The following is a 57,671-nucleotide window of genomic DNA, read 5'->3' as shown; positions in this document are numbered from 1 at the left end:
AGTATGCCGGTCAACTGGATGAATACGTCCCGGAAGGAAAAATAGGTGAGCGGCTGTGGCAGCAGTGTGTCCGCGAGGAACCACTGCCCTGCCAGACCCAGCAGGCCGCTCCAACGTCACGACCGAATGTTGCAGGCAATGGATAAGTGTGGCGGTATTTGGATAGTCGCGCAGGATCGTGATCGAGAGAATTCGTATGTACAGGCGGTTTTCTGGCATGTTAACTTTGCGAATTGCTCTATGAACAAGTGTTCCATTATTCCCATGGAGAACCCTAGGCCGGCCGGTCGGCACATAGCGCTTGACTAATTAGAACAGCGACATGCAGCGGATAGAGAGTGGTATCGAGCAAATGGAACAGGTCATGAAAGAAAAGGCCTGGGAAATCGTGCAGCAGTTTTATGCGGAGCTATCTCGGCTGCCGAAGTCCAAGCGCATCCTGGACATACTTTCGGAGGAGGAGTTGCGGCACTTGCAGGCGCACCAGGCACAAAATCTGCAACGGTTGGCCAGCCTGCGCCCGGAGGATTACGCCGAACATGAAGCTATCGCCCTTAACGTTGGACGCATTCACGCCATTGTCGGATTAGACCGGGACGAGCTGGCAAATGGTCGCAGCATACTGATAGAGGTGATCTATCGGCTAGTCAAGGACGACGTGTCGTTGGACGCCATGGCCGTCTACAGCCAGCGCCTGTCGCAAGACCTGGCCTATCAGCTCAAGGCCTATCAGAACCTCGCGGACTCGCAACAGAGTATTTTGCTGGAAATCACCAAAGCCGCCTGGAGTGCGCAAAACTATACTGATCTTATTCAGCAAGCCGTCACCATACTGGCGAACCACTACGACATCGGGGTCTGTGCCATTGGACGCCCGGATGGAAAGGGCGTTTTTCATTTCGAGCACGTTGAGAGCAAACTGAACAAGGGCGCGCTCAACGTCATTAGCTCATTGGAGCCGCCTGCCGTCGTTCATGCCGACGATCCGTCGGGCCAAGGGCCGACAGGCCGGGCCTGGCGTAGCGGCAAGATCGAGCGCGTCCTCAATTTCCAAACACAAAAAAGTCCGCACGATATCCATGCCCTGAAACTTGGCTTGCGTTCGTGTGCGGCCATTCCGTTACGCTCCCCTGATCAACCCATTTCGTTTGCGGTATTGCTGTTATTCAGTGTTTACCCCGGCGGGTTCATCGGTAAACTCCAGGAAACCTTTATCCACCTGATACAGAGCCTCCTGGGTAGTGCCATCGCGCGGCTCAAGATCGAAGACAACTACACGCCGGTCGTTTCCCTCTTAGACCGGCAACACATATCGGCATTACTTCATTCCGATGCACTGCAATTCTACTACCAGCCAATACTCGACCTGCGCTCGGGTAGCGTGACCAAGGTGGAGGCCTTGGCCCGCTTGATGAATAATGACCAGATACTGACGCCAGATATTTTTTTTGCTGCCTTATCGCCCGACGACTTTCTGGAAATGTACGTGCGCGGCTTGAATCGTGCGCTGCTGGATCGTCAGCATTGGCTGGAGCAAGGTATCGATCTGGATGTGTCTTTGAATCTGCCGCCGGCGGCAATGAACGATTTCCGATATCTGGAGGCGACCCGGAATGCGCTCACGATTCATGAATGTTGCCCGGAACGTCTGACACTGGAAATGCTGGAAAACGAATCCTTGGCCCTGTACGACACCCAACAGACGCTGTTATCGCAATTCAAATCGCTGGGCGTTCTGTTGGCGCAGGACGATCTGGGGTCAGGGCACAGCGGACTGACGCGCTTGCGCACGCTGCCAATCGACGGCATCAAGATCGACCGCGGCATCGTCAAGACCCCCGACGACGCCATGGACATCGGCAACGCTCGGGATGCGTTGCGCTTTGCCTATCAGTTGACGCGGTTGGGACACTCCCTGGGCAAATGGGTGGTAGTCGAAGGCATCGAGAATCCTGAGATGCTGGAGGCGATGATGATACTCGGTGTGGATGCGGTGCAGGGCTACACGGTTGCCAAGCCCGTGCCGGCCGACCAGCTGCCCGAATGGGTCTGCGCCCGTTCCGCAACGGCATCCATCCACGCGCTTGATGGCGTATTACCCCGCCTGGCCAGATCCATCATTCGGGAAGAACGCTTGTCCATTGTTCAGTTGTACCGCCAGAACGCCAGGAAGACTTTAGATCGGCCAGTACTCATGGCACTTAGTACCTGACGAACACTCACCCAATTGAAGATCTGCCTGAACGACGTTCGCATGCGGACATTCATTCCGTGTCGGAGGCGGTGCTGCCGCCTCCAAGGACGAAAGCGACCAACTCGACGACAAGCTCGAGGCAACTGCGAGAAATAGCATGCGTAAAAATCTGCCCGTAACCGATACGCAGTATCACATGGAGGATGGCAAGCCGATCGTGTCGAAGACCGATCTCAAGGGAAGAATTACCTACGTCAATCCCTATTTCATCGAAGTCAGCGGATTCAGCAAAGAGGAATTGATCGGGGCGCCGCACAACCTGGTGCGCCACCCGGATATGCCGCCTGAAGCGTTCGAAGACTTGTGGAAGTCCATCAAGGCCAGCCAGCCGTGGACCGGAATGGTGAAGAACCGGCGCAAGAATGGCGACTTCTACTGGGTTGTGGCCAACGTGACCCCCGTGATGGAAAATGGCCGTCCGAGCGGTTACATGTCGGTTCGTACCAAGCCCAGCCGCGCGCAGATCGAGGAGGCAGACCGCATTTACCGGAGGATCGTTGCTGGCAATCCTGATCGTATCGTTATCCGTGAGGGACAAATAGTGCGTTCCGGCCTGGCCGGTCTTTTTTCGGCGTTGAATGATCTGCCAGTGAGCGCGCACATCACGTTCGGGCTGCTGACGATATGTACCTTGTATCTCGCTATGGGCGTCCTCGGCTTCGCAACGTCGAGCGGCCGCGTGGCGTGCGCATTCGCCGGTGTTGCTGCCTTCGGCGTAGCGAGTGCGTCGTTGATGGGGTACTTCCTCCGCAAGTCCGTGGTCACCCCCTTGCGCGGGGCGATCCGCGCCGCGCGCACGATCGCCGGCGGCGATCTGACCAGCACGTTTGAAACCCACCACGGTGGCGACATGGGTCAATTGCTGCGTGCTTTGCAACAGATGAATGTCAATCTTTTGGCGATCGTCGGCGACGTACGCACGAATGTCGATGCCGTCAACGTCGCTACCAAGGAAATTGCCGCAGGCAACATGGACCTTTCGGCTCGCACCGAATCGCAGGCCTCCGGTCTCGAAGAAACCGCGTCAGGCATGGAAGAATTTTCGTCGAGCGCGAAGCTGAACGCGGACCATGCGCAGCGGGCCAACGAACTTGTCGAATCCGCTTCCGCGGTTGCCCTCAGGGGCGGTCAAGCTGTCTCCAGGGTCGGAGCGACGATGGGCGGTATCAGTGCCTCGGCGAAGAAGATCGCTGACATCATCGGCCTGATCGACAGTATCGCGTTCCAGACCAATATCCTGGCGCTGAATGCCGCTGTCGAGGCGGTGCGCGCGGGCGAGCAGGGGCGCGGCTTTGCCGTGGTCGCCTCGGAAGTGCGGAGCCTGGCGCAGGGCTCCGCCGCCGCGGCCAAGGAAATCAAAGGACTGATCGACGACTCGGTTGCGAGGGTCGAACTGGGGAACCGCCTGGTCGGTGACGCCGAGCAAACCATGACGGAAATCGTGGAGTCGGTGCAGCGGGTGGCCGGCATCATGCACGCGATCGCTTTTGCCAGCCGTGAGCAAAGCAGGGGCATTGACCAGGTCAACCGGGTCATCGGCAGCATGGGAGAAGTCACTCAGCAGAACGCCGCGCTGGTGGAACAGACGGTCGCGGTGGCTTCCACCCTGGAAGAGCAGGCGACGCAGTTATCGCAGGCGGTGAGCGTGTTCAGACTGGATAACATGCGGGTACAGCACCGTTTGAACAATCTTCCTGGCGCGAGATGACCCGTCTTCGATCGGTTCGAGTCGTCCCGAGATCGGACCGCCTAGCCCCTTATCGCATAACAATTCCCGGAAAGAAGCATGAATATTACTAATCTGAAAATCGGCACGCGCCTCATTGCCAACAATGTTGTGATGGGCCTCCTGCTGGTCGTCTGTGTGCTCCTGGGTATCACCATGCTGGGCCGTGTCAATGATGGGGCCGCAATTATTGTCACGGACTCGGTGCCGAAGGCAGCGCAAGCCACACAGGCGATGGGCGATATCAATAACATCGCGATCGCGTTGAGCAATATGCTGCTCAACGAGGACAGCGAAGAGAGGAAAAAGCAGCAAGCGAACATCATGGAATCGCGAAAAGGCTTGCGCGAAAAACTTGGTTATTTGAAGCGAACGGTCGATCTTCCGAAAGGAAATGAATTATTGCGCAAAGCGCTGTCTGCTGATGCGCAATACGCGATCTGCACCAATCAACTGCTCACGCTGCTTGCCGCCGGTACCCCGGAGGTGCAGAAGACTTATCTGAACGAGAGGTTTGATCCGGCACTGGTCGCCTACAAGGCGGCGATCAACGACATAATCGGATTCGAGGTGGAGCGCATGAACGCGTATAGCGCACGCGCCGCGACGACCTATGCGAACAGCCGCCTCGTGATGCTCGGCCTGGGCGCTACAGCATTGCTGTTCGCCGCTGTGATGGGCGTCTGGATCACGCTCTCGATCACCCGTCCGCTGAATCAGGCGCTGATGCTGGCCAATACGGTTGCAGCGGGCGACCTGACCAGCCGGATCGAAGTCCGGACCACTGAAGAAACCGGACAGCTCTTGCAGGCGTTAAAGAATATGAACGACAGCCTGATGAAGATCGTCGCTCAAGTGCGCAACGGCACCGGGGCGATTGCCAGCGCCTCCAGCCAGATAGCCACCGGCAATCTTGATTTGTCCTCACGCACGGAGCAGCAAGCCAGCTCGCTGGAAGAAACCGCATCCTCGATGGAAGAACTGACCTCGACCGTCCGACAGAACGCCGACAACGCGCGCGAGGCAAATGGACTGGCACTGCTCGCCTCCGACTTGGCAGTCAAGGGTGGCGCCGTGGTCTTGGAGGTCGTCGAGACGATGAGTTCGATCAACGAGTCGTCCAAAATGATCGTGGACATCATCGGCGTGATCGATGGGATTGCGTTCCAGACCAATATCCTGGCTTTGAACGCCGCGGTGGAAGCAGCGCGTGCCGGAGAGAACGGGCGCGGTTTCGCCGTGGTGGCAGCTGAAGTACGCACGCTTGCGCAACGCAGCGCGGTAGCGGCAAAGGAAATCAAAGCGCTCATCGACAATTCGGTGGGAAAGGTGGACGCCGGGAGCAAGCTGGCGGAACGGGCCGGCGCCGCGATGGAAGAGATCGTCGACAGCGTCAAGCACGTAGGCGAGATCATGGGCAGGATCACTGTCGCTGCACAGGCTCAGACGGCTGGGATTGAACAGGTCAACCAGGCTATCGGTCAGATGGACCAGGTCACGCAGCAGAATGCGGCGCTGGTGGAGGAAGCGGCGGCGGCAGCCCAGTCCATGCAAGATCAGGTGGCGAACCTGGCGAATGTTGTCAGTGTGTTCAAGCTTGATGCGTCGGCGCCACGCCGCGCCATTGCGGCCTCGTCACGCGGCGCTTAGCCCTACATATAGCAAGATTATTTTACGCGGCGCATGGTAGTATTTTCGTTGCATTGACGCGGATCAAACTTAATAACGAAGCAGGAAAAATCGCTGCTCACATCATGCGCGCTGCAAAGTGGGGCGATGGTCCGAGCGATAACTCCGCATTCCACATTTTGTTTTTATGTTAATGTGCGGCGGATCCTGGGCGGTATTTCAATCTGCTCGGAACACTACACCCATAGTTATTGTTCATTATATGTTCAAGAGAGAGACTATGGCGCACAGCATTTTTCCTTCCGTGACTCCGGCCGATTCTGTGTTGTCGGCCTATGGTCTATGTCAGACATCCGATATTGAGGAGGCGCGCTCGATTGGCGAACATATCTTTTGCAAAAACGCCATTTATTCGAGAGATCCCCAGTTCAATACCCGTGTCAACTATCGGCGCGCGGGCAATTTGGGTGTAGGTCGCATGACTTATGGTGGCGAAACCATCATCGACCCGGATGTGATGGAGTCGTTTGCCCTGATCCAGATTCCGATCAGGGGCCGGGAGCTCATTGAGTGCGACGGCACGCCGATCTTGTTCGAATCGGGACAGGGCGCGGTGCTGAACGCGCATGCGCGCACCCGCATCCATCACATGGCGAACACTGAGAAAATCATCGTCCGGGTCGATAACGACGTGATCAAACGCCAGTGCCAGCAGCATCTTGGTCGCACCTTGCAGAACGACGTCGAGTTCAAGACGGGCATGGCGCTGAATACGCCCGACGGCCGCAATTTTGTCCAGATGCTGGCGTGGATGTGCGACGTCCTGTCGAACTCGAACAAGTTGTCGCCGCTGTTGAGCAGACAATTGGAATCGACATTCGTGGGTACGCTGTTGAGCTGCCAGCCGAACAACTACAGCGCGGAATTGCATGAAGACAAAGGACAGTCCATTGCGCCTTCCTTCGTCAAGCGAATCGAACATTACATCGAAGAGCATGCCCATGAGCCAATTTCGGTGGGCGACTTGGCCGAATATGCCGGCGTCAGCACGCGCTCCCTGTTCTCCGCTTTTCGCAGGTTCCGCAATATCTCGCCGATGCACTACCTGAAGGAAGTCCGCCTGCGTCGCGTGCATGACGAACTCCAGCAGGCCCAACCTTCCAGCGGGACCGTGACCGCTGTCGCATTCCGCTGGGGCTTCAGTCATCTGGGCCACTTCACGACCGACTACAAGCGTCGCTTCGGCGAAACCCCATCCGAAACGTTGATGCGTTCCTGACGCGTCCAATCGAGCCGGTACATTACTTCCAGCAAGTTCGTGGGCGCCGCGCGCGCGTGACGAACGAGGCGGCGACTGCCGCCTCCATCGCCGGCTGCACGCGCCGCTTCGGCGCCATCCCACTGAACCATCCGAGGCGTTCCCGATCGCCGGCAATGCGATCGGCATCTCCTTTTCTGCGTTGACGGGATAGAGGTTGCGCCGGCGGGAGCGCCGACCGGCCCCGCGTGCCCTAGCATCGATTCCGGAGCCGGGACTGCGCCGCCGTGCGCGCAGGACTCGAACCTACTACCAGATCAAGGAGACCGAATGAATGCTTCGAAGCAGATAAAAGCCATGCGCGTACATGACGCCAGTGGCCATTTCCAGCTCGACACGGTGCCGCTTCCGGAGCTGTTGCGCCCGACGGATGTGCTCGTCGAGGTCAAGGCGTCCGGCGTCGTGCCCAACCTGCGCAACGTGATCAGCCACTATGGCGAACGTTCTTACCTGACGCTGCCGGACCTGCCCGCGATTTTTGGTCTCGATACCGCCGGTGTCGTCGCCAAGGTCGGTACTGCCGTGACCGGCATCGTGCCGGGCGACCGCGTGTACATCAATCCGGGCCGCTCATGCGGATCGTGCCACGCCTGCCGTAGCGGCGAGCCGACCAACTGTGTCGCGTACACCTTCCAGGGCTATTTCGGCTTCGGACCGAATTCGAAGCAGATCTACAAGCAATATCCGTACGGTGGCTTCGGTCAGTACGCAACGGCGCCGGCCGATGGTCTCGTCAAGCTGCCGGAGGCGGTCAGCTTCGAGCAGGCCGCACGCTTCGGCTATCTGGGTACGGCGTATTCGGGCTTGCGCAAGGCGGGTGTCTGCGCCGGCAAGACCGTCCTGATCAGTGGCGCCAGCGGCACGCTCGGCCTGTGCGCGGTGCAGATCGCGCGGGCGATGGGTGCGGTCAAGATCTTCTGCGTCGCGCGCAACCCCGAATTGCTCGAGCGCGTCCGCGCACTCGATCCGCAGCGGATCCGCACCTTCTCGTATGGCTCCGGTGACGTCGGCGCGTGGGTACGCAGCGAGACGGATGGCGTCGGCGTCGATGCGGTGCTCGACGCGATCGGGCCGGGTGCGTCGCACCAGGTCACGCTCGATTGCCTGCGGTCGCTGGCCCGTGGCGGCCGCCTGGTCGAAGTGGGTGCGATGTCCGATCCGCTGCCGTTGAACCTGCACGAAATCATGTGCTCGCAGATCAGCCTGATGACGTCGCTGTGGTTCACCGTGAGCGAGGGCCAGGACCTCGCCTACATGGCTGCAGCGGGCACGCTGGACTTGAGCGTATTCGACCATCACCGGTATGCGCTGGAGCAGGCGAACGAGGCGCTCGCCGACGCCGAGCAGCGCAAGGGCGGTTTCGTCAACGTGGTGATCGTGCAATAGGCGCACGGCCCACAACAACAAAAATCAGGAGTTTGACATGGTAAGACGTATCGTCACCGGTGAGCGTAACGGCAAGTCCGTAGTCGTGTTCGACGGTCAGGTGGAGAACACGCACGATTACGCGTCGGTGCCCGGTTTTCGCACCACGCTGGCATGGGCTTCCGAGGCCGGAATCACGTTGCCCTTCGACGGGCGCGACCCGGTCGCCGGCATCCAATCGATGTTGCCCGCGCCGCAAGGCACGCGCGTGATCGTCGTGCAGTGCCCGCCCGACAGCGTGATGGCCGCGCCGGGCTTCGACGGTGCCGCGGCCGGCGCGGAATATGCGAAATACCTGCCGGGCCTCGCCGAGACCTTTGATACCGACGGTTCCGGTTTTCACCGCACGGCCACGGTCGACTACGACGTGATCCTGTCCGGAGAGCTGTGGCTCGAGCTCGACGATGGCGAAGTCCGCCACCTGAAGGCCGGGGACGTCGTGATCCAGAACGGCACACGCCACGCATGGCGCAACCGGACCGAAACGCCGGCAGTGATGCTGTCCGTGCTGATCGGCGCCGCAATCTGACCGCCCGACGCAGGAGCCTTCACATGTCACATCATCACGCACATGCGGATCCGGGCGAATTCGACGAGAACGCCGCCGAGCGGCTCAAGTGGAACGACGCGATGTTGCTCGGCCATGGCCCGACGGACCACGCGCATCAGGAATTCGTGCATGTCGTCAAGGCGCTTGCCGCATGTAACGCGGTAACCGCCCTCGGCTGCCTGCAGGCGGTCGAGGCCCATCTGCTGTCGCATTTCGAGTCCGAGCGGCAGTGGATGGTGCAGACGGACTATCCGAACATGGATTGTCATCTCGATGAACACCAGAAGGTCCTCGACACGGTGCTGGAGGTGAACCGGCTTGCGAAAGCGGGGCAGGTCGGCCTGCGCGACGTGCGGCGCCTTGCCGCCGCGCTCGCCGACTGGTTTCCGAAGCACGCAACGTACCTGGATTCCGCGCTTTCCGCATGGATCACCAAACGCAGGCATGGTGGCGCACCGGTGATTCTGCGGCGCGACATACGAACCGGCGTACAGCAAGAGTCGATCTTTGCCTGATGGACGGCGGACCGTATGCTGATGAAGGATAAGGTAGGACTGGTGACAGGCGGCGGCTCCGGCATGGGACGCGCGGCCGCGCTCGCCCTCGCCGCTGAAGGCGCGACGGTGGTGCTTGCCGGCCGCACCGAGGACAAGCTTGCCCTCGTGCGCGACGAGATCGTCGAGGCGGGCGGCAAGGCCGAGATCAAGACGATGGACGCTGCGCGCCGTGAAGACAACGAAGCGCTCGTGCAGTTCGTCGAGTCGCGTTTCGGCCGTCTCGATTTCGCGTTCAACAATGCCGGCGGCCACGCCGATTTCAAACCGATCCACCGCACTTCCGTCGAGGAGTCGGAATGGGTCATCGACCTCAACTTCAAGGGCGTCTATTACGGCGTGAAGTATCAGGTCGAGGCGATGTTGCGGGCGGGTGGCGGTGCGATCGTGAACAACGCGTCGATCTTCGGCCTGCGCGGTAAGAACGGCATTGCCCACTATGTCGCGGCCAAGCATGCGGTGATCGGTCTCACGAAGTCGGTCGCGCAAGAGTATGCGGTCCGGAACATCCGCGTCAACGCGGTGTGCCCCGGCGCGACACAAACGCCGAACTACATGCGCTCGACGGGCGGTGACGTCCACCTGCTCGACGACATGATCCCCATGCGCCGCATTGGCCAGCCGCAGGAAGTGGCCGGGGCCGTGCTTTACCTGCTGTCGGACAAATCCGCCTACGTGACGGGGGCGACGCTGTCGGTCGACGGCGGCATGACGGCCTGATAGCGCACGGCGCATCATATTCAAGGGCCGGGTCCTGTGCAAAACAGGGCCCGGCCCTTGTCCGTTTCCGGCCCGGGGTCGATCCGCACAGGGCCGTGTTTTTCTGCATTGACGGGATAGTGAGTTCACCTACGGGAGCGCCAGCATGGGTGCCGCTACGTACCATGGAATCACCGCTTCGCACAGGACGAAGCATTTTCCCCATATAGTAGGAGACTCTCATGGCAGATAAACCCGTTGTCCGCCGCCGCGTCGTCAAGACCGGCATCAGCGAAGAGCGCGCCAACAGCAGCAAAGTCCAGAGCCAGTACCAGCCGTACAAGGACGCGGCCTGGGGCTTCATCAATCATTGGTACCCGGCCTTGTTCAGTCATGAACTGCCGGAAGACCATGTCGAAGGCATCCAGATCTGCGGCATTCCCATCGTGTTGCGTCGGGTGGACGGCAAGATCTATGCGCTGAAGGATCAGTGCGTGCACCGCGGCGTTCGCCTGTCGGAAAAGCCGATGTGCTTCAACAAGGAGACGATCTCCTGCTGGTACCACGGTTTCACGTTCGACCTCGAATCCGGCGTGTTGTCCACCATCGTGGCCAACCCGGAAGACAAACTGATCGGCACGACCGGCATCACCACCTATCCGGTGCGGGAAGCGGCCGGCATGATCTTCGTGTTCGTGCGCGAAGACGATTTCCCCGACAGCGACGTGCCGCCGCTGTCCGACGACCTGCCGTTCCGCTTCCCGGACAACAGCGAACGCTTCCCGCACCCGCTGTGGCCGGCCGCGCCGAGCGTACTGGACGAAAATGCCGTGGCGCTGGGCATGCACCGCACGGGCTTCGGCAACTGGCGGATCGCTTGCGAGAACGGTTTCGACAATGCCCACATCCTCGTCCACAAGGACAACACGATCGTCCATGCGCTGGACTGGGTCCTTCCCCTGGGCATCCTGCCGACCAGCGACGATTGCATTGCTACGGTCGAGGACGACAAAGGTCCCAAGGGGCTGATGCAGTGGCTATTCACCGACAAGTGGGCGCCCGTGCTCGAGAACGAAAAGCTGGGGCTCAAGGTGGAAGGCATCAAGGGCCGCTACTACCGCACCTCGGTGGTGCTGCCGGGCGTGCTGATGGTCGAGAACTGGCCGGAAGAGCACGTGGTGCAGTACGAGTGGTACGTGCCGATCACCGACGACACGCACGAATACTGGGAAGTGCTAGTGCGCGTGTGCCCGACCGACGCGGATCGCAAGAAATTCCAGTATCGCTTCGACCGCGTCTACAAGCCGCTGGCGCTGCACGGCTTCAACGACTGCGACCTGTATGCCCGCGAAGCGATGCAGAACTTTTATTCCGACGGCACCGGCTGGAACGACGAGCAGCTGGTGGCGACCGACGTGTCTCCCATCACCTGGCGCAAGGTCGCGTCGCGCTGGAACCGCGGCATCGCCAAGCCCGGACGTGGCGTGGCCGGCGCACTGAAGACAACCAGCTTGCGCTTCAAGGATACGGCCGACGGGCTGCGCCCCGGCTACAAGGTGCCGAAGATCCCGGACGAAGAGTAAGCCAGGCACGGGACCGCGCCGGCGCGCGCGGTCCCGTTTCTCTGGTCCCGCCTGTCTTCTTCCGAGGCATGGAGTGAGCATGGAAAACGAATTGCACTATCTGGAACTGTCCGAGCTGTCGCAGCTGATCCGCACCGGCAAGGTGTCGCCCGTCGATGTCACGCGGGCGCAACTGGCGCGCATCGAGACGCTCGACGGCAAACTCAATAGCTACGCGCATGTCGCGGCGGAGCAGGCGTTGGCACAGGCGCGCCGGGCCGAGGCCGAACTGGCGCGCGGCGAGTATCGCAGCGCCTTGCACGGCGTGCCGATCGCGGTCAAAGACCTGTTCTGGACGCAGGACATGCCGACCACGGCGGGCACCACGATCTACCGCGGCTTCGTGCCGCCGGAAGACGCGACCGTGGTGCGGCGCCTGAAGGACGCGGGCGCGGTGATACTCGGCAAGCTGCGCATGACCGAGGGCGCGTTCGCCATCCATCATCCCGACTTGCCGGCGCCGGTCAATCCCTGGGGCGCGGCGCACTGGGCCGGCGCCTCGTCCAGCGGCAGCGGCGTCGCCACGGCCGCCGGCCTGTGCTACGCCGCGCTGGGTACCGACACGGGCGGTTCGATCCGCTTCCCTTGTGCGGCCAACGGCCTGACCGGCCTCAAGCCGACCTGGGGCCGCGTGAGCCGGCACGGTGTGTTCGAGCTTGCGGCCAGCCTCGACCATGTCGGTCCCATGGCGCGCAGCGCCAGGGACGTGCTCTACATGCTGTGCGCCATCGCTGGCCACGATCCCAAGGACCCCACCTCGCTGCCTGGCGCATGCCAGGAAATCCCGAGGATCGAGGAAACGTTCCAGGGCTTGCGGGTCGGCGTGGACGAGTCATGGCTCAGCGATGGCGTCGATCCGGCTATCCAGCAAGGCCTGCAGCAGATCATGGCGTTCGTGCGCGAAGGCGGCGGCGTCCTGCAAAGTGTGCGGATGCCCGATACCCGCGCCGTCAGCACGAACTGGGAACAACACTGCGGCGTGCAGACCGCGATCGCGCACGAAGCCACTTATCCGAGCCGGGCCGCCGAATACGGCCCGGCCTTGAGCCGGCTGATCGATGGCGGGCGTGAACTGAGCGGCCTCGCATACCAGCGCATCCTGCTGGACGCGCAGCGCTTCACCGGCGCAGTCGACGCCGTGCTCAACCAGGTCGACCTGTTGCTGGCGCCGGTGCAGCCGTATGCCGCGCCGACCTACGAGCAGCTGGCCGACCTCGCGCTGGATCCCGAGGCGAATCGCCGGCTGATCCAGTTCACGTCGCCGTTCAACGTGAGCGGGCATCCGTGCCTGAGCCTGCCTTACGGCTGCACGCAGCAGGGCTTGCCGCTGGGCGTGCAATTCATCGGAAAAAAAGACGCGGAAGCCGTCCTGTGCCGCGCCGGCATGGCCGTGCAGCGCGTCAGCGACTGGCACAAGCAGCATCCGCCCGGAATCTGACTTTCACCGTAATGAGAAACACCATGCGTAATGTCACACTTAACTATGCCGACGGCGTCAGCCGCAGTTTCGAAGTCGCCCCCGGCGAGCTCATCCTCGATGCCGCCATTGCCGCCGAGGTTCCCGTGCTGTACCAATGCCAGTCGGGAAGCTGCTCCTCCTGCACGGCCACGCTGTCGTCGGGCGACGCGCATACCCGCGCAGGCGCCAGCTCGACCCTCCTGGCCAGCGAGGTGGCCGCAGGCACCCGCCTGTTGTGCGTATGCGAAGCCAACTCGGACTGCAGCTTCGACGTCAGCTACACCAGCGAGGCAGGCGCCAGCGTCGCGCACGAAGTCCATGCGTTCATCGATTCGATCGAGAAGATCGCCAGCAATGCCGTGCGCCTGACCGTGGAACTGGCCGAAGGCGAGTGGATGGCATTCCATCCGGGCCAGTTCATGCAGATCGAAGTGCCGGGACTGGGCGTGCTGCGCAGCTATTCGCCATCGAGCGTGGGCACCGATCTACCGAAGATGACGTTCCTGATCCGCATCCTGCCCGGCGGCGCCATGTCCAACTTCCTGTCGACGGTGGCCGAGCCGGACCAGGTGCTCAAGCTGGCCGGTCCGTATGGCTCGTTCTTCCTGCGCGAAGAGAAAAAGCGCGCGCCGCACATCTTCGTGGCGGGCGGCACCGGGCTCGCGCCGATCCTGTCGATGATCGACACCCTGCGCCAGACCGGCGGGCGCAAGCCGCCCATGCTGCTCAGCTTCGGCTGCGCGACGCCGGACGCGCTGTTCTGCTTGGATGACATCGAGTTGCGCAAGCAATGGCTGCCGACGCTCGAAGCGCGCATCTGCGTGGACCGCGATCCGCTCGAAGGCATGCATCACGGTAATCCGGTCAGCGCCTTGCGCGCGGGCGACGTGACGCCCGACACCATCGCTTACCTCTGCGGCCCGCAAGTCATGATCGACGCCGCGACCAAACGCTTGATCGAGCTGGGCGCGGACCCGGCCAACATCTACAGCGAACAATTCACACCGAGCAATTGAGAGCACAAGGAGCCGACCATGCTGCCCGCCACCACTCCCGTCCCGTTTTCCGCCGAACAGAAGCAATGGTATGAGCAGGCCTGCGCGAAGATCGACCCCAAGCGCCTGCAACGACTGCTGTTCGACCTGACCGACATCCACAGCCCGACCGGCGCGACCCGAGCGGCCAGCGAATTCATGGTCGCGCACCTGGACAAGGTCGGCTTCGAGGCCGGCTACCAGCCCCTGACCGAGACCAGCGGGAACGTCAAGGCGCAATACAAGGGATTGGGCGGCGGGGCGGCGGTGATGCTGTACGCGCCGATCGACACTCACCTCGAATGCACGCCGGAAGAACGCGCATTGCTGACGGGGCCGGCCACCGAGGCCGACATGCAGCCGCGTGCGCAACAGGTCGACGACTGGGTGTTCGGCCTGGGCGCATCGAACCCCAAGGGCATGATCGCCACGCTGACCGAAGTCGCGACCGCCCTGATCGAGGCGAAGGTGCCGCTGCGCGGCGACCTGCTGATGGGCATGGCCGATGGCGGCATGCCGGTGGACATCTCGGCGCGCCAGCATGCCGGCATGTCCGGCGGCGTGCTGCATTTGCTGAACCGCGGCATGTATCCCGACTTCGCCATCATCATGAAGCCGTGGAACTGGGTCTACCACGAAGAGCCCGGCATGGCCTGGTTCAAGCTGCGCGTGTACGGCACGCTCGGTTACGCGGGCGTGCCGCACGACATTCCCGGTTTCCGCAGTTCGGTCGGCGCCACCGCCACCGTCATTCCCGAACTGGAACGATGGATCCTCGACTATGCCGAGAACAACACGTCCGGCGTGATCAAGCCGCACGGCTGGATTGCCGGCGTGCGCGGCGGCGATCCCGAGCGTCCCGCGTTTCCGTCCTTCCTCACCGAATTGTTCTTCGACGTGCGCGTCAATCCGCGCATGTCGCCGGCCGACGTGAAAGCGCAGTTCGCGGCCTTCGTCGCGGACCTCAAGGCGCGTCGCCCCGAACTGGACATGGACTGGGAGATGTACGGCTCCACGCCCGGCGGCACCACCGATCCCCAAAACTGGATCATCCAGTCGTGCAAACGCGGCTGGGAGCACATCGAAGGCCGGCCGCACGGCACACCCGACTGGCTGGCCGGCCAGACAGATGGCGCGGCCCTACGCCGCTGGGGCGTGCCGACCGCGCGCATCGGCTGGCCGTGGCCGGCGCAAGGCGCGCCGCTGCCGGTCGCCGAAGGCCTGGGCGGCATGGGCGCGACCTACATTCCCGAGCTTCTCCCCTGCGCCAGGAAAGTCATGTATGCGCTCATCGATACCCTGACGCGCTCGCGCAGCGAAGTGGGCTTGTAGGCCTCGCATCAACGATAACAGGAGACACGCCATGAAAAAGAAACGTATCAAGCTCATCGTCCCCGTGCCGATGAATGAACAAACGAAGGCCATGTTCGCGTCCCAGCTGCCGCCGGGCATGGTGCGCGACGACATCGAAGTCGAGTTCGTGAGCGCCGGCCGTGTGCTCAGCCTGGGCGACAGCTATTACGACACGACGCTGATGGATGCCGCCGTGGTGGCCGCCGGCCTGAAGGCCGAGGAAGAGGGCTTCGACGCGGTCTGCATCAATACCGTCAGCGATTCCGGTCTCTATGGCTTGCGCTCGCGCCTGTCGATTCCCGTGATGGCGCCAGGCCAGAGCGCATTCCACCTCGCTTGCACGCTGGGGCACAAGTTCAGCGTCCTCACCATGTGGCCGCAGTGGTTCGCGCTCTACCGCAAGACGCTCAAGGAATACAACCTCGAGTCCCGCCTGGCATCGATACGCGCCATTAACGTGCGTCCGGATACGGAGTCCTTATTGCAGGGCAAGGAGGAAGTCGTGTTCGGCAAGCTGCTGGAACAGGCCCGGCTGGCCATCGAGGAAGACGGCGCGGACGTGCTGGTGCTCGGCTCCACCACAATGCATCAGTCGCATGCCTTCCTGGCGGCGAACTTGCCGGTGCCGATCCTCAACCCCGGGGTGATCGCGTACAAGATGTGCGAAATGCTGCTCGACCTCGGCATCGCCCACAGCAAGACCGCTTTCCCGAGTCCGGAAGCGATCAAGGATGACGCCTTTCGTGTTTTATCCGGCATTTGACGAGGTAAGCCCATGAAAACGTCTCAAACGGCGGCGGCCGCGCCGTCGACCGATCTCACCATTCATGAAGCGATGGCCGCCTTCCGCGACGGCACGCTGACCAGCGTGGCCTTGGTCGAGGCCTGCCTGCGGCGCATTGAGGAACTCAGGCACCTGAATGTCTTCGTGACCGTTGACGCACCCGGCGCGCTCGAGGCGGCCGCGCGGGCCGACCTGGAGCGCGCGGCCGGAAAGCCGCGCAAGCCGCTGGCCGGTATTCCTATCGTGGTCAAGGACAATATCCACGCCGCCGGCCTGCCGTGCACGGCCGGGTCTCCGGCACTGGCCGATTTCGTGCCGCAACACGATGCCCCGACCTTGAAAAAGCTGCGCGACGCGGGCGCCATCGTGCTGGGCAAGACCAACATGAACGAGTTCGCCTTCGGCGCGACGGGTTACAACCCCTCGTTCAACACGGGCAGCGGCGCGGGCGTGCGCAACGCCTATGACAGCGAAAGGATTGCCGGTGGTTCGTCCTCGGGAAGCGCGGCGGCGCTCGGCGCGCGCATGGCACTGGCGGCGCTCGGCACGGACACGGGCGGCTCGATGCGCATTCCCTGCGCCTTGAACGGATGCGCATCGATGCGGCCCAGCAGCGGCCGCTATTCGAGCTTGGGCACGATTCCCATTTCGACCAGCCGCGACACCGTCGGGCCGATGGCGCAATGCATGGCGGACGTGGCCCTGCTCGATGCGCTGGTGACCGATGACCATGCGTTGCCGCCTGTCGAGCTCGCCTGTTTGCGCCTCGGCGTGCCCGCCGAGTTCTGGACCCGGCTGGACGAGGACACACGGGGATGCGCAGAGGCCGCGGTGGCCAGGTTGCGCGAGCACGGCGTGAAGCTGATCGACATCCCGGATGCGGGCTTGTTCGAGCTGAATCAACCCATCGGCTTCCCTGTCGTCATCCACGAAGCGCGCGTCGGCATGCAGGCCTATCTGAGCGAGCAGGGGCCGGGGATATCCATCGAGGCCTTGGTCGAGAACATCAACAGCCCTGACGTGAAAGCCATTTACGAACAGTGGGTTCTTCCTGGGAAAATGAAGACGCCCCAGGGCTTGGTCGACGTCGAGCCCTTGTACGAGGCAGCCGAGAAGGGCGGCAGGCAGGCACTGAAAGCGCGCTATCGAACCTTGTTCGACACCCTGGGGATCGACGCCCTGGTCTTTCCCACGACCACCATTGTCGCGCCTCCGGCAGGTCCGGAAGTCAACGAACCGGAAAACTTCGAAGGCTTGATCCGCAATACCGAACCTGCCGCCAGCGCGGGCCTGGCCTGCATCCAGCTGCCGGTTGGATTGGGGCGGCGCAGCGGCTTGCCGGTCGGGCTGGAACTGGATGCGCCAGCGGGAAGCGACCGTCGCCTGCTGGCGATCGGCATCACCATCGAATCCGTGCTTGGCCGCATACCGCCGGCCTGACCACGCCGTCACGTCATGTGCGAGGACGCGCCGACACGTCGGCGCTCCGCCGCGCACACGCCTGTCCGATTCGTGCAGTCATCGTCATGAATGTTGCGGGCAAGGGATAAGCCCGCAGTGCCGGGATAGCCGCACATGACCTGGATCAAGAAAATCATTTCGCAGCAGCCATTTTTTGCCTCTCAACTTTGTGGACCGCTTTATGAATAATCGCGCCAGTCTTCGCATGGAAAGCCCGACCCGATCGAACGAGAAACTGCGCCTGAGTAATCTTCTCGTGTCGGCGCTGCCGTGGACGATCATTGCCGGCCTGTTGTACGCCGGCCTGTTCATCAAACCCAAGGCCGTGGGCGGCAGCGTCACGCCGCCGGCGCTAGAACGCCGCGACCGCGTCTATGGCATCGCGCACGGCGAGGGCGGGGCGCTGTTGGCCGCGGCGTCCAACGGCAAGATCCTCGTCATCGACACGGGCCGCAAGGTCACGCGCCAGGCGACGCCGGTCGACCTGTCGCTGCAGGACATCGCCGCGTTCGACGCCACGCACGCCGTGGCAGTAGGCAACGACAACGTCATCCTCTACACCGAAGACGGCGGCAAGCACTGGGCCAAGGCCGCGGACGTGCCGCGCTCGCAAGTCGCCAACAAGCTCAACCGCGTGCGCACCGGCGCCAACGGCGTGGCGGTTGCCATCGGCGAGATGGGAGCGCTACTGCGCTCGCAAGACTACGGCAAGACGTGGCAGCGCCTGCGCGAGGAAGAAGACGTCGCGTGGAACGACGTCGCCATCCTGGACGGCGGCGTGTACGTCGTGGTGGGTGAGTTCGGCAAGATCGTGCGCAGCGGCGACGGCGGCAAGACCTGGGAAAAGGAACAGGCGCCGGTGGAGGGCTCGCTGATGGCCACCGCGTTCCGCGACGCCTCCTACGGCGTCGCCGTCGGGCTCGATGGCGTCGTGCTGACCAGCAGCGATGGCGGCCGCCACTGGGCCAGCGTCGACGTGCCCGCGCATGACCACTTGCTGGATGTGCTGTGGAACGCCGACAAGAACGAATGGTTCGCGGTCGGTGTGCTGGGCCGCTGGGTCAGCGGCACGCAAGGCGCCGACGGCCTGCAATGGCGGACCGGCGTTCTCGGTGAGCACATCATGTCCTGGCATACCCGCGTCCTGGCGGCAGGCTCCGCTTACTGGCTGGCCGGTGCCGACGTCGGTGCCTGGAATGGCCGGCAGTGGATGCCGCTCGATCCGCATTGAACCTCCCGCCCCATTTTTCGAGACTCCCCATGATTGAACGCATCGCGCATTTTTGCATCAGCCGGCGCAAACCGGTCGTCGGCCTGTTGCTGGCCTGTACCCTTATCCTGAGCTGGTTCGCCCTGCATATCCAGGTGCGGACGGTGTTCGAGGACATGCTTCCCTCGAAGCACGAGTATGTGAAGACCCACGAGAAATTCAAGGACACCTTCGGCGGCTCGAACATGGTCACAATCATGCTCGAAGTCGACCAGGGCGACATTTTCCGCAAGTCCGTTCTCGAGAAAGTGCGCGACCTGACCCAGGGCATGCGCGAAGTATCCGCAGTTAACCAGTTCCAGATCACGTCGCTGGCATCCAAGAAGCTCAAGGAAGTGCATGCCTCGACCAGCGGCATCGAAAGCTCGCCCCTGATGTGGCCGGATGTGCCGGAGACGCCGGAAAAGATGGCGACGCTGAAATCGGCCGTGCTGCGCAATCCGCTGGTGTACGGCCCGTACGTGTCGAAGGATTTGCAGGCTACCTTAATCACGGTGGATTTCATCGACCAGAAAGTCGATTACGCGACGGTCTTCAAGGAGATCAATGCGCAGATCAAGAAGGTCGACGACGGTTCCTTGAAGATCCGCGTGGTCGGCGAACCGATCCTGTTCGGTTGGGTGAACCACTACTTGCCCGAGACCTTGCACCTGGTGTTCTACGCGCTGGGTGTCACGCTGGCCATGCTGTTCGTCCTGTTGCGCACGTGGCGCGGGGTCGTGCTGCCCTTGCTGGCCGGCCTGGTCTCCGCTATCTGGGCGCTGGGCATTTGCGAGACCCTCGGCATCAATTTCGAGCCGCTGGTGATCGTGGTGGCGATGCTCATCACGTCGCGCGCCGTGTCGCACTCGGTACAAATCGTCAATCGGTTCGATGACGAACTGGAGGCGCAGCCGCTGCTGGGCGACGAACAACTGTCCCGCACGGCCGCCCGCGTCGCGCTGGCGGACCTGTTCCGTCCCGGCATGCTGGGTGTGATCGCCGATGCCGCGTGCATGGCGGTGGTGGCCATGAGCCCGATTCCGATGCTGCAAAAGCTCACGGTGCTGTCCGTGGTGTGGGTATCCACGCTGACCGTCAGCGCCGTGATCCTCACGCCTGTGCTGCTGTCTTATATCCGCAAGCCGCGCGGCTACGCGCACCCGCTCAATCTGCAGCCGGTGTTGCGCAAGGTGCTGGACTTCGCGGTCGGCATCACCTTGTCCCGTGCCCGCTACGCGGTGCTCGGCGTGAGCCTCCTGGTGATCGTCGGCGCCGGCGTCTATGCGCTGAACCTGAGGATCGGCGACGCCAACCCCGGATCGCCGATCCTGTGGCCGTCCGCGAAGTACAACCAGGATTCCAAGGCCATCAATGGGCGCTTCGAAGGCGTCGATCGCCTGTTCGTGGTCATCGGCGACGACGACAAGCCCGGCGTGGTCAAGAGCAACGAGGTGCTGCAATCGATGGATCGCTTCCAGCGTTTCATGGAAGTGCAGCCGGAGATCGGCGGCTCGCTGTCGATCGCGGACGTGATCCCCCAGCTCAATGCGACTCTCCATGAAGGTAATCCGCACTACCGCGAATTGTCGGACAACGCGGCCATCAACGGCAGCCTGATGGCGATGCTGGAATCGGTTTCCGAGCCGGGCGACATGGACCGTTTCGTCGACAAGCAGTCCGCCAACGGTTCGGTCACGCTGATGTTCCGCGACCGCCAGGGTGAAACCATCCGCACGGCCGTGGCACGGATCAAGGAATTCATCGCGGCCAACCCGCTCAGGGAAGGCCACTGGCAACTGGCAGGCGGCGTCGTCGGCGTGATGGCCGCGATTAACGAAATCATCCTCTCCAGCCAGATCGAAGCCATCGCGCTGGCGCTGCTGGTGCTGGCGGTGCTGTGCACCATCGTCTATCGCTCGACGATCGCCGGGATGCTGTTCATGGTGCCGGTGATCATTTCCAACATGCTGACCTTCGCCTTCATGGTGTGGAAAGGGATCGGCATGAACATCAATACTGTGCCGGTGGCCGCGCTCGGCATCGGCCTCGGCGTCGATTACGCGTTCTACATCGCCGACCGTGTCAAAGAAGAGATCGCCATCGGCAGTTCGCCCGAGCGCGCCGTCAGCCAGGCGCTGCATTCGGCCGGCATGGGCGTCATCGTCACGGCCAGCGTGCTGATCCTGAGCACGCTGTTGTGGTGGGTCTCGTCGCTGCGATTCCAGGCGGAGATGGGCCTCCTGATGGCCATCTGGTTGTCCGTGTCGGCCATGTCGGCGCTGTTTGTGATGCCTTCGCTGATCTATGTGTTCCGTCCCAAATTCATCTTTGGTGCGCAAGGAGGTGAGGCGAAGGTACCGCTGCTACAGCCGCTCGACTGCTGAAGACAACAAAAACGTGATTCCAATTCTTTTCCATGCTTCTTCTGAGGGAGACATAATGAAGCAACGCAAAACCACCTTTACGCGACGCAGCCGCCTTTGCCGCGCGCTGATCCCCACCGCCGTGATGGTGGTCGCCAGCCCGCTCGTGCTGGCCGACGACAACGGCGGTGAGGACCGCTTCCACTTCGATGGCTACCTGCGCGAGGAAGTGTCCGTCAATGCCAAGAACTGGCAGGACACGCCCAATTACAACGACCAGGGCAAGGTCTCCATGGCGCGTACGACCGTGCGCGTGAACATGGACTTCAAGGTGAGCGACGCCGTCACGGTCGTCGCCAAGGGCCGTGCCGCCCGCGAGATCGACACCCCGTTCCTGAAACATCTGCAAGGCATGGGAGCCAACAGCTACCGGGGCAAGAACCTGACGGACCTGTACAACGACGTCGATCTGCGCGAATGGTATGCCGACGTCAAGGCAAGCGACCGTGTCAAGTTCCGCATCGGCAAGCAGCAGATCGTCTGGGGCGAGACCGACTTCTTCGTGGCCAACGACCTCGCGCAAGGCTATGACAACGTCTGGCGCAGCTTCCTGGAGCCGGCCAACGAAGAACTGCGCAAGGGCAACATTATTCTCAAGACCAATATCGACGTGCCCGAAGCGAACGGCGGCATCGAAGCCTTCATTCGTCCGGGCTGGGACCGCAAGCGGGACATCGGCACCGAGATCGACGTGTATGGCGGCCGCTGGTCCAGCCAGCCGTATGCCGGCGTCGACTTCCGGAAAATCGACCCCTATGCCTGGCACAACACGAAGGCCGACATCGACCGCAAGACGGGCGGCGTGCGCTGGAGCGGCATGGCGGGCGACACCAACTACTCAGTCTCGTGGATGCGCACGTTCTACAACGCGCCGATCATGAATCCGTCGCCGACGACGCCCGTTTTCCTGCTCGGGATCCCGGGCGTGCGCGCGTCGTCGGGCGTGACGCCGACCGGCGCCACGACCACGGCCGGCAGTGCCGGCGACATCATCTATCCGATCGTGAATGTGTTCGGTGCGACGGCCAGCCGCTACGTCGACATGGCCGATGCCGTGTTCAGTACCGAAGTCGCCTTCATCAAGAATGCCCCGTTCAACGTCGTTGCCGCGACGTCGTCGCCGATGAGCCAGTTCATCGCGCCCGGCTTCGATGGTTGGAAGACGAAGAACGTGGTCGCCGCCATGGTTCGCATGGATAAGAATTTCGCTTTCACGCAGAACCTGCTGGGCACGGAAAAGCCGATGTTCTTCTCGGTGCAACTGTTCGACAAGTGGATCCAGAAGTTCGACCAGAACGACAACCTGCTGTACAGCGTCGGCTGGGGCGGCCGCGCGAAGCGCCACAGCACGCTCGTGACCACCATCTTCGACCTGAGCTATGACAACGGCCGCATCCATCCGCAGCTCGTGCTGGGTTCGGACGTGACGAATGGCGGCGGCTTCTACATCCCCTCCGTCACGACCCAGTTGAGCAAGAACCTGCGCTGGAAGGTCGAGTACGACGGTTTCTGGGACAACGGCTATGCGAAGACGGTCAACGGTGGCGTGTCCGCCAGCGACAGGACCACGCTGTTCGGCTACCTGCACCACCGCGACCAGGTCTACACCAGCTTGACTTATCAGTTCTAACTCATTGCACCCGGAGAGCAATCATGAACGCAACAACTTTGTACCGCCCCCTTGCAGTCGCGCTGATCGGCGCAGCCTGCCTGCCGGCGCTGGCCGCCGACCTGGCCGAAGGCACGGTGATTTCCGCCGCCAACATCGATCAGGTCAAGAACGGCACCTTCGAGGGCCACACCATCGGCAGCATGCTGACCGAGAAAATGGAATGGCGCATCCGTAACAGCGGCTGGAAGCTGACGCTGGCGCATTCGAAGAAAGTGTCGCTCGATCCGCGCTGGGTCGCGGCCAGCAAGGCCAACGAAGGCAAGACGAGGATCGACGAAGCCGCCTGCAAGGTCGATGGCTGGAAAGCGGGCGAACCGTTCCCCGACATCGACATGAAGGATCCGGACGCGGCGAAGAAAATCGTCTGGAATCTGCACCTGGGCTCGCTGCTCGGCGACGTCTCCTCCGTGCCGAACTTCACGCAGGTGCTGATCGACGGCAAGAGCGGCGTCCATGCCGAACTGGTGGCTGAATTCACCCGGTTCACGATGAAGGGCCGCCTGACCGGCAACTCGTCGACGCTCGGCGACGACGATGAAAGCGCCCGCCAGCTGCTGTTCTTCAAGGCGCCGTCGGAAGTTAAGGGCATCGGCACCTACACCATGATGTATGACTCGAAAAAGGTGCCGGACGTGTGGGCCTATGTTCCCGCCGTGCGTCGAACCCGCCGCCTGTCGGGCGGTGCCTGGATGGATCCGATTGGTTCCTCCGACCAGTTGCAGGACGAGATCGACGGCTTCAATGCGCGCCCGTGCTGGTACCCGGGATACAAGCTGCTGGGCAAGCGCTGGGTCCTGGCTGCGGCCAACAGCCGCCTGGACAACTGGAATACGAAGGCGTCCGGACAGGCCGAGAAATATCCGACGCTGGATCGTTCTGCGCCGTACTGGAACCTGAACGATTCGTTCGAGCCTCGTGAGGTCTATGTGGTCGAGGTCGCCACGCCGTCACAGCACCCGTACAGCAAGAAGGTCCTCTATGTCGAGACCGCGTATCCGCGCGTTCACTACGTGGAGGCGTACAACCGCAAGGGTGAGTTCTGGAAGTTCATCGAACTGCATTCCTACGTCAACACGAAGGCCGGCGATATCCGCACCGTCTCCGCTGACGTGATCGATTTCCAGCGAAACCACGCGACGGTCTCACTGATCGATGTGTCGAGCTGGCGCACGAATTTTGACGCCAAGCCCAGCGACGTGTCGTTGACCAAGCTGGAATCGGCCGGACGCTGACGATGGCCGCAGGGCCGCTGCGGAGCGCGGTCCGCGACGAGCCTCACAACGCCCGCCATCGTTGCGGGCATTGAGGGGCCCCCCCACAGAATTCATATGAGCATCGATATGCCAATTCGTCTTGAATGCCTCTCTCACACGCCGCTGCAGGGCTATTTCGATCCGGCGCAGGAAGTGCGGATGGAGGTGGAGCGTGTGCAGGCTGCTGCACGCGAACGCGTACTTGCGTACGACCCGGAACTAGTGGTCGTTTTTGCGCCGGACCACTACAACGGATTCTTCTACGACGTGATGCCGCCGTTCTGCATCGGCGCGGCGGCGAACTCGATCGGCGATTACAAGAGTCTCGCCGGACCGCTTGCGGTGCCGGGTGCGTTGTCCAGGGAGTTGGCCGCAAGCGTGCTGGCGGCCGATATCGATGTGGCCTTGTCCTACCGGATGCAGGTCGATCATGGCTGCGCGCAGGCGCTGGAAGTGCTGACCGGCGGACTGGACCGGTTTCCGGTGATCCCGGTGTTCATCAATTCAGTGGCGCCGCCGCTGGCGACGCTGCGCCGCTCGCGCCTGCTCGGCGAAGCCATCGGGCGCTTCCTGTCCTGCACTGGAAAACGCGTACTTGTGATCGGTTCCGGCGGCATGTCGCACGAGCCGCCGGTGCCGGAACTGGCAAGCGCGGATGCGGAAGTGGCGGAGAGACTGATTGACGGACGCAATCCGACGCCCGAGGCGCGCAACGCGCGCCAGGCGCGCACCATCGCCGCCGCCAAGGCGTTCGCGGCGGGCACCGGCAACATGCATCCATTGAATCCCGAATGGGACCGTGCGTTGCTCGAGCGCTTGGCGTGCGAGCTGCCGGCGGTGGATGGCATGACCAACGAAGCAATCACCCGCGATGGCGGCAAGTCGGCACATGAAATCCGCACTTGGGTTGCGGCGTTCGGCGCGCTGTCCGCCTATGGGCCGTACCGCGCGTCGCTGGATTTTTATCGACCGATTCCCGAATGGATTGCGGGATTCGGTGCCATGCATGCCGCACCCGCTGCGGCGGCGTCAACAAAGAAGGAACACTGATGTCTGAACAACTCGCACAAAGCCTGGCTCGCAGGCTGCGCAACGCAGAAAACACGCGCGTGCCGGTGCCGCCGGTGCGCGAGGAAATCGCGCTCGACGATATGGCGTTGGCCTATGCCGTCCAGCAAGCGAACGTCGATGCACGCTGTGCACACGGGGAGCGCATCGTTGGCCGCAAGATCGGGCTGACCTCGCTCGCGGTACAACAGCAACTGGGCGTCAATCAGCCCGATTTCGGCGCGCTCTTTGCGAACATGGCCTATGGCGACGGTGAACCGATGTCGCTGTCGCGCCTGATCCAACCGAAGGTCGAAGCCGAAATCGCCCTGGTACTCGAGCGCGACCTTACGCACGACAAGCACACCTTCGCCGACATCATCTCCGCGACCGCCTACGCGCTGGCGGCGATCGAAGTCGTCGACAGCCGCATCCAGAACTGGGACATCCGTTTTGTCGATACCGTCGCCGACAATGCATCGAGCGCGCTGTTCGTGCTGGGCAGCCGTCCGGCGCGGCTTGCCGATCTCGACCTCGTCGCGGCGACGATGACGCTGTCCTGCGACGGCGAAGTGCTGTCACGTGGTAGCGGCGCCGCCTGCCTCGGCAATCCGCTGAACGCTGCCGTGTGGCTGGCCGACATGATGGTGAAGATGGGCACGCCTTTGCGTGCGGGTGATGTGGTGCTGACTGGCGCGCTCGGCCCGATGGTACCCGTCACGCAGCGAGGAACGTTCACGACGCAGATCGATGGGCTGGGCAGCGCGTGCGCGGTATTTACCGAATAAGGAATCATGATGAACAAGAAACTCAAAGCCGCGATCATTGGTAGTGGCAACATCGGCACGGACTTGATGATCAAGATCCTGCGGCATGGGAAGCATATCGAAATGGGCGCGATGGTCGGCATCGACCCGAACTCGGATGGACTGGCGCGTGCATCGCGCATGGGCGTCGCGGTGACGCATGAAGGCGTGGAAGGTTTGACCCGTATGCCGAACTTCGCCGACATTGACATCGTCTTCGACGCGACGTCCGCCTCGGCGCACGTCAGGAACGACGCCTTCCTGCGTAAACTGAAGTCCGGCATCCGCATGGTGGATTTGACACCTGCCGCCATTGGCCCGTATTGCATCCCCGTCGTGAACGGCGACGCGCATCTGGATTCGCCGAACGTGAACATGGTCACCTGCGGCGGCCAGGCGACGATCCCGATGGTCGCCGCCGTTTCGCGCGTGGCCAAGGTCTACTACGGCGAAATCATCGCCTCTATTTCCAGCAAGTCCGCCGGCCCCGGCACGCGCGCCAACATCGACGAATTCACGGAAACGACGTCCAAGGCCATCGAGCAAGTCGGCGGTGCGCAAAAGGGCAAGGCCATCATCATCCTGAACCCGGCGGAGCCGCCCCTGATCATGCGCGACACCGTGTATTGCATGACCGACCTGGACGCCGACCAGGAGGCCATCCGCCAATCGGTCAAAGACATGGCCGCCGCCGTACGGGAATACGTGCCGGGCTATCGCTTGAAGCAAGAAGTGCAGTTCGATCGTTACGAGAACGGCCTCAACTTGCCCGGCATCGGCAAGCAGGCCGGCTTGAAAGTCTCCGTCTTCCTCGAAGTCGAAGGCGCGGCCCATTACCTGCCGGCCTATGCCGGCAACCTCGACATCATGACCAGCGCGGCCTTGAAGACGGCAGAGCGGATGGCCGAGCGTCAACTTTCCGCGGCAGCGGCTTGAGCGGAGGATTACCCATGTTCGACAAGACAAAAAAGATTTACGTCTCTGACGTCACCCTGCGCGACGGCATGCATGCCATCCGCCACCAGTACAGCCTGGAACAAGCGGTGCAGATTGCCAAGGCACTCGACGAAGCCAGAGTCGATTCCATCGAAGTCGCGCACGGCGATGGCTTGCAAGGTTCCAGCTTCAACTACGGTTTCGGCGCGCACAGCGATCTGGAATGGATCGAAGCGGTCGCCGGCGTGCTGAAGCATTCGAAAGTGGCGACACTGCTGTTACCCGGTATCGGCACCGTCCACGATCTGAGAAACGCCTACGATGCCGGAGCACGCATCGTGCGCGTCGCCACCCACTGCACGGAAGCGGATGTCTCGAAGCAGCACATCGAGTACGCAAGACACCTCGGCATGGACACGGTCGGCTTCCTGATGATGAGCCACATGACCACGCCGCAGAACCTGGCGCAGGAAGCGAAGAAGATGGAAAGCTACGGCGCGACCACGATTTATGTGGTGGACTCCGGTGGCGCGATGAACCAGTACGACATCGCCGATCGCTTCAAGGCATTCAAGGATGTGTTGCGGCCGGAGACGCACACCGGCATGCACGCGCACCACAACCTGTCTCTCGGCGTGGCCAACTCCATCGTCGCACTGGAACACGGTTGCGATCGTATCGATGCCAGCTTGACCGGTATGGGGGCAGGCGCTGGAAATGCACCATTGGAAGTCTTCATCGCTGCGGTCGATCGCATGGGCATGAACCACGGCTGTGACGTGAAGAAATTGATCGATGCAGCCGAAGACATCGTGCGCCCGCTCCAGGAACGCCCGGTGCGCGTGGACCGCGAAACACTTGCGCTCGGTTATGCCGGCGTCTACAGCAGCTTCCTGCGTCACTCCGAGGCTGCCGCACAGAAGTATGGCCTGCCCGCGTTCGATATTCTGGTCGAACTGGGCAAGCGCCGCATGGTCGGTGGCCAGGAAGACATGATTGTCGACGTGGCGCTGGATATGCTGAAGCAGAAGGCAGCCTGACTCCGAAGGAATCGCACATGAGCACCCCCTATATCGAAGCCGCCTCCAGCCGGTTCGTAAGAGTCCGCGATGGCGAGGTGGAGTACAACGTTCACTACAACGACGTCGGCCCGGCTTCGGGTCAAGTTATCGTGATGCTGCATGGTTCCGGTCCGGGCGCGACCGGCTGGGCAAATTTCCACCGTAACATCGAGTCTTTTGCCGGCGCCGGCTATCGCGTGCTCCTGATCGACATGCCTGGATTTGGCAGGAGTGACGTGTTTCTCAATACGGCCGGTTCGCGATCGGACTTCAACGGCCGCATCGTCAAGCTCGTGCTCGATCGGATCCAGGTAGAACTTGCACACCTGGTCGGCAATTCGATGGGCGGCCACAGCAGCATGGCCTTCGCGCTCGCCAATCCTGGGCGCGTCGGCAAGCTCGTCCTGATGGGCGGCGGTACAGGCGGCCCGAGCCAGTTCGTACCCATGCCGACCGAAGGCATCAAACTGCTCAACCACGTCTATCGCGAACCGACGCTCGAGAACGTCAAGCGCATGATGAACGTCTTCGTGTTCGACCCCAGCGCGCTGACCGACGATTTGCTGCAACTGCGCGTGGAGAACATGCTCACGCGCCGTGATCACCTCGAAAACTGGGTGAAGAGCCTGGCTGCGAATCCGAAGCAGTTCAGCGACTACGGTCCGCGCCTCGGCGAGGTCAAAGCGCCGGCCCTCATCATCTGGGGCCGCGATGACCGGTTTGTCCCTTTCGATATCGGTTTGCGCCTGCTGTGGGGCATGCCGAATGCCGAGATGCACATCTTCAACCGTTGCGGCCACTGGGCGCAGTGGGAGCACGCGGAGAAATTCAACCGCATGGTGCTGGCGTTTCTGGCCGAATGATGCGGCAGGAAGAAAGTGGCAGGCCCGTCCTGCCACATGAAGACATTTTCACGAATTTACAGGAGTAGTCGATGAGCGAACACGGAATCATCGGACGCTGGCAGATCATTGCTTGGGAACAGGTTTACGACGATGGCCGCCGCACTTACCCGATGGGGCAGCAAGTGGAAGGCTTCATTCAATACGATCCCGACGGCCGGATGATGTGCATGTTGTGCCGCGGCGACCGCCAGAACTTCACCACCGGCGGGCAATGGAACGCTTCGCAGGACGAAAAGGCTGCGGCCTACAGCTCCATGCTGGCCTATGCCGGGACGTATACGTTTGGCGGCGACACCGTCAGCCATCACGTGGATTTGAGCGCCTTCCCTAATTGGAAGGGAGGGACCCAGAAGCGTCGTATCGAAACGATCGATGCAGGCCAGGTGGCGCTGGTGGCGCGTTTGGAAGAGGGCACCTCCGAAGCGCGCACGGCGCGGTTGATCTGGAAGCGCGGCTGATTTTCCCGCGTCGGCCCCGAAGACAGCAGCACTTCATTACGGCATGAATATTCGAGAAGTGAACATGAGCGAGAACGTTCCCGAGATTGGCAACAGCATCACCCTCGACGGGGTGCACATCAACTATCACGACCGCGGGCAGGGCAACGCCATCCTGCTCATCCACGGCTCGGGGCCGGGCGTGACGGCGTGGGCCAACTGGCGCCTGGTCCTGCCGGAGCTTGCCACGACGCACCGCGTGGTCGCCCCTGACATGGTCGGCTTCGGCTACACGCAAGCGCCGCCCGGGTATCAGACATCGCCGGAAAACTGGGTGGCGCAAGTCATCGGCCTGATGGACGCGCTGGGGATCGCGCAATTTTCCATCATCGGCAATTCCTTCGGCGGCGCCATCGCGCTCCGGACGGCGAGCATGTATCCGGACCGCGTCAAGAAGGTGGTGCTGATGGGGTCGGTGGGGACGCGTTTTCCCATCAGCGACGGGCTGGACAAGGTATGGGGATATCAGCCGTCGCGCGACGCCATGCGCGAACTGATCGGCATCTTTGCGTACGACCAGTCGATCGTCACGGATGATCTGGTCGAGCTGCGCTACCGCGCCAGCATCCGCGCCGACGCGCAAGAACGTTTTGCCCGACTGTTTCCCGTACCGCGCCAGAAGGGAATCGACATGCTCGCACTGAGCGATGCGCAATTGAGAGCCATCCGCATGCCCGTCGCCCTCGTGCATGGCCGCGACGATCGCGTCATTCCGTTCCGGGTATCGGAAATGCTCGCAGCAAAACTACCCAATGCCACCCTGCACCCGATCGACCATTGCGGCCACTGGGTGCAAATCGAGAAGAAACATGAATTCCTCGGCATCGTCACCAGCTTCATGGAGGAAAACGCATGAGCGTCATATCCTTGGGTTATGTGGGCATCAGTACCAGCCGCCTGACCGAGTGGACCGACTTCGGCACAAAATTTCTCGGCCTGCAAATTGCCGACCGGTCGGCGCGGACCCTGTCCTTCCGCATGGATGACTTGAGCCAGCGCTTTCAATTCGAGGACGGTGCGGACGGCGTTATTCAGCATATCGGATGGGAAGTGGCAAATGCCACGGCCCTGCAAGCGATGGCGGCACGGTTGGAAGGCGCCGGAGTCCGCGTTCAGCGCGGCAGCGCGGCACTGGCCGAGCAGCGCCGGGTGCGCGAGCTCATCTGGATGTGTGACCCGGCAGGAAACCGGGTCGAGCTCTACTGGGGGGCCGAAAAAGCCGACAGTCCGTTCCAGCCGGGACGTAATATCGCTGGATTCCGCACCGGCCCCCTTGGCATCGGCCATGTGGTGCTGACCTGCGAAAGAATGGAGTCCGTGCTGCCCTTCTATACCGAACTGCTCGGCTTCGGTGTATCCGATTACGTGCTGGCCCCGTTCAAGGCCTATTTCCTGCACGTCAATCGGCGTCACCATAGCTTGGCCCTGATCGAAAACGGACGGCGCGGCTTCCATCACCTGATGATGGAACTGATGCAGTTTGACGATGTGGGGCATGCACACGACCTGGCGCAGCTGCGCAAGGCAGACATTGCGGTTACGTTAGGGCGGCATTCCAACGACCATATGACGTCCTTCTATGTCCGGACACCATCGGAATTCATGATCGAATATGGTTGGGGCGGCCTGATCATCGAGCCTGCCACGTGGCAGGCGGTAGAGTTGACCGACGGACCCAGCATATGGGGGCACAACAGGAATTGGTTGAGCAAGGAGGCCAATGCTGTCTTGCGCGCCCAGTTGCAAGACAATGCCGATCGCGGGCTGCGCCAGCCGGTAAATGTTCTGCCTGGCAATCATGTATTCGTTAATGATCGCTAAACGGTCTTGCAGAAGGTGCCCGGCGTTTCCGAGGCGAAGGCCGAGCAGACCGCCGGCCGGCCGATGCTGTTGCTGAGCATCGACCGCGAGCAAATGGCATGCTACGGCCTAAATGCTACGGTCTCTTGAAGCGGCGCTGAGGGTCTTCTTGATGAGGCGCGCCTGCCAAGCGCCCCGGCAGGGCGAGACTAACTGGTCGCAGCCGGCGCATGCCGTTTTCCCAGGTGGGCCGCTACGTCGCAAGCAGGTAAATTATATAAATCGTTTTTCTACATGGTCGAATTCTTGGTGCGAACAAAGGGCCGGCGAACTAGGTCTGTAGATGAGCGTTGTCGCAATGTGCCCATCGTTGTGCTTCGCTGGCGTAGCATCTGGCGTAGGTTTCTCTACTTATCCCGGTTCCTCAGTCGAGAACACGCCCATGCATCATAGGAGAGAAGGTGCTTTTACCCGGCTTCAAACCCTGCGGATCCATGGGCTTGTGTTTTTCAGCGGATGGGCGTTCAGCCGGGCTCTCTGCTGCGGTAGCGTTGATTTCGCGTGGAACGTTCATAATTCGGAGTAGTAGTGACCATGCAACTTAGACCGGAGGGCCATCATTTTACCGCTAAGCCCAGCGGACGAAAGGTTGAATCGCGGTTAGCCGGTGTGTAGGAAAGCTGCGGCTTTTCGGTCTTCGCTATCGCCCCAGCTGAATGACAGAGTTCGGAGAGTCTCTAAACCTGAATGATTTTAGGAGTATTGTGTCGCGTTAAAAGCAAGTTTTAGGTTCATTTGCCCTTGCGCTCGCGTCTTTTTCCGCCGCCGTTTTGACTGTCCTGCGGTCCCCGAAAATGCTCGACAAGAAAGTCAATGAACGCGCGTGCACGAATCGTCTGATTGCGCTTGCTGGGGTAATAAACGAACAGGTCAGCCGCAGGTAGATCGAACTCTGGCAATACGATCTTCAACCTGCCGCTGTCGAGGTACTTGGCCAGGTCCCACTCCGACCGGATCAGGATGCCGTGACCGTCCAAGGCCCATCCAAGAACAATGTCGCCATCGTTGCTCGACAGTGCACCATGGACCTTGACGATCTCGGTATGGTCCTGGTGCATGAAGCGCCAGATGCCGTAAGCGTCGTCGTTTTGCCTATGGATGATGCAGCGGTGATGAGCAAGGTCGGCGAGGCTCTTCGGCATGCCATGTCGATCGAGGTAGCCCGGCGAGGCGCACAGGAAGCGCCGATTCGACATGATTTTGCGTGCGTTCAGGCGCTTATCCGGCAGGGCGCCGAAGCGGATCGCCAGGTCGAAGCCGCTTTCGACCAGATCGACTGGCCGGTCGGTCACTTCCATCTGTATTTCAACTTCCGGATAGCGAGCCGTAAATGTGGACACCAACGGCGCGATCGTCGTACGTCCAAAACCCAAGGTCGCGTTCACGCGCAAGAGTCCACGAGGTGCGGAGCGGCCCTGCGATACCACGTCCTCCATTTCCTTGATCTCAGCAAGGATGCGGCTCGCATGCTGTAGATAGGTCTCGCCTTCGCTCGTGAGGCTGAGCGTACGCGTGGTCCGGTTTACAAGCCGCACACCCAGTCGGCTTTCGAGTGTGGCAAGGCGTTTGGTCGCCGCTGGAGGGGTCAGGTCGAGAGCCCGTGCCGCTGCGGCCAAGCTGCCGTGCTTGGCCACGAGCACGAAAAACTGCATATCTGATGCTGGTTCGTTCTTCACCTTAACTCATTTCATAAATGAATCTCGGAGAATTATATGAGATATTCAAGGCCTTAATCTACGGTTTTCTGACACCTGATCGCATCCAAGACATGCGATTGTCCTTAAGGAGACTCCCGTGAGAATCGTAGAAATCCGTGAAAAAACCGTCCCCATCAGCTCGCCGATCCGCAACGCGTACATCGACTTCAGCAAGATGACGCTGAGCCTGGTTGCCGTGGTCACCGATGTGATCCGCGACGGGAAACCGGTCATCGGCTACGGCTTCAACTCGAACGGCCGCTATGGCCAGGGCAAACTGATGCGCGAGCGTTTCATCCCGCGCATCCTGGAAGCCGATCCTGCTTCGCTGGTCGACGACGCCGGCACCAACCTGGATCCGCACAAGATCTGGAACTGCATGTTCACCAACGAAAAACCGGGCGGCCATGGCGAGCGTTCGGTGGCTATCGGTACCATCGACATGGCCGTGTGGGACGCGGTCGCCAAGATCGAAGGCAAACCCCTGTTCCAACTGCTGGCCGACCGCTATGGCGACGGCAAGCCGAATCGCAAGATCTTCGTGTACGCCGCCGGCGGTTACTACTACCCGGGCCAGGACCACGAAAAGCTGAAGGACGAGATGCGCAGTTACATCGACCGCGGCTACACCGTGGTCAAGAAGAAGATCGGCGGCGCCTCGCTGGACGAAGACCTGCGCCGCATCGACAGCATCCTGTCGGTGCTGAAGGATGGCCAGAAGCTGGCGGTGGACGCCAACGGCCGTTTCGATCTCGACACCGCGATCAAGTATGCGAAAGCGCTGTCGCAATATGACCTGTTCTGGTACGAGGAACCGGGTGACCCGCTCGACTTCGAGCTGCAGGCCACGCTGCGCAATTACTACAAGAACCCGATGGCGACCGGCGAGGATCTGTTCTCGATGCAGGACGCCCGCAACCTGATCCGCTACGGCGGCATGCGTGCGGACCGCGACTGGCTGCAGTTCGACTGCGCCCTGTCGTACGGCCTGGTCGAGTACCTGCGCACGCTCGACATGCTGCGCGAGCACGGCTGGTCGCCGAGCCGCTGCATCCCGCACGGCGGTCACCAGATGTCGCTGAACATCGCGGCCGGTCTCGGCCTGGGCGGTAACGAATCCTATCCGGACCTGTTCCAGCCGTACGGTGGCTTCCCCGACGGCGTCAAGGTCGACAACGGCTTCATCACGATGCCGGACCTGCCGGGTATCGGCTTCGAAGGCAAGGCGGATCTCTTCGCCGAGATGCAGAAGCTGTCGGCGTGACCGACGCCCGACCTTAACGCCCGCTAAAGAGGCGCGGTCGAAACACTCAAATCCGTTCAGGTTGTGACCAATGCGGCGGCGCCTCAAGGCGCAACGGCTGCGGTCACACCTGTTCTTCAGCAGGCCAAAAGAACTCGCACGAGGAGACAACCATGCGGTCCACTTCCTTCGCTGGAAAATACCTTTCCAAACTATATGTCCAGGTCCTGATTGCCATCGTTGCCGGCATCCTGCTCGGACACTACATGCCCGATCTGGGCGCACAAGCCAAGCCGCTTGGCGATCTGTTCATCAAGATGATCAAGATGTTGTTGGCGCCGATCATTTTTGCCTCGGTCGTCGTCGGCGTCGCACGTATGAACAACGTCCACGAAGCGGGGCGTGTCGGCTTCAAGGCCATTTTGTACTTTGAAGTCGCCTCGACGCTTGCCCTGGCCGTCGGCCTCATAGTAGTTAACGTGTTCAAACCGGGCATCGGTATGAACATCGACCCGTCCCATATCGACGGCGCGGCCATCGCCACCTACACGCAGAGAGCCCATCAGCAGGGCGGTGCGCTGGAATTTTTCATGAACATGGTGCCGAACAGTGTCGTCGGCGCGTTCGCGAACGGCGAAATGTTGCCGATCATCTTTTTCTCGGTACTGTTTGCCATCGCGCTGGCTCGCCTGGGTAAACCGGTCGAACCTTTCGTCGATATGCTCGACATGTTCCTGCAGGGGATGTTCGGTGTTGTCCGCATCGCTATGTACCTCGCTCCGCTCGGCGCCTTCGGCGGCATCGCGTTCACGGTCGGCAAATACGGGATCGGTACGCTGGCATCCTATGGCCAGCTCATCGTTTGCCTCTACCTGACTTCGGCTGTATTCGTTTTCGTGATACTCGGCCTGATCATGCGGATGTGCGGCCTGTCCCTGTTCAAGTTCCTTCGCTACATCAAGGACGAACTGCTGGTGACCTTCGGCACGGCGTCGACCGAGTCCGTGCTGCCGCAAATGCTGGTGAAGCTGGAAAAGATGGGCATTCCGAAACCCGTCGTCGGCCTGGTGCTGCCGACCGGCTATGCATTCAATGCCGACGGCACGGCGATTTACCTCACCATGGCCGCCATCTTCATTGCGCAGGCAATGAATATCGATCTCACGCTGACGGACCAGCTCGTCTTGCTCGGCGTGCTGCTGTTCACGTCCAAGGGATCGGCGGGTGTCGCCGGTGCCGGCTTCGTTGCGCTTGCCGCCACGCTGGCATCGATGCACAAGATTCCGGTGACCGGCCTCGTGCTGCTGCTGGGCGTCGACCGCTTCCTGAACGAAGCACGTGCCCTGACCAACCTCGTTGGCAATGGCGTCGCGACCGTCGTGGTCGCGCGCTGGGAAAGGGTGCTCGATCTCAAGCAGGCTCGAGCCGTGCTCGAGCGCGGTTCCGCCCTGCCTGTGGATACGACGACGGGCACCGTTTCCGATACCACGAGCGTACCTGCGGCTTCGCTGAGTAAACACTGAGCCTGACGGCATGGCGCTGTGACACCGGAAATCCGGTCACGGCGCCAGACCGCATGCGATCACTACCTGTTTCCTGATCCATGACTATGCGCGTCCAGCGCAGACGGCCGGATCATCAATGAATTATTCAGTTAAATTTAATAGTAGATAAAACTGACATTCATTATAAAAGCACGAAGTATCGCTAGACTGATTCTCCCGCTAAACGGCAATGTCTCATCCATAACCGACAAGATTCATCATGACTTCAGAACCCTCCTTGCTGCGTCAGGCGGCACTTGAGTATCACGAGTTTCCCAAGCCGGGCAAGCTCGCCACCGTCCCGACAAAACAGATGATCAACCAGCGCGACCTGGCACTGGCCTATTCGCCTGGTGTAGCGTTTCCCTGCGAGGAGATCGTGGCCAACCCGATCAATGCCGCACGCTACACGGCCCGCGGCAACCTGGTGGGCGTCATCAGCAACGGTACCGCAGTGCTTGGCCTTGGCGATATCGGGCCGCTGGCGTCCAAGCCGGTCATGGAAGGCAAGGCCGTCCTGTTCAAGAAGTTTGCTGGCATCGATGTGTTCGACATCGAAATCAACGAGAAGGATCCCCACAAACTGGTGGACATCATCGCCGCGCTCGAACCGACGTTCGGCGGTATCAACCTCGAGGATATCAAGGCACCGGACTGCTTCACGGTCGAAAGCGAATGCCGCGCGCGCATGAACATCCCGGTGTTTCATGACGACCAGCACGGTACGGCCATCGTGGTCGCCGCGGCGATCACGAACGGTCTGAAGGTCGTCGGCAAGCCGATTGGAGAGGTCAAGCTGGTGGCATCCGGCGCGGGTGCCGCGGCGCTGGCCTGTCTCGACCTGCTGGTCGACCTCGGCCTGAAACTCGAAAATATCCATGTGACCGACCTGGCCGGGGTCGTCTACGAAGGCCGTACGGAGCTGATGGACCCGAAGAAGGCCCGGTATGCCCGCCCTACGAGCGCGCGCAGCCTCCGCGAGGTCATCGAAGGCGCCGACATTTTCCTTGGCCTGTCGGCAGGGAATGTGTTGAAGCCCGACATGGTAAAGAGCATGGGCACGCGGCCGCTGATCATGGCGCTCGCCAATCCGACTCCCGAGATTGCGCCGGCATTGGCCCTGGAAGTGCGTCCGGACGCCATCCTGGCGACCGGACGCGCGGATTATCCGAACCAGGTCAACAACGTGCTGTGCTTCCCCTACATTTTCCGCGGTGCGCTGGATGTGGGCGCGACGACGATCACGCGCGAGATGGAGATCGCGGCGGTGAATGCGATCGCCGATCTCGCCCGCCAGGAACAGAGCGACATCGTGGCCGCGGCCTACGGCACCGGCGACCTGTCGTTCGGACCGAACTATCTGATTCCGACGCCGTTCGATCCACGCCTCATCGTCAAGATCGCGCCCGCGGTTGCGAAAGCGGCGATGGAAAGCGGTGTCGCGACGCGGCCGATCGACGATCTGGAGGCCTACGCGCAGCACTTGCAGCAGTTCGTGTATCACAGCGGCAGCATGATGCGTCCTGTCTTCCAGGCCGCGCGGGACACCAGTCCTGACAGGAAGCGCATCGTGTTCGCCGAAGGCGAGGAGGAGCGGGTATTGCGTGCCGTGCAGATCGTCGCCGACGAGCGCATCGCCCAGCCCATCCTGATCGGCAGGCCCGCCGTCATCGAGCAGCGCATCGCCAGGCTCGGCCTGCGCCTCGTCAGGGACAAGGATTTCACGGTGGTCGACACCGACCACGATCCGCGCTACCGGGAGTACTGGACCACGTACCTGGATCTCATGTCCCGGCGCGGCATCACCGAGCAAATGGCGAAGCTCGAAATGCGCCGGCGGACGACGCTGATCGGCGCAATGATGGTACGCAAGGGTGAAGCCGACGGGCTGATGTGCGGCATGATCAGCACGACCCATCGCCATCTGCATTTCATCGACCAGGTCATCGGCAAGAAGGATGGCTCAAGCGTCTACGCGGCGATGAACGCGCTGATCCTCCCGGGCCGCCAGATCTTCATCGTGGACACGCACGTCAACGTCAATCCGAGCGCGGCGGAACTCGCGGAGATCACCCTGCTGGCGGCCGAGGAAGTCCGACGTTTCGGTATCGTGCCGAAGGTCGCCTTGCTGTCGCACTCCAATTTCGGGACCAGCGATGCGCCTTCCGCCAGGAAGATGCGTGAGGTTCTCGCCATCCTGCGCGAGCGCGCGCCCGATCTCGAGCTCGATGGCGAAATGCACGGCGACGTCGCGCTCGACGCGACGCTGCGACGTAAATTCCTCCCCACGTCGGCGCTCGAAGGTGACGCGAACCTGTTGGTGCTGCCCGATATCGACTCGGCGAACATCTCTTACAACCTGCTGAAAGTCGCAGCCGGCAATAACGTCGCCGTCGGCCCCATGCTGCTCGGCGCAGCCAAGCCTGTACAAGTGTTGACGCCGTCGGCCACGGTCCGTCGTATCGTCAACATGACGGCCGTGCTCGTTGGCGACATCGCGAGCAGCCAGCCCCGCACGGCGGCATAACGATCGCGTCCGCAAACAAGCGGATTCAAGACGACAAAGGCGAGTGCAGCAATGCACTCGTCCTGTGTCAACACAGCCGTACCTACCAATAACGAACGGGCTCAGACCCGATAATAAGGAGATGTATGAATAAATGGTTAGCCAGTCCTGTCCTGTTGATGATCGGCGCGCACGCCGCGCTGGCGCAGACATCGGTGAACATCTATGGCATCGCGGATGCCGGCTTCGTCCATGAGAGTGGTGGCGTCGCGGGAAGCGTGACCAAGCTCACCAGCGGCGTCGGGTCGGCGTCGCGTCTCGGCTTCCGTGGCACGGAAGATCTGGGCGGTGGCATGTCCGCCATCTTCACGCTCGAGACGGGATATCGTATCGACACGGGCGAGGTGGATACCGCAGGCACGATCTTTAACCGCCAGGCCTTTGTCGGATTGAAGACCAACGCCGGCACGCTGACCTTGGGGCGACAGTACACCCCCTGGCATCAGGCGCTGGTCCAGGTCGCCGATCCGTTCGGTACCGGTTTCGCGGGCGGCGCCAAGAACCTGTTCCCGGATTGGAGCACCAACGTCCGCACCAGCAATACCATCGTGTACGCGGCACCGTCCGTTGCCGGCGTGACCGCAGACATTGCCTACGCTGCGGGAGAGCAGGCCGGCAGCAACGCAGCAGGACGCCAGTTTGGCGCATCGCTCGGCTATTCGCGTGGCCCGCTCAACGTGCGCCTCGCCTACAACAACAAGAATTCCGATGTGGCGCCAGCGCCCGGTGTCGCAGCCGTGAGCCGGTCGATCAGCACCAACTCGCTGCTGGCCGCAAACTATGACTTTGGCTTGGCAAAGGCATATTTCGCGTATGGCATGGACAAGGGATTCAACAGTGCCCCGATGGGCAACAACAATAATCCTTATGGCGGCGTGAAGCCGACGCCTTCCACGGATGGCAACGAGGCCATGGTCGGTGTCGCGGCACCGCTCGGTCACGGCAGGCTGCTCGCTTCTTATACGCGCAAGAACGACAAGACTAGCCTGAACCAGGACGCGCACGCCTGGGGCATTGGCTACCTATACGCGCTGTCGAAACGCACCGACCTGTATGCGGTCTATGGTGCCATCGTGAACAGCAACGGGGCCGGATATACCGTGGCCAACAATTCCGAAGCCGGGACCGGCAACCGCGCATCGAACCTCGGTATCCGTCATACCTTCTGACGCTCTGATAGACCAAGACGACACGCATCTCATGGACAGCGTGTCGTTTTTACGCCCAACACGAGCGCGTCGCATCCGTATCACTTTCTGCATCACTCCGATTCAAATCATGAAAACGCTTACCATCCGGTTCAGCCTCATGGCGACCCTAGGCTTGTTCACGTTGATGCTGATCGTCGGTGCCGGCATCGGCATCGCGATGCTGTCGCGCGCGAACCATAGCAGCATCGTGGCGCAACAGGTTGCCGACGAAACGCGCAATATCAACGACATCTACGCCGATACGGCGCGCACCCGTATCGCTCTGATGCGCGTGTACACCGACTTGAAGGAGGAGGGCAAGCAACCATCGGCCAGCGCCAACCTCGTCACCGCACAGAAATACGAACAGCGTGGGCAAAACGCGTTGCGGAGCTTCGTTGCGATGCCCGCGTCCGACGACACCGATGCCCAATTGCGCGGCGACCTCCTGTCGGCACTTCGCAAGCTGTACGGCTCACTGGATCAGGCAATCGGCGCCCTGCGTGCCGACGATCTCGCCACGTTTAATAACATCAATCTGAAAAGCCTGACCGTGGAAGGGGCAGCGGTGTCCAGTCTTCTCGATCGTCTGCAGAAGCAGAATACCGAGCTCAGCAAACAATTGATGGCACGGCGCGACGCCGAATACCGCACGGTCATGGCCCTGGTCGCGGCTGGTATTCTGCTCGCACTTGCGTTGGTGATCGGAGTGCATCGCTTCCTGAAGCGGGCCGTGTTGACGCCTCTGGACAATGCCATCGACATCCTCGAACAGGTCGCACGAGGCGACCTGACGCACAGCGTGCCGGCAGGCAGCCAGACCGAGATCGATCGCCTGATGGGAGGAATCGCACACATGCAGAGTAGCCTCATCAAGACGGTGACGGAAGTTCGCCACGGCGCGCAGTCGATCGATCATGTGGCGCACGAGGTGGCGAGCGGGAACGCCGACCTGTCCGCGCGTACCGAAACCCAGGCCAGTTCGCTGGAAGAGACGGCCGCCTCGATGGAGGAGTTGACGAGCACTGTCCAGCAGACCACCGAGAATACGCACCTGGCGCGCGAGCTCGCTCGTACGGCGTCACTCACCGCATCGACCAGCAGCCGCGTAATGGGAGACATGGTGGAGACGATGGTCCAGATCGATGCTTCGTCGCGCAAGGTTGCCGATATTATTGACGTCATCGACAGCATATCGTTCCAGACGAACATGCTGGCATTGAACGCGGCAGTGGAGGCCGCGCGGGCAAGAGAGCATGGCAAAGGGTTTGCCGTCGTGGCAGATGAGGTTCGTACCCTCGCGCATCGGAGCGCTGTCGCAGCCAAGGAAATCAAGAGTTTGATCGAAGATTCGGTCGGCAAGGTGCAAGGCGGCAGCGCACTCGCAACCCGGGCGCGCCAGACGATGGATGAGACGGCCGAAAGCGTACGCAAGGTAGCCGACATCGTGATCGACATCGCCGAAGCCAGCAAGGAACAGAGCCTCGGAATCGCCCAGGTCAACCAGGCGATTGCTCAGATGGACGATGTCACGCAGCGCAACGCGGCACTCGTCGAAGAGGCCGCCGCCGCAACACAAATGATGAGTCAGGAAACCAGCCGCCTGATCGAAGCGGTCAGCGTATTCAAGATGCGGGACGATTGGAACCGCGTGAGCGATGTCGTGTCGCCCCGGCTATCCGTTCTACCTTCATCGAAGCAGGCTAACTCTGGGGATGCGTCCACGCGGCGTCGCGCTTGAACCATTCGACCAGGAAGTCGATGAAGGCGCTGACCTTGGCCGAGAGGTTGGCGCGTTCAGGATAGACCGCAAAGATATCCCCGCTCGGCAATGCCCACTCCTTCAATATGGGTACAAGCCGTCCTGCAGCGATATCCGCATGGATATCCCATTCCGAACGCATCAGGATGCCGAAGCCGGCCAATGCCCAGACCACGCCGGTCTCGCCGTCGTTCGTGCTCATGGTACCGCGCACTTTCACAGTTTCCTGTTTGCTGCCCCGGGTGAGATGCCAGGTGCCGAACGCGGCATCATTCTCGCGCAGGACGATACAGCGGTGCGTCTGCAGGTCGCGCGGCGTTGCCGGTACACCGTGCCTTGCCAGGTAATCGGGCGAGGCGCACAGCAGCCGGCGGTTGCGGACGATGCGCCGCGCAACCATGCGTGAATCCGGGATCGTCCCAAACCAGATCCCGATGTCGTAGGCCTGGTCGGCCAGGTTGACCGAGCGGTCGGTCAGTTCGAGTTGCACTTCGACTTCGGGGTAGCGGCGCGCGAATTCGACGACCGCCGGGGCGATGTGGCGTCGGCCAAATCCGAATGTCGCATTCACGCGCAGCAGGCCTTTCGGAACCGCCTTGCTGCTCGAAATTGCCTGCTCCAGTTCCTGCAGTTCGGCCAAAAGTCGACCGCCCGTCGCCAGATACATTTCCCCTTCGTGCGTAACGCTGATCCGGCGCGTTGTGCGGTTCAGCAGCCGTACCCCGAGCCGCTTCTCCAGTTGCGCCAGGCGCGCCGTGATCGCCGGCGGCGTCACGCCCAACTCGCGAGCCAGTGAGGCAAGGGAGCCCTGATGCACCAACTGGACAAAAAATTCAAGGTCGGACAGGCGATCCATTGTTAATCCGGAGTTTAAGAATAGATAAAGTAATTATGCATTATATAGGAATCTGGAATGACTAAACTTCTCTCATCGGCGGCTCATCACGTGCCGCTCACCTCGGAGGAACAATGGCCACAACGCTGTACCAGAAACTGGTCGAGACGCATACCGTTGCACGGCTCGACGCGCAGAACGTGCTCCTGTACGCCGACCTGCACATCATGAACGAATACACCAGTCCCCAGGCATTCGCGGGACTGCACGAAGCCGGGCGCGGTGTCGCCGTCTCCGGCCAGCAGATGGCGGTCGTCGACCACATTATTCCGACCCACCCCGTGACGTTCCGGATCATCCAGGATCCGCCATCCGCGCTGCAGGCCATGAACCTGGCCAGGAACTGCGGCACGCACGACATCGTGCTGTTCGACACCAACGATGCCCTGCAAGGCATCGAGCACGTAATCGCGCCCGAACTCGGCATGATCCGTCCCGGCATGGTGGTCCTGTGCGGCGATAGCCACACAACGACGTACGGCGCGCTCGGCGCGCTGGGTTTCGGCATCGGCACGTCGGAGGTCGAACACGTGCTCGCCACCCAGACGCTCGTCTACCGCATGGCCAAGGATATGCGCATCCGCGTCGATGGCGAACTGGGACAGGGCGCGACCGCCAAGGACCTCATCATGCACATCATCGCCCGTATCGGCGCCCAGGGCGCGCGCGGCTACGCGGTCGAGTTCAGCGGCAGTGCGATCGAAGCCCTGTCGGTCGAGGCGCGCATGACGCTGTGTAACATGGCCGTGGAAGCCGGCGCGCGCGGCGCGCTGATCGCGCCCGACGCCAAGGCGATCGAGTATGTGCTGGAGCACGCGCCGGATATCGTCGGCCTGGTCCGCGATGCCGCGCTCGCCGAGTGGGCCACGCTGCGCAGCGATGCCGACGCGAAGTTCGACGTCGAGCATGTGTTCGATGCACGTGACGTTGCACCGTATGTCACCTGGGGCACGAGCCCCGATCAGGCAGCGCCGGTGACCGCCACGATTCCGCTCCCCGCCGATGCAGACGATGCGACTGTCCGTGCGGCGGCCGAACAGGCCCTGCGCTACACCGGACTGGAAGGCGGCACGCCGATCGAAGGCATTCCCGTGCAGCGCGTCTTCATCGGCTCGTGCACCAATGCCCGCATCGAAGACCTGCGCGCCGTCGCGGGCATCGTCCGCGGCCGCAAGGTTGCGCCGGGGGTGCGGGCGATGGTCGTGCCGGGTTCCGGTGCGGTGCGGCGCCAGGCCGAAGAGGAGGGTATTGCCCAGGTATTGCTGGAAAGCGGCTTCGAATGGCGCCAGCCGGGCTGCTCGATGTGCCTTGCGATGAACGACGACTTCCTGCAGCCGGGCGAACGCTGCGCCTCGACGACCAACCGCAACTTCGAAGGCCGCCAGGGGCGGGGCGGCATCACCCACCTGATGAGCCCAGCGATGGCCGCCGCCGCCGCGGTCACCGGCCGCATCACTGATGTACGACAATTTGGAGCATCCCATGCGTGACATGAACCCTGACGTGACCCGTATCGAAGGTATTGCGGCGCCGCTGCCGACGCCGAACCTGGACACCGACCAGATCATGCCCAAGCAGTTCCTGCGCGGGATCGATAAATCGGGCCTCGACCGGGGCCTGCTGTACGACATGCGCTTCGACGGCGAGCATCGCCCGCGCCCGGACTTCGTCCTGAACCGTGCGGAATACCGCGATACCGCCATCCTGGTCGGCGGCAGCAACTTTGGATGCGGATCGAGCCGCGAACATGCCGTCTGGGGACTGCAGCAGTACGGCATCCGTGCCGTGATCGCGTCCAGCTATGGCGAAATCTTCTACAGCAATGCGATGAACAACCGCCTCCTGCTGGTGATGCTGCCCGAGGACGTGGTCCAGAGAATTATGGCCGACGTGTCCGATCCGGCGACCAGCCAGGTCACGATCGACGTCGAACGCATGACCGTAAAGAGCCACAGCGTTGAGACGACATTCAGCCTGTCTGAACGCCATCGTCACATGTTCCTCGAAGGGCTGGACATGATCGGCGCAACCCTGGCGTTGCAGGAACGGATTCACGCTTTCCAGCAAGGGCACTGGGCCGCCCGGCCCTGGTTGAAGGATGTTGCTCACACGACGAAGGCACGCCTTGCGTCGTCGACGAAGCAACAGTAACACGGCGGCATCGCCCGGGCGCATCGCTTACCCGGGTGGACACCCATTCATAAGGGACCATGTGTCCCACAAGGAGACAATATGGAAGCAGCAACCAAAGCAGCAGGCTCGCACGCGCCCGTTGTACGTCCGAATATGTGGCAGGCCCTCATGCGGCGCCAGATCGGCCCTCTACCGTTGCCAGTCTACGTTACCATCGCAGGCATCACGATTGCCGCGGCGCTGAACGGCAAACTCCCCAACGACATGATCGGCGGCCTGTCCGTCCTCATGTTGATGGGCTTTTTGCTCGGCGATATCGGTAACCGCATTCCTGTGCTGAAGCAGATCGGCGGCGCCGCGATCATGTGCCTGTTCGTGCCTTCGGCCCTGATCGGTTACGGGTTGCTTGACCCGGGTATGCAGAAGGCGCTCACGACCACGATGAAGACGGCCAACGTACAATACCTGTACATTGCGGGCCTGGTCGCCGGCAGCATCCTGGGGATGCGCCATCGGGTGCTGGTGCAAGGCTTTATGCGCATGTTCGTACCGCTGCTGGCCGGCACCGCGGCGGCGGTCACAGCCGGCGTGCTGGTCGGCCTGATGTTCGGCTACGATCCGATGCACACGTTCTTCTTCATCGTCATCCCGATCCTCGGCGGGGGCATCGGCGAAGGCATCCTGCCGCTGTCGATCGGGTATGCGGAAATCCTCGGCAAGTCGCAGGCGGAACTGGTCGCGATGATGGTACCGGCCGCCCTGGTCGGTAACGTGGTTGCGATCGTGGCCAGCGGCATCCTGCGCTGGCTCGGCGACCGCAAACCGGAGCTGAACGGTCATGGCATGCTGGTCAAATCGGGCGACGACGCCGAACTGCTGAACGATACCCAGGAGAGCCAGCCGCTGGACCTGAGTTTGATGGGGGCGGGCCTGCTTATCGCTTGTGCCTTCTTCATTCTGGGCGCATTGCTCGCCAAGGTAACGGGTATCCCCGGTCCGATCCTGATGATTGTCAGTGCCGCACTGGTCAAGGTCTTCAAGGTCCTGCCCGCCAGGATGGAGCTCGGCGCCTACCAGATGTACCAGTTCTTCTCGAAGAACCTGACGTTCGCGATCCTCGTCGGTCTCGGTGCCCTGTTCGTGTCGTGGAAGGACTTGGTCCATGCATTTACGCCGGGCTACATCGCGATCTGCGCAGCAAGCGTGGGTGCCATGGTCACCTGCGGCTTCTTTGTCGGCAAATGGCTGAACATGTATCCGGTCGAGTCGGGTATCGTGACGGCCTGCCACAGCGGCCTGGGCGGTACCGGCGACGTGGCGATCCTGACGGCGTCGAATCGCATGGGCCTGATGCCCTTCGCGCAGATTTCAACACGCATCGGTGGGGCGGCGATGATCGTGGCAGCCACCTTGCTCCTGAAGTTGTTCCATTGAAGCGAATGCGGGCGCCCTTGCGGCGCCTGCGTTCACCTGCCTGCAGCAAACGCCTTATACTGCCGGGTTTCACCAAGGTCTACCGTGCACAATCTACTTCTTGCCGCATTCAACTTCGGATTGGGTGCACTCCTCGGCGCAGCCGGTGGACTTCTGGGTATTGGCGGTGGCCTGATTGCGATCCCCGTACTTGGCTATCTGTACGGTATGGACCAGCACCTGGCACAGGGCACTGCGCTGGTGATGATCGTGCCGAACGTCCTGATCGGCTTCTTGCGCTACCACCAGAAGCATCGTATCGACTTGCGCTCGGCGGCAGCCATGGTCGTGTTCGCGACCGCCAGCAGCTATGTTGCGGCACGCCTGGCCGCAGGTATCAGCTCTGGAGGATTGCACACTGCGTTCGCAGTCTTCCTGGTCGTGCTCGCACTGTATTTCGGATGGCCAAAGCGTTCGTCGGTTGCGCATGACGACGTGCACGCATCGCCGCCGCAACGCATACCGCGCGCAGCCTTTCCATTGCTCGGCATTGCGAGCGGCGGCATGTCCGGCATCTTCACCGTCGGCGGTGGGCTGGTGGTCGTGCCGGCGCTCGTGAGTCTGTTCGGCATGCAGCAGACACGTGCCCAAGGCATGGCGCTTGCGCTCGTCGTACCGAGCGCACTGGTTGCGCTGTTCGCTTACTCCCAGGGAGGTCACGTCAGCTGGGCCATTGGCTTGCCGATGGCGCTCGGTGGCGTCCTGAGCGTGTCGTGGGGTGTGGCGCTGGCCCATACGCTGCCGGCGGCACGCTTGCGAGTATTGTTCTGTTTAGTACTGCTCGGGACAGCTGGAGGCATGCTGCTCGCACCACATGGAAGTATCCAAAAGAAAGGCCTTATGACTGCTCGTCTGTTTTGAGCTACTCCACTTCTGCCATCCATCGTTCAACGTGCAGAAGCTGACTTCGATGCGATTACGTCTCAGGAACGGCAACTGAGCGTTAACGAGATCATCCAGGCGCTCGACCTCACACCGACCTTGATGAGTGTGCTCATACCCAGTCGAATTCGTTTCGACGCGAATGCAATCGCAATGCTGCCATCTCACATCAAAGTCATCGCGAATGTTCCTGGCGGGTCTTCAGCGAACGCGTATTTCGATAGTGACATGATGGCGCTGCTGCCTCGCGGCGCCGTGCTGGTGAATACCTCTCGAGGCACGCTCGTTGACGAAGATGACCTGATCGCGGCCTTAAGTAGTGGTCATATCGCAGCCGCGGGACTCGACGTCTTTCGTTCGGAGCCCGAATATGATCTTCGATTCAAAGATTTGCCGAATGTGTTCATGACTCCCCCATATGGGCACGGCGACCGTCGAGGCGAGAGAGGCGATGGGCCATCGTGCGCTCGACAATGTAGCCGATGTTCTTGCCGGTGGCGCACCGCGCGATAGAGTCTCGTCTGCACCGTATTAGCCGCAGCGTTGTAGTGTTCAAATTGCGCCGGAAAAGCAGGAGTCTCAACTCCCTTTGTGGCGCATTTTCTTAAAGCAAGTAAATAGTATAAATTATTTATTTGGTGGGCGCGGGCCCATGGAGGGCGAAAAGGTGCTTTATGGCAGCAAATGAACGCTGTCACGACCAACGAATTGCCGCGATTCGTTGGCGTAGCATCTGGCGTAGGTTTTTCTATTTTTCCCGTTTGCTTAATCGAGAACACACCCATGCATCATAGGCGAGAAGGGGCTTTTCCCAGGCTTCACACCTTGCGGATTGATCGGCGTGTGTTTTTCTGCAGACGGCTGAGCAGCAATGTTATTCGCTGTGGCGGCGTCAATTTCGTATGAAACGGTCATAGTTCAGGAGTAGTAGCGGCTGGGCAGTGCTCAGACCAATGCGAGACCATCATTTTACTGCTAAGCCATACGGATCAGAACCTACAATTATAGGCTCAGGAGTGCCTACGGTAGTCGTGGCGATTCACTATGATGGTCGCTGGCGAGTGGGAGCTCGGTGCCGTCCCCGTCGCGTGCGCGCAATGTATCCCGGCGTCAGGCAAGGGCGAAGCGAGTGTTTTTTGTCTCGATCGACGATTCTTTGAACCGGTTTCCGAAAACTTTCGTTCTCCGACACCCCACGGTGAATACGGTCGTATCCTGTCCGGTCCACGATGGTTCGATTGAAGCAGCGACCCGATCTAGTACCGAGCAAGGTCAATTCCCAAAAGTCTGCATTTCGTCAGGTTTTACGAGACGGCTCCGCGACCAAGGGCCCGCTGAGCATCAACCGATGGGAATGTCCGCGCCACCGTCGAGGCGCCGTTTCAGCCGTCTTCAGCGCAGGTGCCGCAGGAAGAAGTCGTCGGTCCTGCGGATGGCCAGCGTGGCGTCGTTCTCGTCGTAATGGCTGCCATTCGGCCGCGCGAACGCATGGTCGCGTCCGGGATAGATGTGGACCCATGCATTCGGCAGCGGTTCCAGCGCGGCGAGGATGGCGTCCTGCGCAGAAAGGCCGATGTACGCGTCGGCCCCTGCCAGGTGGTAGAGCAGAGGCGCCCGGATCTCATACGCTTCGTCGAGGTAACGGTCGGTACCGCCGCCGTAGTACGCGACGAAGGCGTCGGCATCCGTGCGGGCCGCGCTCAGGAAGGTCAGCAGCCCGCCCATGCAGTAACCGGTGACGCCGACCTTGCCGTTGGCGCCGGCGAGCGTGCGTGCCGCCGCGATCGTGGCGGCGATGTCGCGTACGCCGCAGTCCATGTCGAATGCCCTGTACAGTTCGAAGCCTTTGTTCCAGTCGCCTTCCGTGGATTCGGAGAGCGACAGTCCCGGTCCGCTGCGCCAGAACAGGTCCGGGGCCACCGCGATATAGCCCTTCATGGCATAGTTGCGCGCAATGCTGCGGATGCCTTCGTTGACGCCGAAGATCTCCTGCAGGACGATGATGACAGGATACGCACCGGGAGTGTCGGGCCGTTCGACATGACAGGAGAAACTGCCGTCCGTAACGCGTACCACGAGATTTTCAGACATGTGTGCTCCTTGGGTTGATGGAGCGCACATCTTAGGCGGCGCCACGTGCGCCGTGAACCCGCAATCCTGCAAGCGAGGATTGCATGTTTGCGCCACTGCGCGGAAAGGGCCGTGCCGATGGACGCCGCCTTCGACTGGAACGACATCCCGCTGATACTCGCGCTGGCACGCGGCGGCAGCATTGCCACGGCGGCGCGCGAGCTGGGCATCGACGCCTCCACGGTGAGCCGCCGTCTCGGCGCTGCCGAACGGCGGTTGAAGGCGAAGCTGTTCGCGCGCGACCGTGGTGGCCTGCGCCTGACCGAGGCCGGAACTGCGTTCGTCGAGCGTGCAGCCCCGTTGGCCGGCAACGTGCACGGCATGCTGTTGGCGGCCAGCGGCGCCGACACCGCGCTGGCTGGCACCGTGCGCATCAGTGCCATCGACTTCCTTTTTGATCACTGGCTGCTGGCGCACCTGGCGGCACTTCAGGCGCGCCATCCCGGTCTTGACGTCGAACTGCAGGGCAACAACGGTAACGTATCATTTGGGCGGCACGAGGCCGATCTCGCGCTGCGGCTGGCGCGATCCGGCGATGAAGCCGTGCTTACGGCACGTCGCATCGGTACGGTGGGATGGGCGGTGTTCGGCGCCCCCGCGTTCGCTGGACTGGTGCGTGCCGACTGGGGATCCCGGCCGTGGGTCGTGTATGACGCGACCTTGTCACATCTGCCTGAAATGCGTTGGATTGCGCGCGAAGTCCCGATGGCCGCCCGGCGCGTGCGCACCGGCAGCTTGAGCACGATGGTGCAGGCATGCCGTGCGGGACTGGGCCTGGCATTGCTGCCCTGCATTCTCGACTGCGAGCCCGGATTGGTGAGGTTGGACGCCAGGGTCGAAGTGCGGCGCGAACTCTGGCTGGCGAGTCACCGCGACGCGGTAGGCACACGGCGCATTCGCGTCGTCGGCGACTGGCTGGCGGCGTTATGCGCGGCCGACAGCGACCGTCTGTGTCGAGGCGCGGCCGATTCAGCCGAAAGCCGCTAGGCCGCGACGTACCTCGGGCAGGGCACCGATCCGCGCGAGCCAGGCCGTAATGCGGGGCAGTGCCGCAACGTCCAGGCGCGCTACGAGTGCCTGCGTGATGGTGAAACCAGCGATGTCGGCAATCGAGAAATTCGGGCCAGCGAGGTAGGGCGCGTGCGTCAGTACCTGCTCGAGCGCGACAACGCCATCGATGGCAAGGCGCTCCAGGAGAGCGCGACCTTCTCCTATGCCGAGACGGAAGGCAGCATGACTCGGGCCGATGATGTCGGTAACGACTTGAAAATAACGTTCATACGCGTGCGCGCGTGCCGTCGGATCTCCTGGCAGGAGTGCCTGTGGAGCGCGCTCGGCGGCGAACAGCATGATTGCATTCGACTGCGTTAACACGAACGCGGGCGCGGTGGCGCCGCCGGTCAGTACCGGGACCTTGCCCGACGGGTTGAGCGCCAGGTGGCGTTCGCTGTGCTGCTGGCCGGCTGCCAGGTCGATCCGGCGCACCGTGTAGGGAATGCCGGCCGCTTCCAGGGCGATTGCGGCACGTACGCAGTTGCCGGTGCGTGCCCCCACCAGTTCATGGACAACCGCCGGCGTATCCACCGCCTTGCGCATCACGGTTCCCTGTCCCTCACGCATCGACATTTCCCGGAAAGCGTTTGACCAGGAAGCGCAACAGCGCGTCCGGATCGCTTGCCTTGCCGTCGGCGCCCAGTACGTGACCGAGCGGGCGTTCGGCGGACATGCCCGCGGCGATCTGGCTGTGCAGGCGCTCGACGACGGCTGCAGGGTTCATCGCCAGAGGATCGTCGACGCTCTGCGCGAACTCTTCGGCCGTCACTTTGCCATCATTGTCATGGTCCAGTGCGCTCAGGCGCGTGGCCGCACCGGAAGCTACGCCGAGTTGCGTCGCGTATTCCTGTGAAGAGATGACGCAGTCAGTGTCCTGGTCGACCGCGGCGGCCACCGCGCCGCGGTACATGTCCGAAAAGCGTGCTGGCGTCAGCGTCGTCGCTGCAGGCTTTGGACGATGGGAACGATCGAGCGGCACGCCTGACTGATCCCGGGAGTGAACGATCCTGGTCATGGTGATCCTTTTTCAATGATGAAATCCGATCCTAGGCCCGTGCCTGCGGAGCGTCTTGTACGGGTTTCGGGCAGATTGCCCCGGTTTGCGGGCCGTGCGGCCCGGCGGCGGCTTTTCGTTGACAGTCGAAAAACCGGATGACTATTATCTACCTACCGATAGATAAACAACGGAGTTTTCCATGAAACTGTATGAACGTCCCGGCTTTCCCAATCCTGCCCGTATTCGCATCGTGCTCGCCGAAAAGAAGCTCGACCAGGATATCGAGTACGTGAATGTCGACCTGATCGGCGCCGAGCACAAGGCACTGCCTTATCTGTCCAGGAATCCTCTCGGCGTGCTTCCGGCGCTGGAACTGGACGACGGAACGGTTCTGGCCGAATCGACCGCGATCACCGAATACCTCGACAACCTCGACGGCAATCCCGTGCTGACCGGACGCACGGCGCGCGAGAAGGGCATGATCCACATGATGCAGCGCCGTGCCGAAAGCGAAGTGCTGGATGCGGTCGGCCACTACTTCCACCACGCGACGGGCGGTCTCGGCCCCGTGCTGCAGGCGTTCAAGAGCCCGGACTGGGCCGGCCGCAAGGAGTGGGGCGAGCGTGAGGGCCGGCGCGCGCTGGCGGGCATGCGCTACTTCGACGAGGTGCTGGGCCGGACGTCGTTCGTCGCCGGCCCGACCTTCTCGATGGCCGACATCACACTGCTGGCGGGCCTGTGGTTCGCCGGCGCCGCCGGGCTGGCCGTGCCGGAAGATCTGGCGGCGCTGAAGGCATGGCAGGGGCGCGTGTCGGAACTGCCGAGCGTGAAGCACCGCGGCGGCCAGGACTTCCTGCCGGAAGACCTGAAGCGCATGGGCTTCTGATGCCCGTACATCCTGATCACCATCCCAGCAAAGGTTATAGCATCATGCAAACAAGCATTCTTCTCTCCCGGCGCCGTTCGATCGGCGCCGCAGTCTTCCTTGCCGCTGCCGGCTGGTTCGCGGCATCGGCGCCGGCGCCCGCGTTTGCGGCAGGTACTGCCCGCAGCGCGGACGCCAAGTACACCCATGTAAGCGCGCCGACCCGCTACATCGACGTCGACGGCGCACGCCTTGCCTACCGCCGCTTCGGCAAGCCGGGCGGCGTGCCGCTGATCCTGTGCCAGCACTTCGTCGGTACCATGGACAGCTGGGATCCGAAGGTCGTCGACGGGCTGGCCCGCGGCCGCGAAGTCATCCTGTTCGACAACGCCGGCGTCGCCGCCTCCGGAGGCACCGTGCCGACCACGATCGAAGGCATGGCGAACTACGCGGCCGGCCTGCTGCGCGCGCTGGACGTCAGGCAAGCCGACGTGCTCGGCTTCTCGATGGGTAGCCTGGTGGCCCAGCAGCTGGCGCTCGAGCATCCGGAGACGGTGCGCCGCGTTATCCTGATCGGCAGCGGCCCGCGCGCCGGCGTCGGCATGGCGAGCCTCACGCCCGAGTTCCAGGAAATGCTTGGCAAGAAACACGACAATCCGGACGACCTGCTGCTGGACGTGTTCTTTACGCCGTCCGCCAGCAGCCAGGCCGCAGGCCGTGCCTTCGTACAACGCCTGCATGCGCGCACCGCCGATCGTGACAAGGACATCGACGACAAGGTCGCGCCGGCCCAGGTGGCGGCGTTTTCCGCCTGGGGCAAGGCGCAGGACGACGGCTACCTGAAGCAGATCCGCCAGCCGGCGCTGGTGGTGAGCGGCAGCCACGACATCGTGCATTACACGGTGAACTCGTACGACCTGCAGCAGAAGCTGCCGAACGCCCAGCTGGTGGTCTATCCGGATTCGAACCACGGATCGATCTACCAGTATCCGGACCAGTTCCTCGCCCAGGCGACGCTGTTCCTCGACGGCGCCGCCGCGCCCCAGCACTGAGGAGACGGGCGTGCACAAGCTGATCGCATTGCGCGAAGCAGGGGCGGGGCCCGGGCAGATCGCCGAACTGCTGGCGCCCGACGTGGTGTTCAAGAGTCCGGTGCTGTCGCGCAGTATCGAAGGCCGGGAACTTGTCGCGCAGGCGATGGTGTCCGCCATCGCCGTGCGCGAAGGCGCGTACATCGCCGAGATGGAGGATGGTCCGGTCACCCTACTGGTCTGGCGCGGGCGGGTCGACGGCTTGCCCCTCGACAGCTTCGAGATGCTCGTGCACGATGCCGCGGGCCTGATCGTCGAGCGCACGGTGGCAATGCGGCCTTTCGCATCGGCGCTGCGGTTCCGCAACGCATTCTACGAGCGCATGAAGGATCGCCTTGGTCCTGATTATTTTGCCCTGCAGGAGCAGGCGCTGGGCGCGCCGGCGTGAACACGGCGCCGGGCGGCTGGCGCCACGCCATGGTCGTACGTGCGGCGTTTCCCCTGCAGGCCTCGATCACGGTGAGTTCCTGGCCGGATCGAGCCTGCCGACCGCGTCGTATCCGCTGTGCCAGGCCGAGTGGGATGGTTCGCCATTGACGGTGACTGCCGTGTTTGCCACTTATGCGGTGGCGGTGCGGTCGGCGTATGCGCGGGCGCTGTCGGCGCCCTGGCGGCCCTGGTGTCGCGCGCGTATCTCCTCTATCTGCTCGGGACGGTCGTGACGGTAATCGGTTTTGGCGCCGGCTCCCGGGCGCGCCGCCTGACGCCGCGCCGTGGTATCCGCTTTCAATCGAACAGGCCGATGCCCGCGAAGGCGCCCATGATCGCGTCGTACACGGCGACGTCGCCGCGGCCGCGCGCGACCAGCTGCGCACCGGCGACGGCGGCATAGATGGCGGCGCCGCGCGCGCGCGCGAGGGCCTCGTCGGTCCCAGGGCGATGCTCGGCCAGCAGGCGCGTCAGCCAGGCCACGTTCGCGTTCGTGAACGCCGCGACCTCGCTGCGCACCGCCTCCGGCAGGTCTTCACTCTCGGCCGCCATGATCCCGCACAGGCACATGCGGTTGCCGTCCTCCAGCGCAGTGCGAAACAGGGCCACGTACCGGTCCAGGCAGGCGCGGTAGCCGATGCCCTCGGCCAGCATGGCGTCCAGCCAGGCCATGCCGTCCTTGGTATAGCGGCGCGCCAGCGCGGCGCCGAGGTCGCCCTTGGTCGGGAAGTGGTAATGCACGCTGGCACTCTTGACGCCGACGACCTCGGCCAGGTCGCGGAAGCTCAGCGCGTTGTAGCCGCGCGCCTGCACCATCTTGCGGGCGGCGGCCATGATTTGTTCGCGCGTATCGGTCGTATTGCGCATCGTCGCAGGTCCATGATGTCGATGCCTGTCAGTATATCCTACCTATCGATTGATAGATGCGTGACAAGTCATTCGTCGCGGTATTCGTCACTGCTGCCGGCGCCATGCGCCCGGCGACATGCCCACCAGGCGCGAGAACGCGCGGGTGAAGTGCGGCTGGTCCGTAAAGCCGGTGGCCGCCGCGATTTCCGACAAGGTCAGGTCGCCGCGCCGCAAGAGGGCGCGCGCATGGTCGATGCGCTGGCGTGCCAGCCACGCGGTGGGCGATACGCCGGTGCTGCGTTTGAATGAAGTCGCAAAATGGCCGGGCGACAGGCGGCACTCGGCCGCGATGTCGGCGATGCGCACATTGCCGTCCAGGTGGGCGCGCAGGATTTCCTTGGCGCGCCGCTCCTGCCAGGGGGCCAGGCCGCCCCTGACCGGCGGTGTCGCACCCGTGCCGTAGGCGTGCAGCAGGTGCGCGCCCAGCGCGAGCGTCATGTACGACACGAACAGCGGCGATGCCTGCGCCGGACGTTCCAGCGCCGGCAGCAGGGCCGAGCCGACCGCCGCGACGGCGGGATCCAGCGTGCCCGGCGGGGGAGGGCGCAGCAGCCCCGTCGCCGGCTGGCCGGGTTCGGCCGCCGCCTGCTCCAGCGCGCGGCGCGGGAAGGCGAATTCCACCATGTCGAATGGTGCCTCGACCGCCAGGCGGACGCTTGCCTGGCGGTACACGAGGCACAGATTGCCCGGCTGGCCCGCCTGCTCGCGGACATGGGCGCGGCGCTCGCCCCCGACGAACAGCTCATAGGTATGCGGCGGGCGCAGCTTGACCATCAGGATATACGCGTCGTCCGATTCGCTCTGGGCGAATTCGGCATACGTGTCGAGGTCCTGGCGCAAGCGTGTGATCGTATAGTCGCCGCTGTGCAGCGTACTACGGCGCAGGCCGTGCGCGAAGGCGTGTGGAGGATGATCAGGCATCGACATGGTCGGACGGCAGGTGGTCGAGCAGGTGCGCGCGCACCTGCTGAAGGATGGTTTTCGATGCCGTCGCGTCCGGCGCCAGGCGAGCCAGCATCAGCGCGCCGACAGATGCCGACAGGGCGACCACGGCGTCGGCCCGCGTCATGTCTTGCTGGAACACGTCAAGCATGCGTTCCAGCCCCTCGGCGGCAGCGGCGCGCACGGCCTCTCCCTCGCGTGCCAGTTCGGGCCCGATGGCGGCAAACAGGCAGCCTCGCTCCGGATGGTCGCGGTGCTGCGTCGTCAGGTAGGCATCGAGCACGCGCTGCAGCGGCGTGCCGTTGCGGCGCTGCCTGACGGCCGTGCCGATCGTCGCGGCGACGCCGTCGATCGCATGGGTAATCGCCTGCGCCAGCACTTCTTCCTTCGACGCGAAGTGCTTGTAGAAGCCGCCGCGCGTCAGGCCGGCGGCCGCCATCAGTTCGATCAGGGTGGTTGCCGCGATGCCGTCCTGACGAAACGTCGCCGCGGCGGCGTCGATGATGTTTTCCTTGGTGCGGCTGGCCTCGGCCCGGGATTTGCGCATCGTATAAGCTCGTCGAATCAATGAATTTAGATGTTACATGGTTTCTAAAAAAATTGCATCGATCGATGTTGCTACAATCCTCTGCGATATATATGATGGACGACATCTAAATGAGATGCGTTGACGGCATTCGGATCCGCCCGCGCGCGAGCGCTTACTTTGTCAGGAGAACACATGGATTTCAAACAGCAGGTCGTATTCGTCACCGGTGCATCGAGGGGCCTCGGCCTGGCGCTTGCGCGCGCCGCGCGCGAGCGCGGTGCCAAGGTATATGCCGGCGTGCGCCTCACCGGGGACTTCCGCGAGCCGGGCATCGTGCCGGTGCAGCTGGACGTGCGCGACGACGACAGTGTGCGCCGCGCCGCCGCCGCATGTCCCGACGTCACGATGGTGGTCAACAATGCCGGCACGGCCCGCTTGTCGCAGGGCGCGCTCGATCCGGACGTGAGCGCGCTGACGAACGAACTGATGGACACCAACTACCACGGCCTGGTACGTGTGTCGCAGGCGTTCGCGCCGACGCTGGCGCGCAACGGCGGCGGCGCGATCGTCAACGTGCTGTCGGACGCGACCTGGTTCGGCGTGACCTTCTTGGCGGCATATGCGGCGACCAAGAGCGCCGCCTGGAGCTATACCAACACGCTACGCGTGTCGCTGCGCGGTCAGGGAACGCGGGTCGTGGCGCTGCACGTCGGGCCGATGGACACCGACTTGACGCGTGAGTTCGACGTGCCGAAATCGGATCCGGCACAGGTGGCCGCGACGACCCTGGATGCCGTCGCAGCCGGTGCCGAGGAGGTGCTGGCCGATGCCGGGACGCAGGCCCTGCGCGCCGGGCTGGGCGCTCCGGATGCGGTGTTCCTGCGCGGCGGCTATTGATACGAGGGCGGCCGCCACACGGGCGGCCGCTTCGCTTACTGCAGATGCTCGACGGCGTCGAGGATGACGGCCGCCACTTCCTGGGGATGCGACAGCAGTTCGGTATGACCGCCCGCGATGGTGGTGACCCTGGCCTTGATGCGGGCGGCTTCGCCCTGCTGGAACGCGGCCGGAATGATCTGGTCGTTGGCGCTCAGCGCCCAGTAGGACGGCTTGGTCTTCCACGCGGCACTGGTCACCTTGTCCTGCAGGACGTGGGCGAAGATCGGGCCTTGCGAAGTCGCCAGGACGGTGGCCTCGTCCCTGGGCAGGTCGGCGGCAAAATAGGTCAGGTAGGACGCCGTATCCAGTCGCAGGTTGCCGGCGGAATCGGGCACCAGCCCGGCCTGCCAGGCGCCGGCCGGGTAGGGGCTGATCATGTCGTTGATGGACTCACCGTCGCCCGGGGCAAAGGCCGCCACGTAGACGAGCGCGCCTACCCTGGCGTCGTTGCCGCCTTCCGTGATCGCGGCACCGCCGTAGGAATGGCCGACCAGCACGACCTTGCCTTTCTGGTCGGCGACGGCGCGCTGCACGATGGCGGCGTCCTCCGCCAGGCTCGCGCGGCGCAGCTGCACTGCCACGACATCGATGCCGCGCGCCTGCAGCAGGGGCGTGATGCGCGACCAGCTGGAACCGTCCGCCCAGGCGCCGTGCACGAGGATCGCGGTAACGCGTGGAGCCGGCGCGGGACCGGCCTGCGCCGGTGTCGCGGCTTCGCTGGAACTGCAGCCCGCGGCCGTCAGGAGGGGCGCCGCGGCGATCGCGATGGTCGCAAGGCGCACGGCGATTTGGTGGTGTTTCATGATGGGTTCTATGAGGTTT

General features: G+C 62.4%; 50 protein-coding genes. 41 read left to right on the top strand and 9 right to left on the bottom strand.

Annotated elements, in window-relative coordinates; translation table 11 throughout:
* Positions 1-364: 364 nt before the first annotated feature.
* The 26 genes from QPK29_RS20230 (at position 365) to QPK29_RS20105 (ending at position 31,541) form a co-directional block, all read left to right on the top strand.
* The gene (locus QPK29_RS20230; RefSeq protein WP_371770886.1) at positions 365-2,212 is read left to right on the top strand and encodes an EAL domain-containing protein; all 1,848 of its coding nucleotides are present in this window, start codon (positions 365-367) and stop codon (positions 2,210-2,212) included.
* 139 nt (positions 2,213-2,351) lie between these two features.
* Positions 2,352-3,962, top strand: a complete 1,611-nt coding sequence (locus tag QPK29_RS20225) for a methyl-accepting chemotaxis protein (RefSeq protein ID WP_371770885.1) — start codon at positions 2,352-2,354, stop codon at positions 3,960-3,962.
* Between the two features lie 78 nt (positions 3,963-4,040).
* Positions 4,041-5,630, top strand: coding sequence for a methyl-accepting chemotaxis protein (locus QPK29_RS20220; protein ID WP_371770884.1), 1,590 nt, complete (start codon positions 4,041-4,043; stop codon positions 5,628-5,630).
* Positions 5,631-5,889: 259 nt separating this feature from the next.
* Entirely contained in the window at positions 5,890-6,888 is a 999-nt protein-coding gene (locus tag QPK29_RS20215) for an AraC family transcriptional regulator (protein WP_371770883.1), read from the top strand.
* 309 nt (positions 6,889-7,197) lie between these two features.
* Positions 7,198-8,313 (top strand): alcohol dehydrogenase catalytic domain-containing protein, encoded by a 1,116-nt coding sequence (locus QPK29_RS20210; RefSeq protein WP_371770882.1) that lies wholly within the window; start codon positions 7,198-7,200, stop codon positions 8,311-8,313.
* A gap of 37 nt (positions 8,314-8,350) precedes the next feature.
* Positions 8,351-8,881 (top strand): cupin domain-containing protein, encoded by a 531-nt coding sequence (locus tag QPK29_RS20205; protein ID WP_371770881.1) that lies wholly within the window; start codon positions 8,351-8,353, stop codon positions 8,879-8,881.
* Positions 8,882-8,904: 23 nt separating this feature from the next.
* Complete coding sequence (locus QPK29_RS20200) at positions 8,905-9,417, top strand: bacteriohemerythrin (RefSeq protein WP_371770880.1); 513 nt, start codon at positions 8,905-8,907, stop codon at positions 9,415-9,417.
* Positions 9,418-9,438: 21 nt separating this feature from the next.
* On the top strand, positions 9,439-10,176 hold the full coding sequence (locus QPK29_RS20195; protein WP_371770879.1) for an SDR family NAD(P)-dependent oxidoreductase: 738 nt from the start codon (positions 9,439-9,441) through the stop codon (positions 10,174-10,176).
* Between the two features lie 221 nt (positions 10,177-10,397).
* Positions 10,398-11,738, top strand: coding sequence for a Rieske 2Fe-2S domain-containing protein (locus QPK29_RS20190; protein ID WP_371770878.1), 1,341 nt, complete (start codon positions 10,398-10,400; stop codon positions 11,736-11,738).
* 79 nt (positions 11,739-11,817) lie between these two features.
* Entirely contained in the window at positions 11,818-13,215 is a 1,398-nt protein-coding gene (locus QPK29_RS20185) for an amidase (protein WP_371770877.1), read from the top strand.
* A gap of 23 nt (positions 13,216-13,238) precedes the next feature.
* Positions 13,239-14,252 carry an FAD-binding oxidoreductase gene (locus QPK29_RS20180; RefSeq protein WP_371770876.1) on the top strand — a complete coding sequence of 338 codons (1,014 nt, stop codon included), beginning with the start codon at positions 13,239-13,241 and terminating at the stop codon, positions 14,250-14,252.
* A gap of 18 nt (positions 14,253-14,270) precedes the next feature.
* The gene (locus tag QPK29_RS20175; RefSeq protein WP_371770875.1) at positions 14,271-15,602 is read left to right on the top strand and encodes an acetylornithine deacetylase; all 1,332 of its coding nucleotides are present in this window, start codon (positions 14,271-14,273) and stop codon (positions 15,600-15,602) included.
* A 31-nt stretch (positions 15,603-15,633) separates the two neighbouring features.
* Positions 15,634-16,386, top strand: a complete 753-nt coding sequence (locus tag QPK29_RS20170; protein WP_371770874.1) for an aspartate/glutamate racemase family protein — start codon at positions 15,634-15,636, stop codon at positions 16,384-16,386.
* Between the two features lie 12 nt (positions 16,387-16,398).
* A complete protein-coding gene (iaaH, locus tag QPK29_RS20165) occupies positions 16,399-17,847 on the top strand; it encodes an indoleacetamide hydrolase (RefSeq protein ID WP_371770873.1) in 1,449 nt (482 codons plus the stop codon).
* Positions 17,848-18,073: 226 nt separating this feature from the next.
* The gene (locus tag QPK29_RS20160; protein ID WP_400189809.1) at positions 18,074-19,099 is read left to right on the top strand and encodes a WD40/YVTN/BNR-like repeat-containing protein; all 1,026 of its coding nucleotides are present in this window, start codon (positions 18,074-18,076) and stop codon (positions 19,097-19,099) included.
* Positions 19,100-19,128: 29 nt separating this feature from the next.
* A complete protein-coding gene (locus QPK29_RS20155) occupies positions 19,129-21,504 on the top strand; it encodes an efflux RND transporter permease subunit (RefSeq protein ID WP_371770871.1) in 2,376 nt (791 codons plus the stop codon).
* A gap of 55 nt (positions 21,505-21,559) precedes the next feature.
* Entirely contained in the window at positions 21,560-23,173 is a 1,614-nt protein-coding gene (locus QPK29_RS20150; protein WP_371770870.1) for a DUF1302 family protein, read from the top strand.
* A gap of 23 nt (positions 23,174-23,196) precedes the next feature.
* On the top strand, positions 23,197-24,447 hold the full coding sequence (locus QPK29_RS20145; RefSeq protein ID WP_371770869.1) for a DUF1329 domain-containing protein: 1,251 nt from the start codon (positions 23,197-23,199) through the stop codon (positions 24,445-24,447).
* Positions 24,448-24,555: 108 nt separating this feature from the next.
* Positions 24,556-25,518, top strand: coding sequence for a 3-carboxyethylcatechol 2,3-dioxygenase (locus QPK29_RS20140; RefSeq protein WP_371770894.1), 963 nt, complete (start codon positions 24,556-24,558; stop codon positions 25,516-25,518).
* Positions 25,518-26,303 carry a 2-keto-4-pentenoate hydratase gene (locus QPK29_RS20135; RefSeq protein WP_371770868.1) on the top strand — a complete coding sequence of 262 codons (786 nt, stop codon included), beginning with the start codon at positions 25,518-25,520 and terminating at the stop codon, positions 26,301-26,303. Before QPK29_RS20140 ends, QPK29_RS20135 begins: the two co-directional genes overlap by 1 nt.
* Positions 26,304-26,312: 9 nt before the next feature.
* Complete coding sequence (locus tag QPK29_RS20130; protein ID WP_371770867.1) at positions 26,313-27,257, top strand: acetaldehyde dehydrogenase (acetylating); 945 nt, start codon at positions 26,313-26,315, stop codon at positions 27,255-27,257.
* 14 nt (positions 27,258-27,271) lie between these two features.
* Complete coding sequence (dmpG, locus tag QPK29_RS20125; RefSeq protein ID WP_371770866.1) at positions 27,272-28,297, top strand: 4-hydroxy-2-oxovalerate aldolase; 1,026 nt, start codon at positions 27,272-27,274, stop codon at positions 28,295-28,297.
* A gap of 17 nt (positions 28,298-28,314) precedes the next feature.
* Positions 28,315-29,181, top strand: a complete 867-nt coding sequence (locus QPK29_RS20120; protein ID WP_371770865.1) for an alpha/beta fold hydrolase — start codon at positions 28,315-28,317, stop codon at positions 29,179-29,181.
* A gap of 71 nt (positions 29,182-29,252) precedes the next feature.
* Positions 29,253-29,681 (top strand): lipocalin-like domain-containing protein, encoded by a 429-nt coding sequence (locus tag QPK29_RS20115; protein WP_371770864.1) that lies wholly within the window; start codon positions 29,253-29,255, stop codon positions 29,679-29,681.
* Positions 29,682-29,745: 64 nt separating this feature from the next.
* Positions 29,746-30,576, top strand: a complete 831-nt coding sequence (locus QPK29_RS20110) for an alpha/beta fold hydrolase (protein WP_371770863.1) — start codon at positions 29,746-29,748, stop codon at positions 30,574-30,576.
* Positions 30,573-31,541 (top strand): VOC family protein, encoded by a 969-nt coding sequence (locus tag QPK29_RS20105; protein ID WP_371770862.1) that lies wholly within the window; start codon positions 30,573-30,575, stop codon positions 31,539-31,541. Before QPK29_RS20110 ends, QPK29_RS20105 begins: the two co-directional genes overlap by 4 nt.
* A 770-nt stretch (positions 31,542-32,311) precedes the next feature.
* Here the strand turns inward: QPK29_RS20105 and QPK29_RS20100 are convergent.
* Positions 32,312-33,256 (bottom strand): LysR substrate-binding domain-containing protein, encoded by a 945-nt coding sequence (locus tag QPK29_RS20100; RefSeq protein WP_371770861.1) that lies wholly within the window; start codon positions 33,254-33,256, stop codon positions 32,312-32,314.
* A gap of 118 nt (positions 33,257-33,374) precedes the next feature.
* On the opposite strand from QPK29_RS20100, the gene QPK29_RS20095 reads away from it, so the two are divergent.
* From QPK29_RS20095 to QPK29_RS20075, 5 genes are all read left to right on the top strand, one after another.
* Positions 33,375-34,541 (top strand): mandelate racemase/muconate lactonizing enzyme family protein, encoded by a 1,167-nt coding sequence (locus tag QPK29_RS20095; RefSeq protein WP_371770860.1) that lies wholly within the window; start codon positions 33,375-33,377, stop codon positions 34,539-34,541.
* 152 nt (positions 34,542-34,693) lie between these two features.
* Positions 34,694-36,043 (top strand): C4-dicarboxylate transporter DctA, encoded by a 1,350-nt coding sequence (gene dctA / locus QPK29_RS20090; RefSeq protein ID WP_371770859.1) that lies wholly within the window; start codon positions 34,694-34,696, stop codon positions 36,041-36,043.
* Between the two features lie 241 nt (positions 36,044-36,284).
* Entirely contained in the window at positions 36,285-38,591 is a 2,307-nt protein-coding gene (locus tag QPK29_RS20085) for an NADP-dependent malic enzyme (protein WP_105378315.1), read from the top strand.
* A gap of 125 nt (positions 38,592-38,716) precedes the next feature.
* Entirely contained in the window at positions 38,717-39,799 is a 1,083-nt protein-coding gene (locus QPK29_RS20080; protein ID WP_105378314.1) for a porin, read from the top strand.
* 109 nt (positions 39,800-39,908) lie between these two features.
* Complete coding sequence (locus tag QPK29_RS20075) at positions 39,909-41,561, top strand: methyl-accepting chemotaxis protein (RefSeq protein WP_105378427.1); 1,653 nt, start codon at positions 39,909-39,911, stop codon at positions 41,559-41,561.
* On the opposite strand, the gene QPK29_RS20070 is transcribed toward QPK29_RS20075, so the two are convergent.
* The gene (locus QPK29_RS20070) at positions 41,524-42,438 is read right to left on the bottom strand and encodes a LysR substrate-binding domain-containing protein (protein ID WP_105378313.1); all 915 of its coding nucleotides are present in this window, start codon (positions 42,436-42,438) and stop codon (positions 41,524-41,526) included. The genes QPK29_RS20075 and QPK29_RS20070 overlap by 38 nt on opposite strands.
* A gap of 113 nt (positions 42,439-42,551) precedes the next feature.
* Between QPK29_RS20070 and leuC the strand changes: the two genes are divergently transcribed.
* The 5 genes from leuC to QPK29_RS20045 all read left to right on the top strand — a co-directional run bounded on the left by leuC (position 42,552) and on the right by QPK29_RS20045 (position 47,478).
* Positions 42,552-43,967, top strand: a complete 1,416-nt coding sequence (gene leuC / locus QPK29_RS20065; protein WP_371770858.1) for a 3-isopropylmalate dehydratase large subunit — start codon at positions 42,552-42,554, stop codon at positions 43,965-43,967.
* A gap of 1 nt (position 43,968) precedes the next feature.
* The gene (gene leuD / locus QPK29_RS20060; protein ID WP_371770893.1) at positions 43,969-44,628 is read left to right on the top strand and encodes a 3-isopropylmalate dehydratase small subunit; all 660 of its coding nucleotides are present in this window, start codon (positions 43,969-43,971) and stop codon (positions 44,626-44,628) included.
* A gap of 81 nt (positions 44,629-44,709) precedes the next feature.
* The gene (locus QPK29_RS20055) at positions 44,710-46,044 is read left to right on the top strand and encodes a 2-hydroxycarboxylate transporter family protein (protein WP_105378310.1); all 1,335 of its coding nucleotides are present in this window, start codon (positions 44,710-44,712) and stop codon (positions 46,042-46,044) included.
* 84 nt (positions 46,045-46,128) lie between these two features.
* Positions 46,129-46,944 (top strand): sulfite exporter TauE/SafE family protein, encoded by an 816-nt coding sequence (locus QPK29_RS20050; RefSeq protein ID WP_105378309.1) that lies wholly within the window; start codon positions 46,129-46,131, stop codon positions 46,942-46,944.
* A gap of 123 nt (positions 46,945-47,067) precedes the next feature.
* Entirely contained in the window at positions 47,068-47,478 is a 411-nt protein-coding gene (locus QPK29_RS20045) for an NAD(P)-dependent oxidoreductase (RefSeq protein WP_371770857.1), read from the top strand.
* An 879-nt stretch (positions 47,479-48,357) separates the two neighbouring features.
* Here the strand turns inward: QPK29_RS20045 and QPK29_RS20040 are convergent.
* The gene (locus QPK29_RS20040) at positions 48,358-49,056 is read right to left on the bottom strand and encodes a dienelactone hydrolase family protein (protein WP_371770856.1); all 699 of its coding nucleotides are present in this window, start codon (positions 49,054-49,056) and stop codon (positions 48,358-48,360) included.
* 117 nt (positions 49,057-49,173) lie between these two features.
* Between QPK29_RS20040 and QPK29_RS20035 the strand changes: the two genes are divergently transcribed.
* Complete coding sequence (locus tag QPK29_RS20035) at positions 49,174-50,082, top strand: LysR family transcriptional regulator (RefSeq protein WP_229470517.1); 909 nt, start codon at positions 49,174-49,176, stop codon at positions 50,080-50,082.
* Here the strand turns inward: QPK29_RS20035 and QPK29_RS20030 are convergent.
* Both QPK29_RS20030 and QPK29_RS20025 read right to left on the bottom strand, forming a co-directional pair.
* The gene (locus QPK29_RS20030; protein ID WP_105378426.1) at positions 50,065-50,691 is read right to left on the bottom strand and encodes a glutathione S-transferase family protein; all 627 of its coding nucleotides are present in this window, start codon (positions 50,689-50,691) and stop codon (positions 50,065-50,067) included. The two genes, QPK29_RS20035 and QPK29_RS20030, sit on opposite strands and share 18 nt — an antisense overlap.
* 16 nt (positions 50,692-50,707) lie before the next feature.
* The gene (locus QPK29_RS20025; protein ID WP_146119817.1) at positions 50,708-51,163 is read right to left on the bottom strand and encodes an EF-hand domain-containing protein; all 456 of its coding nucleotides are present in this window, start codon (positions 51,161-51,163) and stop codon (positions 50,708-50,710) included.
* 181 nt (positions 51,164-51,344) lie between these two features.
* Between QPK29_RS20025 and QPK29_RS20020 the strand changes: the two genes are divergently transcribed.
* The 3 genes from QPK29_RS20020 to QPK29_RS20010 are packed head-to-tail and all read left to right on the top strand — an operon-like array spanning position 51,345 to position 53,489.
* Positions 51,345-52,031: a glutathione S-transferase family protein gene (locus tag QPK29_RS20020; RefSeq protein ID WP_371770855.1), complete on the top strand. Its 687-nt coding sequence runs from the start codon at positions 51,345-51,347 to the stop codon at positions 52,029-52,031.
* A gap of 44 nt (positions 52,032-52,075) precedes the next feature.
* A complete protein-coding gene (locus tag QPK29_RS20015; protein ID WP_371770854.1) occupies positions 52,076-53,062 on the top strand; it encodes an alpha/beta fold hydrolase in 987 nt (328 codons plus the stop codon).
* Positions 53,063-53,072: 10 nt separating this feature from the next.
* Complete coding sequence (locus QPK29_RS20010) at positions 53,073-53,489, top strand: hypothetical protein (RefSeq protein ID WP_371770853.1); 417 nt, start codon at positions 53,073-53,075, stop codon at positions 53,487-53,489.
* 338 nt (positions 53,490-53,827) lie between these two features.
* Here QPK29_RS20010 and QPK29_RS20005 read toward each other — a convergent pair whose 3' ends face one another.
* The 3 genes from QPK29_RS20005 to QPK29_RS19995 form a co-directional block, all read right to left on the bottom strand.
* The gene (locus QPK29_RS20005; protein WP_105378302.1) at positions 53,828-54,397 is read right to left on the bottom strand and encodes a TetR/AcrR family transcriptional regulator; all 570 of its coding nucleotides are present in this window, start codon (positions 54,395-54,397) and stop codon (positions 53,828-53,830) included.
* A gap of 87 nt (positions 54,398-54,484) precedes the next feature.
* The gene (locus QPK29_RS20000; RefSeq protein ID WP_105378301.1) at positions 54,485-55,366 is read right to left on the bottom strand and encodes an AraC family transcriptional regulator; all 882 of its coding nucleotides are present in this window, start codon (positions 55,364-55,366) and stop codon (positions 54,485-54,487) included.
* The gene (locus QPK29_RS19995) at positions 55,353-55,928 is read right to left on the bottom strand and encodes a TetR/AcrR family transcriptional regulator (RefSeq protein WP_105378300.1); all 576 of its coding nucleotides are present in this window, start codon (positions 55,926-55,928) and stop codon (positions 55,353-55,355) included. Before QPK29_RS19995 ends, QPK29_RS20000 begins: the two co-directional genes overlap by 14 nt.
* Before the next feature lie 174 nt (positions 55,929-56,102).
* Between QPK29_RS19995 and QPK29_RS19990 the strand changes: the two genes are divergently transcribed.
* Entirely contained in the window at positions 56,103-56,807 is a 705-nt protein-coding gene (locus QPK29_RS19990) for an SDR family NAD(P)-dependent oxidoreductase (protein WP_105378299.1), read from the top strand.
* A gap of 35 nt (positions 56,808-56,842) precedes the next feature.
* Here QPK29_RS19990 and QPK29_RS19985 read toward each other — a convergent pair whose 3' ends face one another.
* A complete protein-coding gene (locus QPK29_RS19985) occupies positions 56,843-57,652 on the bottom strand; it encodes an alpha/beta hydrolase (protein ID WP_105378298.1) in 810 nt (269 codons plus the stop codon).
* Positions 57,653-57,671 lie beyond the last annotated feature (19 nt).

Origin of the sequence: Massilia orientalis (genome assembly GCF_030411975.2) — a bacterium.
Classification (GTDB): Bacteria; Pseudomonadota; Gammaproteobacteria; order Burkholderiales; family Burkholderiaceae_D; genus Telluria; species Telluria orientalis.
The sequence above is the reverse complement of the archived record's forward strand: the minus strand, read 5'-3'. Positions and strand labels throughout refer to the sequence as shown.

Excerpts from the sequence above, each read along its gene's own strand:
- QPK29_RS20230 (WP_371770886.1), top strand. The coding sequence starts at position 365 with ATGAAAGAAAAGGCCTGGGAAATCGTGCAGCAGTTTTATGCGGAGCTA.
- QPK29_RS20225 (WP_371770885.1), top strand. The coding sequence starts at position 2,352 with ATGCGTAAAAATCTGCCCGTAACCGATACGCAGTATCACATGGAGGAT.
- QPK29_RS20220 (WP_371770884.1), top strand. The coding sequence starts at position 4,041 with ATGAATATTACTAATCTGAAAATCGGCACGCGCCTCATTGCCAACAAT.
- QPK29_RS20215 (WP_371770883.1), top strand. The coding sequence starts at position 5,890 with ATGGCGCACAGCATTTTTCCTTCCGTGACTCCGGCCGATTCTGTGTTG.
- QPK29_RS20210 (WP_371770882.1), top strand. The coding sequence starts at position 7,198 with ATGAATGCTTCGAAGCAGATAAAAGCCATGCGCGTACATGACGCCAGT.
- QPK29_RS20205 (WP_371770881.1), top strand. The coding sequence starts at position 8,351 with ATGGTAAGACGTATCGTCACCGGTGAGCGTAACGGCAAGTCCGTAGTC.
- QPK29_RS20200 (WP_371770880.1), top strand. The coding sequence starts at position 8,905 with ATGTCACATCATCACGCACATGCGGATCCGGGCGAATTCGACGAGAAC.
- QPK29_RS20195 (WP_371770879.1), top strand. The coding sequence starts at position 9,439 with ATGAAGGATAAGGTAGGACTGGTGACAGGCGGCGGCTCCGGCATGGGA.
- QPK29_RS20190 (WP_371770878.1), top strand. The coding sequence starts at position 10,398 with ATGGCAGATAAACCCGTTGTCCGCCGCCGCGTCGTCAAGACCGGCATC.
- QPK29_RS20185 (WP_371770877.1), top strand. The coding sequence starts at position 11,818 with ATGGAAAACGAATTGCACTATCTGGAACTGTCCGAGCTGTCGCAGCTG.
- QPK29_RS20180 (WP_371770876.1), top strand. The coding sequence starts at position 13,239 with ATGCGTAATGTCACACTTAACTATGCCGACGGCGTCAGCCGCAGTTTC.
- QPK29_RS20175 (WP_371770875.1), top strand. The coding sequence starts at position 14,271 with ATGCTGCCCGCCACCACTCCCGTCCCGTTTTCCGCCGAACAGAAGCAA.
- QPK29_RS20170 (WP_371770874.1), top strand. The coding sequence starts at position 15,634 with ATGAAAAAGAAACGTATCAAGCTCATCGTCCCCGTGCCGATGAATGAA.
- iaaH (WP_371770873.1), top strand. The coding sequence starts at position 16,399 with ATGAAAACGTCTCAAACGGCGGCGGCCGCGCCGTCGACCGATCTCACC.
- QPK29_RS20160 (WP_400189809.1), top strand. The coding sequence starts at position 18,074 with ATGGAAAGCCCGACCCGATCGAACGAGAAACTGCGCCTGAGTAATCTT.
- QPK29_RS20155 (WP_371770871.1), top strand. The coding sequence starts at position 19,129 with ATGATTGAACGCATCGCGCATTTTTGCATCAGCCGGCGCAAACCGGTC.
- QPK29_RS20150 (WP_371770870.1), top strand. The coding sequence starts at position 21,560 with ATGAAGCAACGCAAAACCACCTTTACGCGACGCAGCCGCCTTTGCCGC.
- QPK29_RS20145 (WP_371770869.1), top strand. The coding sequence starts at position 23,197 with ATGAACGCAACAACTTTGTACCGCCCCCTTGCAGTCGCGCTGATCGGC.
- QPK29_RS20140 (WP_371770894.1), top strand. The coding sequence starts at position 24,556 with ATGCCAATTCGTCTTGAATGCCTCTCTCACACGCCGCTGCAGGGCTAT.
- QPK29_RS20135 (WP_371770868.1), top strand. The coding sequence starts at position 25,518 with ATGTCTGAACAACTCGCACAAAGCCTGGCTCGCAGGCTGCGCAACGCA.
- QPK29_RS20130 (WP_371770867.1), top strand. The coding sequence starts at position 26,313 with ATGAACAAGAAACTCAAAGCCGCGATCATTGGTAGTGGCAACATCGGC.
- dmpG (WP_371770866.1), top strand. The coding sequence starts at position 27,272 with ATGTTCGACAAGACAAAAAAGATTTACGTCTCTGACGTCACCCTGCGC.
- QPK29_RS20120 (WP_371770865.1), top strand. The coding sequence starts at position 28,315 with ATGAGCACCCCCTATATCGAAGCCGCCTCCAGCCGGTTCGTAAGAGTC.
- QPK29_RS20115 (WP_371770864.1), top strand. The coding sequence starts at position 29,253 with ATGAGCGAACACGGAATCATCGGACGCTGGCAGATCATTGCTTGGGAA.
- QPK29_RS20110 (WP_371770863.1), top strand. The coding sequence starts at position 29,746 with ATGAGCGAGAACGTTCCCGAGATTGGCAACAGCATCACCCTCGACGGG.
- QPK29_RS20105 (WP_371770862.1), top strand. The coding sequence starts at position 30,573 with ATGAGCGTCATATCCTTGGGTTATGTGGGCATCAGTACCAGCCGCCTG.
- dctA (WP_371770859.1), top strand. The coding sequence starts at position 34,694 with ATGCGGTCCACTTCCTTCGCTGGAAAATACCTTTCCAAACTATATGTC.
- QPK29_RS20085 (WP_105378315.1), top strand. The coding sequence starts at position 36,285 with ATGACTTCAGAACCCTCCTTGCTGCGTCAGGCGGCACTTGAGTATCAC.
- QPK29_RS20080 (WP_105378314.1), top strand. The coding sequence starts at position 38,717 with ATGAATAAATGGTTAGCCAGTCCTGTCCTGTTGATGATCGGCGCGCAC.
- QPK29_RS20075 (WP_105378427.1), top strand. The coding sequence starts at position 39,909 with ATGAAAACGCTTACCATCCGGTTCAGCCTCATGGCGACCCTAGGCTTG.
- QPK29_RS20070 (WP_105378313.1), bottom strand. The coding sequence starts at position 42,438 with ATGGATCGCCTGTCCGACCTTGAATTTTTTGTCCAGTTGGTGCATCAG.
- leuC (WP_371770858.1), top strand. The coding sequence starts at position 42,552 with ATGGCCACAACGCTGTACCAGAAACTGGTCGAGACGCATACCGTTGCA.
- leuD (WP_371770893.1), top strand. The coding sequence starts at position 43,969 with ATGAACCCTGACGTGACCCGTATCGAAGGTATTGCGGCGCCGCTGCCG.
- QPK29_RS20055 (WP_105378310.1), top strand. The coding sequence starts at position 44,710 with ATGGAAGCAGCAACCAAAGCAGCAGGCTCGCACGCGCCCGTTGTACGT.
- QPK29_RS20045 (WP_371770857.1), top strand. The coding sequence starts at position 47,068 with ATGAGTGTGCTCATACCCAGTCGAATTCGTTTCGACGCGAATGCAATC.
- QPK29_RS20040 (WP_371770856.1), bottom strand. The coding sequence starts at position 49,056 with ATGTCTGAAAATCTCGTGGTACGCGTTACGGACGGCAGTTTCTCCTGT.
- QPK29_RS20035 (WP_229470517.1), top strand. The coding sequence starts at position 49,174 with ATGGACGCCGCCTTCGACTGGAACGACATCCCGCTGATACTCGCGCTG.
- QPK29_RS20030 (WP_105378426.1), bottom strand. The coding sequence starts at position 50,691 with ATGCGCAAGGCGGTGGATACGCCGGCGGTTGTCCATGAACTGGTGGGG.
- QPK29_RS20025 (WP_146119817.1), bottom strand. The coding sequence starts at position 51,163 with ATGACCAGGATCGTTCACTCCCGGGATCAGTCAGGCGTGCCGCTCGAT.
- QPK29_RS20020 (WP_371770855.1), top strand. The coding sequence starts at position 51,345 with ATGAAACTGTATGAACGTCCCGGCTTTCCCAATCCTGCCCGTATTCGC.
- QPK29_RS20015 (WP_371770854.1), top strand. The coding sequence starts at position 52,076 with ATGCAAACAAGCATTCTTCTCTCCCGGCGCCGTTCGATCGGCGCCGCA.
- QPK29_RS20005 (WP_105378302.1), bottom strand. The coding sequence starts at position 54,397 with ATGCGCAATACGACCGATACGCGCGAACAAATCATGGCCGCCGCCCGC.
- QPK29_RS20000 (WP_105378301.1), bottom strand. The coding sequence starts at position 55,366 with ATGTCGATGCCTGATCATCCTCCACACGCCTTCGCGCACGGCCTGCGC.
- QPK29_RS19995 (WP_105378300.1), bottom strand. The coding sequence starts at position 55,928 with ATGCGCAAATCCCGGGCCGAGGCCAGCCGCACCAAGGAAAACATCATC.
- QPK29_RS19990 (WP_105378299.1), top strand. The coding sequence starts at position 56,103 with ATGGATTTCAAACAGCAGGTCGTATTCGTCACCGGTGCATCGAGGGGC.
- QPK29_RS19985 (WP_105378298.1), bottom strand. The coding sequence starts at position 57,652 with ATGAAACACCACCAAATCGCCGTGCGCCTTGCGACCATCGCGATCGCC.